This window comes from Vibrio sp. JPW-9-11-11, assembly GCF_013369335.1.
GTDB lineage: Bacteria > Pseudomonadota > Gammaproteobacteria > Enterobacterales > Vibrionaceae > Vibrio.
Window position 1 is genome coordinate 114,839 of the sequence record NZ_SZQJ01000001.1, and the last position, 57,671, is coordinate 172,509.

The following is a 57,671-nucleotide window of genomic DNA, read 5'->3' on the forward strand; positions in this document are numbered from 1 at the left end:
GATAATTTCTTTATTAATGGTTCGATTGAACCGCCAAGATAACAATAGTGTTCGACATAATGAAAAAACAACGTCTATTTCGGTTTTTATGCTCGCTGATACTATTCAGTGTGCCCCTGGTTTTTGCCCAAACACCAACGCCTGAACAGTTGCAAATGTTTAAGAATTTGCCAGCAGAGCAGCAGCAAGCCTTGATGAAACAATATGGGGTCGCTTTACCGCCTTCAGAGGGGCAAGTGGTTGCTTATCCAACCCCAGAGGTGATTGAGCCCAGAAATGAAGGGAATAAAAAGTCGCGCGTGGGCGATGAAAATGATAACTCGGCTGAACAAGAAGGCGAGCTACAACGTTTCGGGGTGGAATTATTCGCGGGTTCACCGACAACATTTGCCCCTATTAGTGAAGCACCCGTGCCCGCCGATTATACCGTTGGTCCAGGTGATGAAATTGTGGTCCAACTCTACGGTAAAGAAAATGATACGCATCGATTGAGAGTCAATCGGGATGGCGGTATTCAGTTTCCAGAACTAGGGCCATTAAAAGTCAGTGGTTTAACTTTTTCGCAATTGAGAGACTCATTAACTCAGCGCGTGGAAGAGCAAATGATTGGGGTTCGTAGTGATATTACCTTAGGCGAAATGCGTTCGATGCAAATTTTTGTGATGGGTGATGCCTACAAGCCAGGCGCTTACACAGTCAGTGCACTGACGACCATTTCACAAGCGATTTATGTCAGCGGTGGCTTTAGTGACACTGGGGCGCTGCGGAACATTCAACTAAAACGCAATGGCAAACTGGTGCGCCAACTGGATATGTACGACTTGCTGTTAAAAGGCGATACTAGTAATGATGTTCGCCTAATGCCAGGCGATGTGGTGTGGATTGATAGTCTGGGTTCTACTGTAACCATTGATGGTGAAATAAATCGTCCTGCCATTTATGAGGTAAAAGTGGGTGAGCGCTATCAAGACTTAATTCGCATTGCTGGAGGGTTTACTGCCAATGCCTTACCTGAAAAGGTTCAGGTTAAACGTTATGTGAAAGATAACCAACGCCATATTCAGCTGCTCGATTTAACCTCTCAACGTGGTAAAGCGGAAAGGGTGCAAACGGGCGATATCGTGCAAATCCCAACTCGAAAACAAAAACTCAGCAAATTTGTACAAGTGTTGGGTGATGTCGAAGTTCCTGGCTTTTTGGGCTGGAAAAAGGGGATGCGAATCTCCGATGTGTTTAATGCGAAAGACAATGCTTTTAACTCCACCGCAGACATCAACTACTCCTTGGTTGTGCGTGAAACGAATCTGCAGCGCGACATTGAGGTGAAACAGTTTAGTTTAGCTAATGCCATTTTAGAACCGTCCAGCAAAGACAACTTAAAGTTGGAGTCGCGTGACCGAATCCTAGTGTTCAATAAACTCAGTGCTAAAGCGCTCAATAGTTTGTTGATGAACGATGCATCCATCAAAAGTCTAGAACAAGCGCGGCGAGAGGCGGAGAAAGACAAAGCGGACAAAACAAATAATCAGGACTTATCAAATACGGCTAAAGTACAAGCTCAAGTTGAGAGAATGTTGGCCTTTGAGCAGATCTCTCCACATGAGCTTGAGCGGCTAAGGAGCTCCACTCGCCAAGCACTGCTGGCACCAGTTTTACTTAAGTTAAGGCAGCAATCACGTTACGGTCTTGCGCCGGAAATAGCAGAGATCACTGGTGAAGTGAAATTTCCTGGTATCTATCCGATTACTGAAGGTATGAAACTATCTGGGTTGTTAAAATCGGCTGGCGGACTCACTTACAGCGCTTATTCCAATAGTGCTGAGCTTGCTCGTTACCGTGAAGATTCGCACACTCAACGTGGTTTTATTGACATACAACGTGTTGCGCTTGATGGGGCGCTGCGAGGAGACGTGCATAGTGATATTGAAGTACTCGGGCGTGATAAGTTCAATATCTTCACTAAACCAGATGTTAAGCGTAACTATAGCGTAATTCTAGAGGGGGAGGTTCGTTTCCCCGGAACATACACAATACGTACCGGCGAAACGTTGGCTGAGTTGTTAGAACGAGCGGGTGGCTTGACAGACCAGGCGCACCCTCGTGGAGCGATCTTTACTCGTGAAGCTTTACGTGTTCAAGAAGAGAAGCTACTTCAGCAGTATGCAGAAGAAGTGCGTAAAGAAACTGCGAAAAAGTCGCTTCGAGCTGACAGCAATATGGCATCCTCTATCGGTAATCCAGAATCGACACTTTCATTTATTGAAGAGTCGGCTAAATCCAAAGCATTGGGCCGAATGGTGGTGCAACTCGACCGAGTTCTAGCGGGTGATGTGAGCGCAGACTTTATGCTTGAAGACGGCGACTTCTTGTTTGTCCCTACTTTCCGCAAGACTGTTTCCATTATGGGAGAGGTCCAGGTTTCTATTACTTACCTATTGGATGAAAAACTTGACATTAATGATTACCTCTCAAAAGCGGGTGGGTTCAAAAAACAGGCAGATGATGACCGTATTTTTGTGATTCGCGCTGATGGGTCTGTATTTAAACCTGAATTAAATGGATGGTTTAGCAGTGTTGCAGGTCAAGAAAAACTAATGCCAGGTGATACAATAGTGGTGCCGCTCGACACTCATTATCGTGATGCGCTCAGTTGGTGGACGGCAGCTACGCAGGTTCTGTATCAAACAGGCGTAGCAGTGAATGCAATCAACTAATATCTGTCTTAATGATTAGTTGGTGACAACTGAGAGAACAAGTTTTGGGCTTATTGTATAAGCCCAAACGCTAGGTTGGAAAATGAATAAAGCAAATAACTCACTAGAGGCTTATCCTCAATTCACAGCGCCGAACGCCGCTGCAGATGACGAAATTGATCTAAGAGAATTGTTTTTAGCCCTATGGAAAGGTAAGTGGTTGATCATCGTGATCACAGCGATTTTTGCCATAGGCTCGGTTCTTTTTGCACTATCGAAGCCTAATATTTATAAAGCGGATGCACTTCTTGCACCTGTAGAGGCATCATCGGGTGGTCGGTTGTCTCGACTCACCTCTCAATTTGGCGGACTGGCTGCGTTATCGGGGATTAACTTAGGTGGAGGGGACAGCAATCAAACCACTTTGGCGATTCAGGTGGTGAAATCCCGTCAATTCATTGAGGAGTTTGTCGCGAAGCACAACTTGTTAGTGCCGATCATGGCGGCAAAAGGTTGGGATATGCAATCCAATGAATTGATCATCAATCAAGAGATTTATGATTCTGAGACCGATACCTGGCTAAGAGAACCAGACGGTTTGCGCGGTGCAGTTCCGAGCGCGCAAGAAGTGTATGAAGTATTTAGCAAAGAGATTTTAAGTACTAGCCAGGATAAAGACAGTGGTTTGTACACTATTTCTGTTATGCATTATTCACCTTTTATGGCGCAGCAATGGGTGATGCTATTGGTTGAAGATCTAAACCAAGTGATGCGAGAACGAGCGGTTGCCGAGGCAACGACTAATTTAGAGTATCTTAATCTTCAACTGAATAAAACTTCTGTTGCCGGTATGCAGTCTTTGTTTTACAACCTTATCGAAGAACAGACCAAAACCTTGATGATGGCTCAAGTGCAAGCAGAGTTTATCTTCAAAGTGGTTGACCCAGCGGTCGTACCCGAGGTGAAGAGCAAACCTAAACGTGCTTTAATCTGCGCTCTTGGAACCTTGCTGGGGGGCATGTTTGGCGTGGCAATTGTACTGGTGCGCTTTGCGTTTAGAAAAGAGCCTATCCCTCAGCAGTTATTAGAGCTGAATGAAGTGTAAGCTTTTTCTGGTTTAGATAACCGGTACTGGTTACCTAATACAGGTGTCCATTACAAAATCACTCTCTAGCGACCTATCGCATACAAAAACGGAGACTTTGGTCTCCGTTTTTTGTCTTTAAACTGTCAACCCAGCGTCTTATCGCTGCAACTTGAGCAAGGAACTCTAGTTATTCACGAGCAGTGAAGTGGAGTACACAATGAAGATTGCGGTGGTTGGATGTGGGTATGTGGGACTTTCAAACGCGCTATTATTAGCCCAGAATCACAAAGTAGTGGCTTTAGATATTAATGCCCATCGAGTCGATTTACTCAAAGACCGAATCTCGCCGATTGGCGACTCTGAGGTAGAGTCATTTCTTCGTTGCAAGCGTCTAGACTTCCGAGCTACAACCGAGGCACAGTTAGCATATTGTGATGCGAAATATGTCATTATTGCTACCCCGACTGATTATGATCCGGTTACTAACTATTTTGATACTTCATCCGTTGAAGCAGTGATTCGAGATGTACTTGCGATTAACCCAGGGGCCATCATGGTGATTAAATCAACGGTGCCAGTCGGGTATACCGAGCGTATTAAGCGAGAGTTTGGCTGCGAAAATATTATCTTTTCACCAGAGTTTCTTCGTGAAGGAAAAGCGCTTTATGACAACTTGCATCCGTCGCGTATCATTGTTGGTGAGCAGAGTCTTCGGGCTCGTGAGTTTGCCAACTTATTGGTTGAAGGCGCTGAGAAGCAAGACATTGATGTATTGCTGATCAACTCGACCGAAGCTGAGGCGGTAAAACTGTTTTCTAATACCTATCTTGCAATGCGGGTGGCGTATTTCAACGAGCTAGATTCCTATGCAGAAGCGCATGGACTAATAGCACGTCAGATAATTGAAGGCGTTGGTTTAGACCCGCGTATTGGTAATCACTACAATAACCCGTCGTTTGGTTACGGTGGCTACTGCTTGCCAAAAGACACTAAGCAACTGCTCGCCAATTACCAGGATGTGCCAAACAATATCATTGGCGCGATTGTCGACGCTAACCGCACTCGTAAAGACTTTGTCGCAGAGTCTATTCTTAAGCATGAGCCTAAAGTCGTCGGTATTTATCGCCTTATCATGAAAGCAGGCTCGGATAATTTTCGTGCGTCTTCTATTCAGGGCATCATGAAACGCCTCAAAGCGAAAGGTGTGACCGTGATTGTTTATGAACCCGTCCTGGAAGAGGATCTGTTCTTCAACTCGGAAGTGGTTCGTGATCTCGAAGCGTTTAAAGCTCAATCGGATGTGATTGTCTCTAACCGTATGGCGCTAGAGTTGGCTGATGTTGCCGACAAAATCTACACGCGTGATTTGTTCGGTTGTGATTAAGTTTGGCGGCTCGAAAGTTGGATGTAAAACTGTCTGAGTCAGTCCCTTAAACTCTGGAGGACGTACTGACGAATATACGGAACGATTTTTTCTTCAAACCAAGGGTTTCTTGTTATCCAAATGCTATTGCGTGGAGAGGGATGAGGAAGAGGTAAATACTTGGGCGCCCATTGTTGCCAGTTACGTACGGTTTCGGTCAGTGTCTTGGGTTTATCTTGCAGGTAGTAGTTTTGTGCGTACTGACCAATTAGAAGTGTCATCGTGACATTGGGTAGTTGGTCGAGTATGGCCTGATGCCATAGCGGCGCGCACTCTTTTCTTGGTGGCAGGTCGCCACTTTGCCCTTTGCCGGGATAGCATAATCCCATCGGCATAATGGCCACTTGGTTTGGATCGTAAAAGGTTCGCTTATCGAGTTGTAACCACTCTCTTAGACGCTGACCGCTAGGGTCATTCCAAGGTATCGAAGTCTGATGGACTCGAGCCCCCGGTGCTTGACCGATGATCAGCAGACGAGCCGACTTACTGGCTTGGATAACCGGGTTGCAACCGTGTTCTAGGTGAGGTTCACATACTCGACAAGCGCGCACCTGGGCTAACAAATTATCCATGTGGATCATCGGTATAACCTTTGATTAACCCTCATATTAGTAGCCTTTATCTAAGTCAATTTGATTCACCAACCCAAACCCATCACACCAGCGCTGGTAGTTGTCAGCGAAAATATCGACCACTTGCTCTGGAAAACTCAGCGCGGCGATGTGTGGTGTTACAGTAATCTTAGGATGAGACCAGAAAGGGTGACTTTGAGGGAGTGGCTCTTGCTCGAAAACATCAAGAAAAGCATGTTCAATTGCCCCACTTTCTATTGCGGTGAGCAAGCCTAACTCGTCGATGGCGCTGCCCCGGCCGACATTAAACAACAAGGCTTGCTGACAAGCGGCTAAGCTGGATTGATTTAAGATCTGCTGAGTGTGCGCGGTATTGGGCAGGGTATTGACCACGATGTCGGCTTGGGTAAGCGCGGTCGCTAGCTCTTGAATATGATAGGTGGCGGAAAACGGGGAGTGCTTTGCAGGGATGCCGCTGCGATTAACGCCAATCGGCTGCATTGCGAGGCTTTTAATCGCTTGAGCCAGCTCAGCACCAATCGACCCGGTACCGAGAATCACGACTTTTTTTCCACTTAGCGAAGAGTAGGGAAGTGGTGACCACTCGCTTTTAGCTTGTTGATTTAGGTAGTGATTGAAGTGGCGATAGTGGGCGATGCTGTAGCCAATGACGTATTCGGCAATTTGCTGGCCGAAGATCCCTTTGACATTGGTGAGTTGGCCATCAAACTGATTGAGCGCTGGAATGAGTGCATCCACCCCGGCGTAAATCGACTGAATCCACTCGACATGAGGAAAGTCTTGAATTCGTTTAGCTGCTTTGGGTGGGGAGGCAAGCAATATAGTGGCCTCGCAAGGTTGCTCGGTAAGTGCGAGCTGCGGTAATGACGCCTGCTCCAGCAGTTGTCGATATTTATCGTTGTCTTCAGTGAGCAGATAGACTTTGTGGGTAAAATTGTTCATCGCCTTGCTTTTTTCCCTGTTGGTTATCAAGTAAACTCTCGCTGTCTGAATTAATCATTAGCTCACGAGTCCCTATGCTACAGAACCCTCTTCAGCTTCGTCTAGAGAAGCTCGAACCCTGGAAACAGATTACCTTTATGGCTAGCCTGTGTGAACGTATGTACCCAAACTATGCCATGTTTTGTGATAGCACTCAGTTCGCCGAGGCGCGCGTTTATCGCGATATTCTCGATAGCATTTGGGAACAACTGACGGTCAAAACCGCCAAAGTGAACTTTGAGCGCCAGCTTGAAAAGCTCGAAGAAATCATCCCAAGCTCAGAAGATTATGACTTTTATGGTGTGTACCCTGCGATTGATGCCTGTGTCGCGCTGTCGTACCTCTTACATGGCTTACTCGACCGCGACTATCTGTTTGAGAACATGCATAAAGTGAGTCAGCAGTCGGTGATGACGGTGGCGCAGTTAGAAGAGGCGCAAACCGGTGAAGAAATTACCAACCAAAACCAGAAAGACAATGAAGTGGTATGCGCCGAGTGGGATGTGCAATGGGCGATCTTCCGTCCTCTACGTGAAGCCGAAGAGCGTGATATTGAGCTGATCAAAGATTTGCGTGCTGAACTACGTGATGAGGGTGTGAGTAATATTGGGGTTAGCCTCTAGAGGCCAGTGCTAGTTCCTAGCACTGGGTGTCTAGGAACTAGGTTGTACCCACTACACGTCTTTCTCTTTTGGTGGCTCGTTTTGCTCGTCGGCCACTTCCTGTTCTTCATCATCGTCGCGATTTTCAATTACGCCGTGGGTTTGTTTCCAACGCTCCCAGCGCTCGAATGCCAGCTCTTGCATGTCGGTGGCATGGTCTGCTTCATCGACAATCTTCTCGCCGACCAAGTGTTCAAAGATATCCTCTAGGGTCAAAATGCCCTGAATCGTGCCGTACTCGTCGACAATCATCGCCAGTTGCAGGCGTTTAGCCATCATTTGTTCAAACGCTTTTGGTAAACGTAGCGTGTTTAGCAAGACGTGCAACGGACGCATAACGGCGCCTAGCTGGCGACTGCCATGCCCGGCTTGCTGCATTTTAAACAGCTCAAGACGGTGAACAAAACCGATAATGTTGTCGGTAGACTGGCTATACACTAATGGCCTTGAGAACGGCGTATCCTCATGCTCGGCGAGAAACTCGTCAATAGTCGACTCGGCGTTGACACGAAACACTACCGGGCGTGGTGTCATCACCTGAGTCACGGGGACATCTTGAATACCAAGCAGATTGGTGAGGATTTTTGACTCCCCTTCGGCAAACTCACCACTCTCGCGGGCCAATATCGCCATCGCAGAGAGTTCATCGCGCATTTTTGGCGCTTCGCTGCCACGTGCAAGGCGTTTGGTGATCTGCTCTGAGAACCAAACAAATGGCGTCAAAGCCCATACCATCCAGCGTAGTACGACAGCAGCAGCGGGAGCGAGCTGGCGCCAATAGGTTGCGCCAATGGTCTTAGGCACAATTTCTGAAAGCACCAAAATACCTAAGGTGAGCACGGCAGAGAAAACGCCTAACCACTCACTGCCAAAGACTACCGCCGCTTGAGCACCCGCGCTGGCGGCACCTATGGTGTGTGCGATGGTGTTGAGGGTCAAGATGGACGCGAGCGGACGATCGATATCCGCTTTGAGCTTGGCAAGGTGCGCCGCCGAAGGGTGTCCTTGCTGGCGCAATTGGGCAATATAACTGGGTGAGATGCTTAGAAGCACTGCTTCTAAAACGGAACAGATAAACGATACGCCAATGGCAATTGAAACGTATAGAGTTAGCAGAAACATAAAAGTCCTATGTCAGTTCACCCACCTCTAACTTTGCAAGAAAAGGGGCGCTTCTCTTACCTGTGCATTATTGATGTGAGCGTTTTGTGTTCGCTTTGAGCCCCACAATATCAGGCTTCTAGGGCTTTTGCAGTGTAATAAATAAGGCTTAAAGAGGTGAAAAACAAGGTTTATTCCTTGCTGACAGAGTAACAAATTGTGAGTTAATACTCAGATTATGGTTAAAAGTACGTCATGAGAGCCAAAGAACGCCTACAAACCTTTGCCAGATGGGGCATTTATGCTTTAGAGTGAGTTGAATTCGATAACATATGAGAAGGGAAACCTAATGAACAAGACCCAATTAATCGACTTTATCGCAGAGAAAGCAGACCTATCTAAAGCACAAGCTAAAGCTGCTCTTGAAGCAACTCTTGACGGTGTGACTGATGCACTTAAAGAGGGTGACCAAGTTCAACTAATTGGTTTTGGTACATTCAAAGTTAACCACCGTGCAGCTCGTACTGGCCGCAACCCAAAAACTGGTGCTGAAATTCAAATCGCTGCTGCAAACGTACCAGCATTCGTAGCAGGTAAAGCACTAAAAGATTCAGTAAAATAATTTAATACTGATTTCAGAGTTTTACGCTCAGACTGTATATAATACGCCAAGGTAGTTGCTATCTTGGCGTATATTTATTTTATGACAATGAAAAAAATACTTTTTGCTAGTTTGGTTGCGGCAGTATTGTCGGGCTGTTCGACTAGCGCCCCTACCCCGAATCTTGCCCAGTTCTCGAACTATACGGGTGGGCAAACTATTGGTGACTCAACCAGTTTATATTGGTATACCGAACGAACCACTTTTCCTTATACCGCCGGCGATTATGTCAGTGCTGGTGATTATGGGTGGTATCAAACCGACTATCGTTGGAGCGAGGGAGAGCTGAGAGAGCTGATTCGCCAAGGTGAGCAACTCAAAGATAACCAAGGCTTAGTGCCTTATCGTATTCATGTTCGGTTTAATAAATTGGGCGAGGCGGTATATCAGCAATACCGCTTTGATGGCAAAGTGCTACCACTTAAAAGCGAAAAGATTGAGTGGCTTAAACAAGAAGCGCGCAATATTCCCAGTTTGACCAAAAGCCAAACCAGCCGCGGACAAAGCCTTATCCAAGGTTACTGGGATGGTTCAACGTTTGATACCTGCAGTGGTGATAGTTTTGAGCGCGTAGAGTTCAACGAGACGTTACCGAGTTTTGTGGTGAACCGCTTATCGACTATTGACAGTTATGTCGCGTTTATTGGTTCGACTCGTTCAAATAAAGTCGTAGTGAATGAGTTATTGATGCTTGCAGATGACAATCAAGACTGTATCGAGCGCCCCAACCTCATTGAAGAAGAGTAATCGTTAGCCATATGAATAAAAAGGCGCTCACTGAGCGCCTTTTTGCTTACCTAGCCAATGCGACGTTGTTATTAGCTGTTTTGTTCGCGCTCAATCGCACGGTAGCCGATGTCGTTGCGGTGGAACATACCATTCCAGCTCACTTGCTTAGCCAGTGCGTAAGCGCGTTGTTGAGCTTCTGAGACGCTATTTCCTAGTGCGGTGGCACACAATACGCGACCGCCATTTGTCACAACCTCACCAGCAGCGTTATTAGCCGTGCCAGCGTGGAAGATTTTTTCGCCGTCCAGTTCGCTTTCTGGGAGAGAAATAACGTCACCTTTAGCGTAATCAGCCGGGTAGCCGCCAGCTGCTAGCACGACGCCGATAGACGCACGCGGATCCCACTTAGACTCTGCTTCATCGAGTTTCTCATCGATAGCCATCAAACATAGCTCAACAAGGTCCGACTCCATACGCATCATGATAGGTTGCGTTTCTGGATCGCCGAAGCGGCAGTTATATTCGATAACTTTCGGCGTGCCATCTTTATCGATCATTAGACCTGCGTAGAGGAAGCCTGTGTATGGTGCGCCTTCAGCGTCCATGCCACGTACCGTTGGGTAGATCACTTCTTCTAGGATGCGTTCGTGGATTTCTGGAGTCACTACAGGGGCAGGAGAGTATGCACCCATGCCGCCAGTATTAGGGCCAGTATCTTTATCGCCTACACGCTTGTGATCTTGGCTGGTGGCCATTGGTAGCACGCTTTTACCATCTACCATTACGATAAAACTGGCTTCTTCACCATCTAGGAACTCTTCAATTACCACTCGGCTGCCTGCTTCACCAAAAGCGTTGCCAGCGAGCATGTCTTTAATGGCATCTTCTGCTTCTTGTAGCGTCATCGCCACGATAACGCCCTTACCAGCGGCAAGACCGTCAGCTTTAACTACGATAGGGGCACCTTGCTCACGTACGTAAGCTAGAGCTGGCTCGATTTCGGTAAAGTTTGCGTAAGCCGCGGTAGGGATGTTGTGGCGCGCTAGGAAATCTTTAGTGAAGGCCTTAGAGCCCTCTAGCTGTGCAGCTGCTTGAGTTGGACCAAAAATTGGCAGGCCTGCTTCGCGAAATGCATCCACCACACCGATGACCAGCGGCGCTTCAGGGCCAACAATTGTCAGTTCGATTTGCTTCTCTTTAGCGAAAGCAACCAGTTCAGAGATGCTCTCTACACCAATGTTTACGTTCTCAAGCTTTGGCTCAAGCGCAGTACCAGCATTACCTGGTGCAACAAAGACTGTCTCAACGTTTGGGTTTTGCGCCGCTTTCCAGCCTAATGCATGTTCACGACCGCCAGCACCAATAATTAAAACTCGCATATTAAAAATCCTTAAACAAAATTAGTTAGCTTCGAGTCGAGAGTAGCGAGTCGTTCTATTTTACAATACTCGCTATTCTCCACTTGCGCGAAGCGCTCTCGTATCTTTCTAGTGACGGAAGTGACGCATACCCGTAAAGATCATTGCCATGTCGTGTTCGTCAGCCGCTGCGATCACTTCGTCATCACGCATAGACCCACCCGGTTGAATCACACACTTGATGCCTGCTTCTGCTGCCGCGTCGATACCGTCACGGAATGGGAAGAACGCATCTGAAGCCATTACACAGCCCTCAACTTGTAGACCTTCGTCCGCGGCTTTAATGCCAGCGATCTTCGCAGAGTATACGCGGCTCATTTGGCCTGCGCCGACACCGATTGTCATGTCACCTTTAGAGTAAACAATCGCGTTCGATTTCACGTACTTCGCGACTTTCCAGCAGAATAGCGCATCTTTAAGTTCTTCTTCGGTTGGCTGACGCTTAGAAACCACTTTAAGGTCATCTAGGCTTACCATGCCTTGGTCACGGTCTTGAACCAGTAGGCCGCCGTTAACGCGCTTCACATCAAAACCGGTCGTCTTGGTTGTCCACTCGCCACACTCTAGTAGGCGAACGTTCTTCTTCGCGGCAACCACTTCAATCGCTTCAGCTGATACAGAAGGGGCGATGATTACTTCCACAAACTGACGCTCGACGATAGCCGTCGCTGTTTCGGCGTCTAGCTCTTGGTTGAAGGCGATGATGCCGCCAAATGCGGATGTTGGATCGGTTTTGTAGGCGCGATCGTACGCTTCAAGAATGTTGCTACCTAATGCCACGCCACATGGATTGGCGTGCTTGACGATGACACAGGCAGGTTGGTCGAACTCTTTGACACATTCAAGCGCTGCGTCAGTGTCAGCGATGTTGTTGTAAGAAAGGGCTTTGCCTTGGATTTGGCGAGCCGTTGAAACGGACGCTTCTTCAGGGTTTGCTTCAACGTAGAAAGCGGCTGCTTGGTGGCTGTTCTCACCGTAGCGCATGTCTTGCTTCTTCTCGAACTGCTGGTTGAAAGTGCGAGGGAATTTAGACTCTTCGTCACCTTCTTTGTTCTCGCCGTAGCTAGGAACCATAGTGCCGAAGTAGTTAGCGATCATGCCGTCGTATGCCGCAGTGTGCTCAAATGCTGCGATAGCAAGGTCGAAACGAGTGTCTAGAGTAAGAGACTTGTCGTTAGCGTCCATCTCAGCGATAACGCGGTCGTAGTCGTGAGCATTAACAACAATCGTCACGTCTTTGTGGTTTTTCGCTGCAGAGCGAACCATAGTCGGACCACCGATGTCGATGTTCTCAACCGCATCGGCGAGAGTGCAACCCGCTTTGGCGACGGTTTCTGCGAATGGGTAAAGGTTAACCACTACCATATCGATAGGATTGATGCCGTGTTTTTCCATCACGTCATCGTCTTGACCACGACGGCCCAGTACACCACCATGAACTTTTGGGTGCAGGGTCTTAACACGACCGTCCATCATTTCTGGGAAACCTGTGTAGTCGGACACTTCCGTTACCGAGATACCTTGTTCTGCCAGTAGGCGTGCCGTGCCGCCAGTCGATAAGATATCCACGCCACGCTCAGAAAGAGCCTGAGCAAATTCTACGATACCAGTCTTGTCTGATACGCTAATTAAAGCGCGGCGAATAGGACGAGCGTTAGTCATGCTTCCATTTCCTCAAAGTCACAGAGTTAATATAAAGATATTTGCCAAAAATGAACTTGTTCTTACGCTCTGTTATATTGCTAACGGGTAAGAGATTGGCCAGTTTTGGTAAAGACCTTTGTCATCATCGAATGATACAAAATGAGTCTCTGAGATTGGTGGCGCACATTCTAACTAATTTATTACAAAAAAGCTCGCGCAATCGTTTGGCATCGCAAAAATAATTGCAAAAATAGCCATTCTTTATGATAAACGTAATGAAAGGGTTAAATAGGAAGTCTTATGTTTCAGATCGGCGAGTTGGCAAAACGCTGCCAAGTCACGGCGGATACGTTGCGTTTTTACGAGAAAAACCAGCTAATTAAACCCGCGGGACGCAGTGACTCTGGCTATCGTTTATATAATGACGCCAATCAGCAGCAAGTGAATTTTATTATCCGCGCTAAAGACCTAGGCTTGAGTTTGGAAGAAATTCGCGAGTTACTAGAGATTCGTTTAGAAGCGACGGAGCACAGCTGCGCGGAAGTGAAGGCGATCACATCGGCTAAACTCCGTCTTATCGATGAAAAGATCGCTGAGTTGACCCGAATTCGTAGTGCTTTGAAAAAAATTAATGATGCTTGCTGTGGACACGTCGATGATGATGCTAGCCACTGTTCTATTTTAACCGCATTGGCGAGTGAAGAGCCGACGGAAAAACAAGACGGTTAAGAGGCGCGGCGAATATTCACGTTCAGATTTGTGTTGGTTTTGATTTGCGGTAGGTTGTCATAATAGAGGGTCACTTGATCACGCCCGGTCTGCTTTGAGTAGTACATGGCTTTGTCTGCTTGTACCATTAATTCGCGCACTGACGCGACCTGAGTGTTGAGCTCAGCGATACCAATACTGACGGTCGGAACAATAACATGACCATCGACATGGCAAGGTGTTGAAGCCACACTTTGGCGAATGCGCTCGGCGATGTCATAGGCTTGAATGGCGTTGGTGTCGGTTAAGAGAACACCAAATTCTTCTCCCCCTAGACGACCAATATGATCATGACTACGGACCATGGTTTTGCAAATCTGTGCCACTTGCGTAATGACCTCGTCGCCAGAAAGGTGCCCGACTTGATCGTTGATCTCTTTAAAATGGTCAATATCGATCATCAAGCAACTGAAGTGGCGCTGATGAGGGCGGTCAAATTCTCGCTCTAAGTGCGCCATAAACGCGCGTCGGTTAAGTATGCCGGTTAACTCATCGGTTTCTGCCAACTTTTTGAGCTCGGTGTGTTGTAAGTAACTCTGAGTCACCTCCCGCTCTTGCCACAGAACGTACTGAAGCCCGTTGCTCAAGGTTATCGGTTTTAAGTTGGCTTCAAACCACCGCTGTTCATGCTCTTGCCACTCATCCAGCGCCTCAATAGACATTTGCAACTGCTCACTAACACGCAGCGAGTAGTGAAGTTGGTTGCGAGTATTTGAGCTAAGTGCTTGGGAGAAGTGGTGAGTGAAGCGCTCGATGATTTGATCAGGCAGTAGTTGACGGAAATGTTGACCGATTAGGTGACGAGAAGCGGATGGATAAGAGGCAGAAGGCTCACCGAAGGCCTCCATGACGATACCTTCAGCGGACATGATCAATAGACGATCAGGCAGTTCTCTAAGCATCAAGCTTAGCCATTCTTCCTTTTGCATATCAATCATGTAGAGCGCTCAAAAAAAGTCTTAATTTTTCATTATATCGGTCACTTTTTCATAAGCAATCGCAATTGATCACAGATTGATGAATCTTTGCGCGATTATTAATCTGGTTGATATAAAAAAGCCGGGCTCATAGAGTGAGCCCGGCTTCAATCGATAAATGCACGAATGAACGATTAGTTCATGCCGTATTTCTTAAGTTTCTTGCGAAGAGTACCGCGGTTGATACCCATCATAGTGGCTGCGCGAGTTTGGTTGCCGCGAGTGTACTGCATGATGGTATCTAGTAGTGGCTGTTCTACTTCAGCTAGAACTAATTCGTATAGTTCAGTGACTTCTTGGCCGTTTAGTTGGGCCAAGTAGTTTTTAAGAGATGCTTTAACAGAGTCACGTAAAGGCTTCTGCGTAATCTGGTCTTGTGACGTTACTGTAGTTACTGTTAATGCTTCTGAAGTCAGATTTTGTTCGAACATATTCGGTCTAGCTCTTCTCTTAATTATGATGCAACGTTAAGCCGTGGTCGTTGAGGCAATAGCTTCAATGACTCAGGCTAAATCAAAATACTCTTCGAGCGCCTCTAGTTGCAGCGGGGCTGCATCCAGTGCGTTGAAGGTACGGCGAAACTCACTCGCTTGTTCATGTTCCTTTAGGTACCAACCTACGTGCTTACGCGCGATTCTTGGGCCTAAATACTCACCATAGAAAGTATGGAGAGCACGAACATGACCGAGCAGAATGTCTTTGACTTCCGCAAGCGGAAGCGCAGGCATTGTGGTGCCGTTTTCCAAAAAGTGTTGGATTTCCTGAAAAATCCACGGACGTCCTTGGGCAGGGCGTCCAATCATTAAAGCGTCGGCGCCGGTGTACTCCAGAACCTGCTTGGCTTTCTCTGGGCTATCGATATCACCATTAGCGATAACCGGTATTGAGACGGCTTGCTTAACCGCTTTAATGCTGTCGTATTCCGCCTCGCCTTTGTACATACACGCCTTGGTGCGCCCATGTAGCGCTAAAGCTTGTATGCCGCAGTCTTCGGCTAATTTCGCAATTTGAACACAGTTTTTGTTTTCTGTGTCCCAGCCCGTACGAGTTTTCAATGTCACAGGGACATCCACTGCATCGACTACTGATTTTAGAATATCTTCAATGATATTCGGGTACTGTAGCAACGCAGAGCCCGCGAGCTTTTTATTTACTTTCTTTGCTGGGCAGCCCATGTTGATATCGATGATTTGCGCACCGTTTTCAACATTGAACTGAGCAGCATCGGCCATCAGTTGTGGATCAGCACCGGCAATTTGTACAGAGCGAATGCCCGATTCGCCTTCATGTACCATGCGTTGCTTTGACTTAGACGTTTCCCACAGTTTGGGATTGGATGACATCATTTCACTGACTGCCATTCCCGCGCCATAGCGGAGACACAACTCTCTAAATGGTCTATCGGTTACCCCAGCCATAGGAGCAACGATAAGATTATTCTTGAGTTGGTAATTTCCAATTTTCAAAACGTCTTCACAGCTTAGAACCAGTAAGGGCGCGCATTTTACGCATTTTTTAGCGCTGTGAAAAGACTAATATTTGAGCATTTACAAATTGTTTCTTCAAAATGCCTAAAAATCAGTCAATTAGCTCGCAAAGTCTTGCCTAGCCTTGCTTGCGCCCAGAGATGCGGCACCATTCGCTCTGTTCTTTGATTGGATCAATGTGAAGTTCGTCACGGTAATAGTTTGCAACATCTTCGGCTTGCGTATCGAGTACACCAGACATGGCAAGCTCACCGTTTGGCTTGACTAATGACTTAATAATTGGTGATAGCTCACGCAGTGGACCAGCTAGAATATTGGCTACCACGACATCTGCGATAAGACCTTGTGGTTGCTCTTGAGGTAGGAAGACTTCAAGCTTGTCAGCAACGCCGTTGCGTTCAGCGTTGTCTTTAGACGCGAGCAGAGCTTGAGGATCGATATCGATCCCGATAACTTTTTCTGCTCCAAGCTTGATCGCGGCGATCGCAAGGATGCCTGAACCACAACCAAAGTCGATCACCGTTTTTCCAGATAGGTCGAGCTGTTCAAGCCACTCTAGACAGAGGGCTGTGGTTGGGTGGGTGCCTGTGCCAAACGCTAGGCCTGGGTCGAGCATTACGTTGACCGCGTCAGGCTCTGGGATGTCACGCCAGCTTGGGCAGATCCAGAGCCGCTCGCCGAACTTCATTGGGTGGAAGTTATCCATCCACTCGCGTTCCCAATCTTTATCTTCAAGCTGTTCGATCTTGTAAGCAAAGCCTTCCGCTAATAGCCCGCTTAGTTTGGTCTGCTCGATAATAAAATCTGTGTCCGCTTCAGCGTCATACAGCGCAAGGATGTCGGTATCGCCCCAAAGGCGTGTTTCACCTGGCAACGGTTCAAACACTGGCGTGTCGTGAGCATCTAGGAAGGTGACGGACAAGGCGCCGGTCTCTTCCATCAGCATATCACCGATTTGCTCAGCACTTTCGTTGGTGGCATTGAGTTTGATTTGAATCCAAGGCATGGCTATCTGCTCTCAAAAATAAAATTTGCGCAGAGTTTAGCAGATCTCTGCTGAGATTATAGGCGTAAACAAAAAATGCTCACCGAAGTGAGCATTTAGGAAAAGAGTTTTCGCACCTAGTCTCTTATTGAAGGCCTAGCTTTTTCTCTAGGTAATGAATGTTGGCACCACCGTGCTGGAAGTTCTCATCATTCATAATGCTTTCTTGTAGAGGCACATTGGTTTTGATGCCTTCTACGATCATCTCACCCAGTGCGTTCTTCATGCGAGCAATCGCTACATCGCGGTTTTCACCGAATGTGATCAGTTTACCGATCATCGAATCGTAGTGAGGTGGCACAGTATAGCCGGTGTAGATGTGCGATTCCCAACGCACGCCCATACCGCCTGGAGAATGGAAACGCTCGATTTTACCTGGTGATGGTAGGAAGCGCTCTGGGTCTTCAGCGTTAATACGACACTCAATCGCATGGCCGCGAATCTTGATGTCATCTTGAGTAAATGACAGAGGCTGGCCAGCCGCAACACGAAGCTGCTCCTTGATGAGGTCTACGCCGGTGACCATTTCAGTCACAGGGTGCTCTACCTGAATACGGGTGTTCATCTCGATGAAGTAGAATTCGCCGTTTTCGTATAGGAACTCAAACGTACCTGCGCCGCGGTACCCGATCTCTAGACAAGCTCGGGTACAACGTTCACCGATGTATTTACGCATCTCTTCAGTGATGCCTGGTGCTGGCGCTTCCTCAACCACCTTTTGGTGGCGACGCTGCATTGAACAGTCACGCTCACCAAGATGGATCGCTCCGCCTTGACCGTCAGCAATCACTTGGACTTCAACGTGACGAGGGTTTTCTAGGAATTTCTCCATGTAAACCATATCGTTGTTGAATGCTGCTTTGGCTTCTGCGCGAGTCATGGCAATCGCTTCAACCAGTTCGCCTTCAGATCGAACGACACGCATACCACGACCGCCGCCGCCGCCAGAGGCTTTGATAATCACTGGGTAGCCAATACGTTTGGCGTGCGCTTTGTTCTTCGCATCATCATTATCGAGCGGACCATCTGAGCCAGGTACACAAGGGACGCCCGCTTTTTTCATCGCGGTGATCGCTGATACTTTGTCACCCATCATGCGGATAGTATCGGCTTTCGGGCCAACGAAGATGAAACCGCTGCGCTCTACTTGTTCTGCGAAGTCTGCGTTTTCTGATAGGAAACCGTAGCCAGGGTGAATCGCCACTGCGCCAGTTACTTCTGCAGCAGAGATGATGCGCGGAATGTTTAGGTAGCTATCGATACCGCGAGCAGGACCGATACAGATGGCTTCGTCTGCCAGTAGTACGTGCTTAAGGTCGCGATCGGCAGTAGAGTGAACCGCGACCGTTTTAATACCGAGTTCTTTACATGCGCGAAGAATTCGAAGCGCAATTTCGCCTCGGTTCGCGATGACTAATTTATCTAGCATAAGAGAGAGCCTCTATTATTCGATAACAACAAGTGGTTGGTCGAATTCAACTGGTTGGCCGTCTTCAACTAGGATAGCAGTGACAACGCCAGACTTATCTGCTTCGATTTGGTTCATCATCTTCATTGCTTCAACGATGCATAGAGTATCGCCAGCGCTCACAGATTGACCCACTTCAACAAACGCTTTCGAATCTGGGCTTGGAGAACGGTAGAAAGTACCGACCATTGGAGAAAGAACTTGATGACCCGCAGGTGCTGCTGGTGCCGCTGCTGCTTCAGAAGCAGGTGCTGCTGGTGCCGCGGCTGGCGCTGGAGCTGCAACTGGTGCAGGCGCTGCTGCGTAATGAACTGGCGCAGGTGCTGCTGTACCGTTACGGCTGATGCGTACCGACTCTTCACCTTCAGAGATTTCTAGCTCGGCAATGCCAGACTCTTCTACTAACTCGATAAGCTTCTTGATTTTACGGATATCCATTTTTTCTTTCTCTTTTATCTTGTGAATAAGACAGCTCAAATTGAGCTGCAGAGTGTTGAGTTACTCAGCCTGTAGCGATTTGATCGCGGCAGACAAAGCGAATTCGTAACCTTGTGCACCGAGACCGCAGATCACCCCTTGCGCCTTATCGGACAGGTAAGAGTGGTGACGAAACGGCTCTCGCGCATGCACATTGGATAAATGTACTTCGATAAATGGGATGGCAACACCAAGCAGAGCATCTCTGAGCGCGACACTGGTGTGAGTGAACGCGGCAGGATTGATGATGATAAAATCCGCTTGGTTGTAAGCGGCATGAATCGCTTCGATCAACTCATACTCACGGTTAGATTGGAGGTGGTCGAGTTCGACTCCTGCGGCGTGAGCTTGCTTGGTTAAAGTGGCGATAATCTGTGGTAGGGTTGAAGAACCGTAATGAGCGGGTTCACGTAGACCTAACAGGTTTAGATTTGGACCATTTAAGACAAGAATGCGTGATTTTGCTGTCATTATGCTGCCATCTTCCTACTTCATGATATGAACTAGAATATTCCCATATAATCTCGGATTCAGCATGCTAATTTTTAAGAAATAGCAGCGGATCTTTGAAATAGACCAAGATTATAGCTAATTCAGCGCAAATCGCAGCAATTTACTGGTCTAATCTCCCTGTTTGAAACGGTAAATTTGTAATCAAGGTAACATTTCTGTGCCACTCCAGTGGCTGGTCTGTGGTTCATGGGGCTCAAAAACAGCAAACCGCCACAGAGTGACGGTTTGAAAAATCTCAGACGATTAAAGAGGATTAAGCGAGTTCGGCTTTCTCGGCAATCAACTTATCCACCACGCTTGGATCCGCCAGCGTTGAGGTATCGCCTAAGTTGCTCGTATCGCCAGTGGCAATTTTACGTAGGATACGACGCATGATCTTACCTGAACGTGTCTTAGGTAGTGAGTCTGTCCAGTGCAACACATCGGGCGTGGCGATAGGACCAATCTCTTTTCGTACCCAATTTTTGACTTCTTTGTGCAGTTCTGCGCTTGGGAACTCGCCATCGTTGAGTGTGATGTAAGCGTAAATGGCTTGGCCTTTGATATCGTGCGGAATGCCGACAATTGCTGCCTCGGCAATTTTGTCGTGAGCGACCAGAGCAGATTCAATTTCTGCGGTACCCATACGGTGACCGGAAACGTTGAGTACGTCATCGACACGACCGGTGATCCAGTAGTAGCCGTCTTCGTCGCGGCGAGCTCCGTCACTAGTAAAGTACATGCCTTTAAAGGTTGAGAAGTAGGTTTGCTCAAAGCGGTCATGGTCGCCGTAAACGGTGCGCATCTGACCCGGCCATGAATCGAGAATCACTAGGTTTCCGTCCGTTGCCCCTTCAATGATATTACCCATGTTATCCACTAGCGCAGGCTGAACACCGAAGAATGGACGCGTTGCCGAACCCGGTTTGAGATCGGTTGCCCCAGGCAGTGGTGCGATAAGTATGCCGCCAGTTTCGGTTTGCCACCAAGTATCGACGATTGGTGAGTTTTCGTTACCGATGGTTTTGTAGTACCACTCCCACGCCTCTGGGTTAATCGGTTCACCAACGGAGCCCATGATGCGCAAGCTGCTACGTGAGGTACCTTCAACCGCTTCATTGCCTTTCGCCATCAGAGCGCGAATCGCTGTTGGCGCGGTGTAGAGGATATTCACTTGATGCTTATCGACCACTTGGCTCATGCGGTTGGTGCTTGGGTAGTTTGGTACACCTTCGAATAGAATCGTTTTCGCGCCATTGGCAAGTGGACCATAGATTAAGTAAGTGTGACCCGTGATCCAACCCACATCGGCGGTACACCAAAAGGTTTCACCGGGTTGGTAATCGAACACGTATTTGAACGTCATTGCCGCGTAGACGAGGTAGCCGCCAGTAGTATGTAGAACGCCTTTTGGCTTACCGGTTGAGCCCGATGTATAAAGAATGAATAGCGGATCTTCCGCTTTCATCTCTTCTGGCGGGCAGTCAGACGACACATTGGCAGTTGCCTCGTGCCACCAAACATCACGATGGTCGTGCCATTCAATGTCACCACCAGTACGTTTCATCACAATTACTTTTTCGATGGTTTTCACTTCTGGGTTAGTCAGTGCTTCATCGACGTTTTTCTTCAATGGGACTGCGCGACCGCCGCGTACGCCTTCGTCAGCGGTAATCACCACTTTGGCATCCGAGTCAATGATGCGCCCTGATAGGGCCTCTGGAGAGAAACCACCAAATACGACAGTGTGTACCGCACCAATACGCGTACAGGCAAGCATTGCCACCGCTGCTTCGGTCACCATTGGCATATATAAGCAGACCACGTCGCCTTTGCGTACGCCTTGCTCTTTTAGTGCGTTAGAGAACTCACACACTTCTTTGTGCAGCTCTTTGAAGGTCAGTGTGTTGTCGTCGTTAGGGTCGTCACCTTCCCAGATAATGGCGACGTCATCACCACGTTCAGCAAGGTGACGGTCAATACAGTTGGCAGAAACATTGAGTGTGCCGTCTTCGAACCAGCGAATATCGACGTGACCAGTATCAAACGAAGTATTTTTGACTTTGGTGAATGGTTTAATCCAATCAACAATTTTGCCGTGCTCGCTCCAGAATCCAACCGGATCGGTCACAGACTGTTGATACATGGCTTGGTAAGTATCGTTATCCGCGTGTGTGGTTTTTTTGATGTTCTCTTTTACCGGATAGATATGGGCTTCACTCATTGCTTATCTCCTTGTGCTTAATTCTGATTGAATTGAGCAAGTGTCCGTTTAAAACGATCTGACCGCTTGGTCATAACGTCGCAAAATCCTGATACCTATAACTTTCCAGTACAGGCGTGAATTCGACAATTAGACTTTAGGATGAGAGCGAATAATCTGCTTAATAATTAATGATCTATGTTTGAAATTGAGAGTTATGTCTAAGGAATGTTCAGCGCGTGTAGGGCAGATTGAGACTAGGGAGATCACCTTTTGTAAGGCGAACAAAGACTAATGCTGCAGCGATTGCGTCTTGCAATGCGTCATGTTTGTCTTGCAGGGGTAGGTCAAGGTGGCGACAAATCGCATCCAGACTGAGGTCGAAATAGGCGTTTGGCAGATGTTGTTCTAGTTTGTCATGATAGATTTGGCTGACCTCAATAAGAGGGTTAGGGAGCGGGAAGCCTAGTTGTTTGCGGCAGGCAAGATCGAGGATCTTTTTGTCATAACGGATATGGTAACCAACCAGCGGGCGGTTACCGATAAACTCAAGCAGTTGAATCAGGGCTTGCTTTTCATCGATGCCGTCGGCCAAGTCTTGATGGCGTATTTTGTGGATTTTTATTGAGCCAGAGTCAAGTGATTGTGGCGCACGCAGGCGCACTTCAAACGGGGTGCTGGTCAAGATGCGATTGTCGATGATCTTGGTCGCTGCGATGGTGACTAATTCTGCACGGTTTGGATCTAAGCTGGTGGTTTCACAGTCGAGCGACACGTATTCGCCCTTTGTTACTGAAGCGAATAGCGGCTGATAAGGCGACCCTTTTAGTTTGTAAAACCAATATCGGCGTGAAATCCAGTTCATCACACGTCCTCAATCGCGTATTTGATAATGATAGCCCAAGAACTGCTTAAACTTTTTCACCACGTGTAGGCCATGGCGTAGCAAGTCGCGCTCGGTGCGATCGATCTGTTTGATGTCTATACGGTTATGGCTGTGTTGATGGGTCAACTGCTGATTGAGCCTGAGTTTAAACAGTAACTTGAGCGCCTCGCTGAGGTTATCCGCTGTATCGGGTTCGAGAATTTTTTTGCGCCTCAGCGCCTCAATGCGCTCGAAGGTGTTTTTTTCCGCGATACCGTACTCTAGAGACAGAGTTCGAATACCATGCACGATCGGAAAAATACCGCCGCTCTTGACGTCTAAGCCGTCTTTCTCACGTTTGACGTTGCCAAACAAAGTGAGAGGAAGCGAAAACAGTAACGCCGGACGAGCGAAGCCTTGCAGTGCCAACATGTTGTTCAACATAGTGGTTTTCAGGTGTTCAGTGACGGGTTCAAGCAGCGATTTATTGCCTGCCACCGCGTGCGCGTCGGTGAAAATCGCTAAATCCATCACCTGTTCGGACGAGGTCGCTTTTGACCATTGAGTGAGGGTTTTCTTCCACTCGCTTTGGCTTTTGACCCATTTCGGATTATTAACCATCACATTGCCTGGGCAGAGCGGATAACCGAGCTGCTGCAGAGTATGGGTCAGCTTGTCCATTACGGCTGCACATTGATGCCATTCAAAGCCATCTTTGACGATAAGGGCATTGTCTTGGTCAGTTTTGAGTATTTGTTCCCCGCGCCCTTCAGAGCCTAAAACGATCAAGCAACAGTGATCGTGAAGGGCAGGAGGAACAATCAGTTCAAACGCTTTTTCGATGATCTGCTCGTTGACCGCCGAGATGAGCTCCATGATAAATCGGGTGCGAATGCCGTTGTTGAGTAGGCTTTCGACTAGTTGACGTTGACGGTTTGAGGCGAGCGCGAGTTCTTCGATGCTGCTTGAACGCGCGATGCTGAGTGTTAACACGTGTGAGTGAGTGGAGAAGGCGCTCAATATTTGGGTCATGTCGAGCATACCGACCGCTTCTTTGCCGTCTGAGACCATCACGCGTTTCATCCGGTTGCGGGTCATTTTGATCATGGCATTAAACAGAAACTCCCCGTCTTCGACATGCACCACAGGAAAGGTAGCAATTTTACCTACCGGGGTCTCGAGCGGGTGGCCGTCGAGCATCACCGCATGGAGCATATTGGTGCGGGTAATGATGCCGTAGGGCAGTGCGTGCAGATCCTCGATAAGGCGGATGTCGTTATCGCTGAGCCTCACTAAGGCGGAGTCTATGCCGTTCTCTTTTAACGTGCGTGTCACTTCGTTAAGAGGCTGCTCTGGAGATAAGATCATCGGTGGATGATAGATGGCTTTGTCGACTTTAGTGAGGATGAACTCTGCTAAGTTTTGCTGCTGCTGCGCCGCCTCTATCAGCTCTTGGCGCTTGGCGAGATTGTTATCAAAGTAGGCGGCAAATTGACCATTTTGATTGTATAGCTCAAGGAATACGGCTTTAGGCAGTAAATAGGAGAGAGTGTCTTCCAGGGCGATATAGCGATGCTTGACTGTATCATCAAACAATGAGCGTACATCAAACAGGTCATCGTTGGCGTAGTGGGCGAAGATCTCTTTGTTGTCGTCAGAGCGCTCTTCGACTGCGCCTTTGATCAATATATGTAGGTGTTGACTCGCACTACCGGGTTTGAGCAGGGTTTCATTGGTACGAAAGTAGGCAACGTCTAACGAACCGCGCAACTTATCTTGTTGTTGGGGATCTAGGCGGTCGAAAGGCGGGGAGTGCATGTTAAATTTTTCTGGCATGGTGAACCTACAATGCGAACTCAGTATCGGTTTATTTTTGCTCGATATTGCGCATCGCGCCAGACGACTTTGGTCGAACGCAGCGACTGAAGTGAGAATAAGGAAACACTCTTGTGCCAATTGTTCCCTTTTTAATTAACAATAAGCAAACGATAATACTCCCGCTCTAGGGTTAACTGCCCCTAATAACTTCAAGAGGTCACCATGCTCACCCCTTCTCCTTACGGCTGGATTTCCCAGTATTTTGTCGGTTTCTTTTTTGCCTATGGTGTTTATTTGCCGTTTTGGGCCTTGTGGTTCGAGGAGCAAGGAGTCTCGCCAACCGATATTGGCTTGCTGGTGGGGATTGGTTTTGCCACGCGTTGTCTTGCCAACATGGTGCTGACACCACGTATTCATAAAGTCGAACACCTGATGCCTGCACTGCGCTGGCTCAGTTTGGCCGCTATTCTGTTCATCGGTTTTCACTTTTTTACTGGAGGCAACTTTTGGCTGATGGCGCTGGCGACGGTATTGTTCAACCTTTGTTGCGGGCCAGCGGTGCCGCTGTCTGATGCGATGGCCAACTATTACGCTCGGTTAAAAATGCTCGATTATGGACGCACCCGATTGTGGGGCTCGATCGCTTTTATTGCTGGCTCTACCGTGGTGGGCTTTCTCGTCGCTCAGTTTGGCAGTGACATGATCTTGTACACGGCGCTGGCGGGCGTGATTGCCGCGTGGGTGTTCTCTTTGCGCAGTACTCAACCTATGCCTATCACCACCAGTGAAGAGAACATGCAGCGACCTAAACTGAGCGAGCTGCTCGCAGAAGGGCCCGTTATTAAGTTTCTTATTCTCGTCGCTTTGATTCAGGGCAGTCATGCCGCCTATTACAGCTTTAGTTCTATCTATTGGAAAGAGGCGGGTTACTCGGAAGATATTATCGGCTACCTGTGGAGCTTAGGTGTGGTGGCGGAAGTGGCGGTGTTTGCACTCAGTAAACGCTTGTTCTCTGGCTGGACTCTGCGCGCCCTGTTTCTGGTCGCCTCGGTTGGGGTGATTGTTCGCTGGGGCATGACGGCTTCCACTACCGTGTTACTCGCTTTGGTTTTGATTCAACTATTGCACGGTGTGACTTTTGCCATGGCCCACATTGCGGCGATTCAGTACATCCAACATTCTGAGCAACGTAAGATGGTGGCGCTGCAAGCGTTGTACAATGCGATTCCGCTTGGGGCTTTTATCGCCTTGATGACCACGTTGAGTGGTTGGGGCTACGAGCACTGGGGCGCCAATGTATTTTGGGCGATGGCGGCGATGGGAGTATTGGCGCTAATGATTCGTGTCGAGCCGCAATCTCAGCGCATCGACGATGGCATCAAAGCCGAGCCCAATGCACAGAATTAAACCTATCTGATTGAGTTAGCTGGTTATCCTTAGTTAAATAAAAGCTCTCCGCATGGGAGAGCTTTTTTGTGTCATCAAAAGATAAGGATATCTGATGCAGGGTTGGCTCGTGATCACCGTATCACTGTTGTATCTCGGTTTACTGTTTGTCATCGCTTGGTATGGCGATAAGCGTCACTCTTGGCTCGCGAAATGGCGGCCATGGGTCTATAGCTTGTCGATCGCGGTCTATTGTACCTCGTGGACATTTTACGGCACGGTAGGGCAGGCAAGTAGCAACCCTTGGTCGTTTTTACCTATCTACATTGCACCGATTCTGGTGTTTACCCTCGGCTGGCGCATCCTAGCTCGGTTGATCCTCACCGCTAAGCGTGAGCACATTACGTCAATCGCCGATTTTATTGCTGCGCGCTATGGTAAGTCTCAAGGACTTGCGGTAGTGGTCACGCTGATCGCGGTCGCAGGCATCTTACCTTATATCGCTCTGCAGCTAAGAGGCATTACCATGGGGCTGGAGATCATTGCTCCAGAACTTTCGGTTCAATTTGAAGGCTCAGGCTTTGATGTGTCATGGTTTGTCGTGCTGGCGCTGGCGATGTTTACCATGCTGTTTGGTACGCGGCACATCGACAATACCGAGCACCACCGCGGCATGATGATGGCCATCGCCTTTGAGTCGATTATCAAACTGGTGGCCTTTTTGGCCGTGGGCCTGTTTATTCTTTTTCTGGCGCTCAAACGTACCGATGTAGAGTTGTTTGAAGTGGCACAGCAAACCTACCAGTCGCCCAACTTTCCCACCTTGTTGATCCATACGGTGTTAACCATGCTGGCGATTCTCTGCCTACCCCGTCAGTTCCATACCATGGTGGTAGAGAATGAGCGCGCACAAGACCTGCATACCGCGCGCTGGTTGTTTCCTGTCTATCTAATTCTGATGGGGCTGTTTGTGTTGCCGATTGCTTGGGTCGGCCAAGCGTTACTGACCGATGCCAGCCCTGATACTTACGTGATTAGCTTGCCGATGGCGGTCGGGGCGCAAGATGTCGCGTTGCTGGCCTTTTTAGGCGGCACCTCTGCGGCGAGTGGCATGGTGATCGTGTCGACCATCGCATTGGCAATCATGGTCTCCAATGATCTGGTGATGCCACTTTTGCTGCGTCGTATGCGTCTCTCGCAGCGCACTCATCGTCATTTCTCTGGCTTGTTGTTGGTGATCCGCCGTGGGTTGATTTTATTGTTACTACTTGGCGCGTGGGGTTTTTATCAAGCGTTAGGAAGTATTCACTCACTTTCTGCCATCGGTTTTCTCTCCTTTGCGGCCATCACCCAATTTGCCCCAGCGCTGATCGGCGGTATGTATTGGCGCCAAGGCAATCGTAAAGGGGTGTACGTCGGGCTCGCGGTCGGCTTTACCTTGTGGCTGGTTACCTTAATGAGCCAAACCGACATGCTGGCAGGCAGTGCTGAGAATAACTTTTTACTCTGGATGATCACACCGCCGGCGTGGCTCCAAGCGCTGGATGTGACCAATTCTGACTGGGGTATCGTACTCAGCGTGACACTCAATACCTTGTGTTACCTACTAGTGTCGAGCATGACGCGCGCTAGCTTGAGTGAGCGCTTGCAGTCTGCTTCCTTTGTTGGTACACCGCTGCCAGAAAGCGAAAACATGAGCTTATACCAAAGTCGAGTCACGGTCGGCGAGCTGGAAATGTTGGCCTCACGTTTTGTTGGTCGCCAGCGGGTGCGTAGTGCTTTTCGCCAGTACTGGCAACAGCAGCGCGAAACGTTGATGCCCAATCAGCAAGCCCCATCGACGCTGATTCGTCATACGGAGAGGGTGTTGGCGGGTGTGTTTGGTGCGTCTTCTGCGAAGTTAGTCCTTACTTCGGCGCTGCAAGGCAGAAACATGCAGCTCGAAGAGGTCGCGACGATTGTCGATGAAGCTTCCGAGCTGTATGACTTTAGTCGCGGTCTATTGCAAGGGGCGATTGAACATATCGGTCAGGGCATTGCGGTGGTGGATAAGCAACTGCGTTTGGTGGCTTGGAATCAGCGCTACCTTGAGTTGTTTACTTTTCCGGCGGGCTTGATTCAAGTCGGTAGGCCCATTGCCGATGTGATTCGTCACAATGCCGAGTGCGGCTTGTGTGGCCCTGGCGATCCTGAAGAGCATGTGCGTCGCCGGGTATATCACTTAGAACAAGGCACTCGGCATACCTCGTCTCGGGTTCGCCCAGATGGACGAGTGATTGAAGTGCAGGGCAACCCGATGCCGGGGGGCGGCTTTGTGATGAGTTTTACCGATATTACCGTGTTCCGTGATGCTGAGCAGGCGCTTAAAGATGCCAATGAAACCCTTGAAGAGCGAGTAAAAGAGCGCACTCAAGAGCTCGAGCAGTTAAACAAAAAGTTGGTATCGGCCACTCAGCGCTCTGAACAGGAATCCCAGTCTAAATCGCGCTTTTTAGCCGCGGTCAGTCATGATTTAATGCAGCCGCTCAATGCGGCGCGTCTATTTGCGTCATCTCTATCTGAAGTGGCGCGCGAGCCGGAAACTAGGCAACTTTCTCAGCATATTGAGAGTGCCTTGGGGGCGGCGGAAGATTTGATTGGCGATTTGCTCGATATCTCGCGCCTTGAATCGGGCAAGCTCGATGTACATGTGCACGGCTTTGCCATCAATGATGTATTGGCCAACCTTAATGCCGAGTTTAGCGCCTTGGCCAAGCAGCAAGGCATTGAGTTCTCGATGATCCCAAGTCAGTTGATTGTTGAATCTGACCCTAAGTTGCTGCGCCGAGTGGTGCAAAACTTCCTCACCAATGCGTTTCGTTACAACCCTAAGGGTAAAGTGGTGCTTGGCGTGCGGCGGGTCAGCGGTCAAGCGCGGATCGATGTGTGGGACAATGGGATGGGGATCGATGAAGACAAGCAGCAAGAGATCTTTGAAGAATTTAACCGCGGCAGTCAGGTGCGTTCAGATCAAGGCTTGGGGTTAGGGCTGGCGATTTCAAAAGGGATTGCTCATGTGTTGGGGCATCAAATCACCATGCGCTCCTGGCCAGGAAAAGGCAGTGTATTTTCCATTACATTGACGCGCGGTGAAAAAGCTGTCGCCCCGGTAAAAGCTGTACAGTCCGCTAGTGTGTCTGATCTCAGTCATCTTAAGGTGTTATGTGTCGACAATGAACAAGACATTTTGGTGGGAATGGAGAATTTGCTCGGTCGCTGGGGGTGTCAGGTGCGTACCGCGGTTGACCTTGTTTCGACGTTGCAGCAAATCGATGAGCAGTGGAGTCCTGATGTTATCTTATCCGATTATCGCTTGGATCATGGCCGGACAGGTCTCGAGGTGTTGCAGCAGTGTCGATTGCGCATGGGAGGTAGCTTTATTGGGGTGATCATCAGCGCCGATCGAACCGATGATATGCTTGATGGGATTAAGTCGAATGGATTTAGCTTTATCCCCAAACCGGTTAAGCCACTTAAGTTGAGAGCGGTATTAAATCGTGTAGAGAGGCAGATCGCTGAGTAAATAAAAAAGGGTTGACCAAAACGTCAACCCTTTGTGGTTTACTGCTTAGTGTGTCACTTATGCGAGTGCGTCCAGTTCAGTTAAAACTTCTTGAGCCCACTCAATCCAAGCTTGGCGTAGCAATAAGTTTCTGCGTAGTGTTAAACGCTCTAAACGCTGCTGTTTGTCTAGCATCGCTGTGGTTGGGTAATAAGCGTTTTCGATTTCTTGGTAGTGGCTCACTAGCTTACGTGACTCTTCGACTAGCTCTACCAGTTGAGTTCGGTACGGCTGAGAAGGTTGAACAGCACAAGCCATCAGTTTTGCCGAGAACTCATCACGCACGGTTGGGTGTGCTGTGGGTTGATCGAACCATTCACCGAGTGCGACACGACCTGCATCGGTAATCGAGTAAACTTTACGGTCTGGTTTGCCTTCTTGAGGTTCAAGGACGCAAGTAACTAGGTTATTTTGAGCCATTTTATTTAGCTCACGATAGACTTGCTGGTGGCTCGCTTTCCAAAAATAGCCGATGGTGGCGGAAAATTCTTTAGTGATGTCGTACCCGGTCGCATCGCGGGTGCTTAAAACAGTTAAAATAACGTGTGGTAATGACATGTCTTCAATCCAAATGGTCAATAAACTACAAAATTAACCACTTATTACTGTCGTGCTTCTTTAGGCACTGATCATCAGTAGTACAAGTGGCACCAACAAAGTTGGTCATGTCACCTTATAAAGCCGTGTTTATCACCTAGGATCGATAATTGAATTATCGAAGGATTGTGGCGTGTAGATTTTATGTTGATGCCACAATGGTCGAGTAGTATATCTAAATAATAAGCATAAAGTAGAATAGATGGACAAAATAGCCCAAAAAACTGATAAAACTCTCAATTAAATTTTTAGTTTAGTTTTTTGTATTGTTGTGTGGTGCTAATTGTCTTTTTTGAAGTGGTATTAACTAGGTGGGAAAGGTGTGATAAGAAGGTTGATGCCTAAGCATCAACCTTTCTGTTGAGGATTTAACCTGTATTTCGCATGCCCGCGGCGATACCTGCGATGGTGACCATCAAGGCTTCCTCTAACTCGGGGGAAGCCGCGTCACTCTGACGAGTGCGGAAGAGCAGCTCTGCTTGCAGCATGTTCAATGGCTCTACGTAGATGTTACGCAAACGAATCGACTCTTGGCCCCAAGGGTCGCTTTGCATCAAGTTCTCGTTGTTCTCGACGTTCAATACCGCCTTGATGTCTTTTTGCAGTTGCGCGCGTAGACGATCACCCAGAGGCAGCAGTTTTGGCTCGACCAGACGCTCATCGTAGTAACGCGAGATCTCCATATTACACTTGGTGTAAACCATCTCCAGCATACCTAAGCGAGTAGAGAAGAACGGCCATTCTCGACACATTTCCTCTAACAGTGCTTGATGCCCCTTATCGATAGAGTATTGGATGGCTTCCCCTGCACCTAACCATGCTGGCAGTACCAAACGGTTTTGGCTCCACGAGAAGATCCACGGAATGGCTCGCAAACTCTCGACACCACCATTCGGGTTACGTTTTGCTGGGCGAGAGCCGAGCGGCAATTTACCCAACTCTAGTTCTGGCGTAGCTTGACGGAAGTAAGGGACGAAATCTGGCTCGCCGCGTACGACATTGCGGTACGATTCACAGCTGACTTCAGACAGCACGTTCATCAGATCTCGCCACTCTTGTTTTGGCTCTGGTGGTGGCAGTAGGTTAGCTTCCAGAATGGCACTGGCGTAAAGATTGAAGCTATTGACCGCAACTTCTGGTAATCCAAGCTTGAAGCGAATCATTTCCCCCTGCTCGGTAACACGTAATCCGCCTTTCAAACTCTTTGGTGGCTGAGATAAAAGCGCAGCGTGTGCTGGTGCACCACCACGACCAATAGTGCCGCCTCGACCGTGGAACAACGTTAGCTCGACGCCTTCTTCTTCAGCGACTTTAACTAAAGCGTCCATCGCATGGTATTGCGCCCAGCCTGCCGACATAACCCCTGCATCTTTGGCAGAATCCGAGTAGCCGATCATCACCATCTGATGGTTTTGGATAAAGCCACGGTAGAGGTCAATACCCATCAATTGTTTGATCACCGCTTCGGCGTTATTAAGATCGTCTAATGTCTCGAACAGTGGGCATACATCCATACGATAAGGACAGCCCGCTTCTTGCAGCAGCAAGTGTACCGCGAGCACATCAGAGGCGGTGCGCGCCATCGAAATCACATAAGCGCCAAATGCTTCGCGTGGTTGAGCGGCGATGATTTTACAGGTATCAAGCACCTCTTGAACGGGTTCTGACGGCTGCCAGTCACGTGGGAGTAGCGGTCGTTTCGATGCTAGCTCGTTGGTTAAGAAAGCGATCTTATCTTGCTCGCTCCACTGGTCGTAATCACCGATACCTAGGTAGCGAGTGAGCTCAGATAGGACATCCGAATGGCGTGTACTCTCTTGGCGGATATCGAGGCGAACCAAGTGGACACCAAACGCTTTAATGCGACGCAGGGTATCGAGCAGTGAACCGTCAGCAATAATGCCCATGCCGCATTCGTGCAGCGATTGGTAACACGCGTAGAGTGGTTCCCATAACTGCTCAACACGTTGCAGTGGCGCTTTAACAGCTAGTTTTTGACCGAGAATTTTAGCGTCAAGAATCTCTTTGGTTTCGCTCAGTAGTGCACGCAGCTCTTTCAATACCGCGCGATACGGTTCGTGTTGGTCTTCACCGGCAAGCGCACGAACGGTGTCGTTGCATTGCGTCATCGACAGTTCATTGACCAGTTCGTTGATGTCGCCGAGATAGAGGTCCGCGGCTTTCCAGCGAGACAAAAGCAGTACTTCACGAGTGATGGTGTGGGTAACAAATGGGTTACCGTCGCGGTCGCCGCCCATCCAAGATGAGAAGTGCACAGGGCGCGCATCAATCGGCAGCCCTTCGCCAAGATACCCTTCTAGGCGCTCATCCAGCTCACGTAAGAAGTCAGGTACCGCTTCCCATAGTGAGTTCTCAACCACAGCGAAGCCCCATTTGGCTTCATCAAGTGGGGTTGGACGCTGTTGGCGGATCGTATCTGAATGCCAACTCTGAGCAATGAGTTGCTCTAGACGGCGCTCGGTTTTTTGTCGTTCTTTCGCAGAAAGATCGCCCAGCTCAAGCTTAGACAGACACTTATTGATCTTAACCAGCTTGTGAATCATGGTACGACGCGTGATTTCGGTCGGGTGAGCGGTCAACACCAGTTCGATGTTCAAATCGCGAACCGCTTGAGCGGTATCCAGTTTACTGATGTTGTTTTTGCCAAGTTTGGCAAACAAGGTGTTGATGGCGTCTGGTTCACACACATGCGCATCGCAATGGCGCGAAATGGTGTGGTATTGCTCTGCCATATTGGTCAGATTGAGAAACTGGTTGAAGGCATGAGCAACCGGTGTGAGCTGATCATTAGGCAGGCTCTTGATTTCCTCAATCAAGCTTTCGCGGTCTTGTTGATTGCCTGCGAGTGCCGATTTGGAGAGTTTACGAATGGTTTCTACTTTCTCCAGAAGTACCTCACCATGAGCGTCCTTGATGGTGTTGCCGAGCAAATGCCCCAGCATGCTGACATTGCTTCTGAGCGCAGAGTATTTCTCGTTCATTATCATCCTGCCTTGTAAAAAAATTACATCCAATGTTCCTTGTTAGATAGACAATCTAGCGAAAAATGTCGCAGCGAGTCAAATACTGTAGGCTAAGTTTGCAAATATTGTGCAAGTGAATGTAACGCATTGCATGTCATGATAATGACTAAATATGTTGAAATTTTATTACAGAATCGGATTTCACACTTGGTGACTGCCTTGCTCTTAAATCGAACCGCGGTTGACAATCAAAAAGGGTTGGCGCTAGGCACCAACCCTTACCACTGCGTTATTCTTGGGTGGCTAGAAACAATACTTATGCATGGCTTTGGCCAGCACGTCGATCGTCGGGTCAATAAACTCAAATGCGAGGAACTCGTCAGGCTGGTGAGCTTGATCAATTGAGCCGGGGCCGAGGACCAAAGTCGGGCATAACTGCTGAAGGAAAGGGGCTTCGGTGCAGTAGTTGACGGTTTGCGACTCGACGCCGCATATTTCCTCGACGCCGCAAATAAAAGGGTGGTCGTGCTGACACTCATAGCCCGGGATCGGCTCATGCAGTGGTGTGATAGCTAAGCGCCCTGGCCATTTGGCTTCCACCTCTTTGAGCGCACCGCGCAGCATATTGTCCAAGCCATCCAAACTGATGCCAGGCAGAGGGCGTACGTCGTAGTGTAGTTCACAGCAACCACAAATACGGTTGGCGCTGTCACCACCGTGAATATGACCAAGGTTAAGGGTGGGGCTCGGAATGGCAAAGCCTGGGTGGTGGTACTCTTTGATCAGTTTGTCGCGCAGCTGCATCAGAGCGAACAGCACCTCGTGCATAATTTCTATCGCATTCACTCCAAGTGCAGGATCCGACGAGTGGCCTGATTTTCCCGTTACTCGGACCGCATTGGCTACGTGGCCTTTGTGGCCACGAATCGGCACCAGACTGGTGGGTTCACCAATAATGCAGTAGTCCGGTTTGAACGGAGCGGTGTCGGTGAAATGACGTGCACCGAGCATGGTGGTCTCTTCATCGCAGGTGGCCAATATGTATAGAGGTTTGGTCTGCTGACTCCAATCGACTTTCTTCACCGCTTCAATAATAAAAGCAAAGAAACCTTTCATATCGGCGGTGCCTAAACCGTAAAAACGGTTGTTGGCTTCAGTGAGAGCGTGGGGCTCATAGGTCCAACGTCCTTGGTCAAACGGCACTGTGTCGCTGTGACCGGCGAGTAATAATCCCCCTTCGCCAGCGCCCTTTTTAGCGATCAAGTTAAATTTGCCCGTTTCTACTTCGGTTAGATTCACTTCAAAGCCGATGTCCTTTAGCCAGGTGGCCAGCTTTTCAATCACTTGGGCATTGCCTTCATCCCAACTAGGGTCAGTCGAGCTAATAGAAGAGGTCGAGATTAGGCCGCGGTAGACCTCGAGAAAGCTTGGTAATTGCATAATTAGTTTACATTCCCTGTTGACAGATTTCGGTTAAGAAGGTAAAACACATATTAAATCACTTTTATTGAATAAAAAACCAATAAAGGGCGAATAATTTAAATTAATAGTCACTATGTGAGTGGCGATTTTGAGTCAAAAATGGATGTCTGAGATGCTTAAAACCACAATCATCGGCGCAAGCGGATACACCGGAGCTGAACTGGCTCTGATGGTGCACAAACACTCAAAGCTTACGCTAACAGGTTTGTATGTGTCCGCCAACAGTGTTGATGCTGGGAAAGATATCTCGCAGTTGCACGGCAAATTGGCAGGGCAGCTTTCTCATACGGTCGAAGCACTAACCGACGCGACTCGCGTTGCCAAGCAGTGTGATGTGGTGTTTTTGGCCACGGCACACGAAGTGAGCCACGACTTAGCCCCGATCTTTTTAGAACATGGATGCCAAGTCTTCGACTTATCAGGTGCGTTTCGTGTCCAGCAAGATGGTTTCTATAGTGAATTCTATGGTTTTGAACATCAGCACGCTGGTTGGTTAGACCAAGCAGAATATGGTTTAGCTGAGTGGAATAGTGAAGGGATCAAACAGAGTGGCTTGATTGCGGTACCTGGCTGTTACCCAACCGCTTCGCAACTGGCTATTAAACCTCTGCTCAATCAAGGGTTGATTGATACCCAGCAATGGCCGGTCATTAACGCAACCAGCGGTGTATCTGGCGCAGGGCGTAAAGCTTCAATGACCAATAGTTTTTGCGAAGTGAGCTTGCAGCCTTATGGCGTGTTTACTCATCGTCACCAACCTGAAATCGCCAGCCACTTGGGGACTCAGGTTATTTTTACACCTCACTTAGGCAATTTTAAGCGCGGTATTTTGGCAACGATTACCATGAAGTTGGCGCCGGGCGTGACCGCGGATCAAGTCGCAGCGGCGTTTAATCAAGCTTATCAAGACAAACCGGCAGTGCGTCTCTTAGCCGATGCATTGCCTAAATTGCAAAATGTTGAAAATACGCCTTTCTGCGATATCGGCTGGAAGGTTCAAGGTGAGCACATCATCGTAGTCTCTGCGATTGATAACTTACTTAAAGGTGCATCAAGTCAAGCGATGCAATGTTTAAACATCCACTACGGATTCCCAGAGCTATCTGCTCTTGTGTAGTTAAAGAGCAGCAAGGAACAAGTGATGACAGATAACAATCTTACTCCATTAGTGATCAAATTAGGCGGTGCTGCACTGTCGTGTACTGAGACGTTAAGCCAGGTATTTGGCGCGATTGCCCAATACCAAAAGCAAGCTCAGCGACGAATTGTGATCGTCCACGGGGGAGGTTATCTGGTGGACGATCTGATGGCTCAACTGCAACTTAAAACGGTCAAGAAAGACGGTTTGAGAGTGACGCCGTATGAGCAAATCCCAGTGATAGCGGGAGCCTTAGCCGGAACAGCCAATAAGATGCTGCAAGGGCAAGCGATTAAAGATGGCCTTAATGCGGTGGGCTTAAGCCTAGCTGATGGTGGCTTGTGTCATGTGCAAGAGCTCGACCCTGAGCTAGGTGCGGTGGGCAAAGCGACGCCAGGTAATTCAACCGTGTTGCAAGCGATACTCAGTACGGGTGCACTGCCAATAATTAGTTCGATCGGGCTAACAGAGCAAGGGCAGATGATGAACGTCAATGCGGATCAGGCGGCAGTAGCGGTGGCCGGTGCGCTCGACGCTGAACTGGTTCTGTTATCCGATGTCAGCGGCGTGTTAGACGGTAAAGGCCACTTAATTAAAAGCCTCGATGAGAAACAGGCGCAGAGCCTAATCAATGGTCATGTGATCACTGATGGGATGATTGTCAAAGTCAACGCTGCATTAGAAGCGGCCAATGACTTAGGGCGTCCGATTGAAGTGGCGACATGGCGATACCCAGACAAGCTCGCTGAGCTATTTGCTGGGCAAAGCATCGGTACCCAGTTTCTGCCTAAGGCATAAAGTAACACCCCATTTCGCGTTAGCGCCATGGCGCTAACGACACAGATTAAACATAGGAAGTACCCGTAGCACTGACCGCCAAGCGCAGCGCCGGGATTTGGAGAAAAGAAAATGAGCAAAGTTCAAGTAAATAAAGTAGTTGTCGCATACTCTGGCGGTCTGGATACCTCAGTGATCATTCCATGGCTGAAAGAAAACTATGACTGTGAAGTCGTGGCCTTCGTTGCCGATGTGGGCCAAGGTGAGGAAGAGCTTACCGGCATTGAAGAGAAAGCAAAAGCATCCGGCGCCTCTGAGTGTTATATCGCCGACTTGAAAGAAGAGATGGTGGCCGATTACATCTACCCGACACTAAAAACCGGTGCTTACTACGAAGGTAAGTACTTACTAGGCACCTCAATGGCGCGCCCTATTATTGCTAAAGCCCAGGTTGAAGTTGCACGTAAGGTTGGCGCTGATGCTTTATGTCATGGTTGTACCGGTAAAGGAAACGACCAAGTGCGTTTCGAAGGTGCCTTTGCAGCTCTTGCCCCGGATCTGCATGTGATTGCGCCTTGGCGTGAGTGGGACCTAGTGAGCCGTGAAGAGTGTCTCGATTACCTTGCGGAGCGCAACATTCCTTGTACAGCATCGTTAACCAAAATATATTCACGTGACGCTAACGCATGGCACATCTCTACCGAAGGCGGCGTTTTGGAAGAAACTTGGAATGCGCCAAACGAAGATTGCTGGGCTTGGACGGTTGACCCTGAGCAAGCGCCGAATGAAGCAGAATACGTAACACTGAAAGTAGAAAAAGGCGAAGTAGTGGCGGTAGACGGAGAAACCATGACTCCGTATAACGCACTGGTTTACCTAAACGACAAAGGTGCGAAGCACGGTATTGGCCGTATCGATATTGTCGAGAACCGTTTAGTGGGGATGAAGTCTCGTGGTTGTTACGAAACCCCAGGAGGCACCATTATGATGGAAGCTTTGCGCGCCGTTGAGCAGCTTGTGTTGGATAAAACTGCCTTTGAGTTCCGTGAAGAACTAGGCGTGAAAGCGTCGCACTTAGTCTACGATGGCCGTTGGTTCACGCCATTGTGTAAGTCTATTTTGGCGGCGTCTGAAGAGCTGGCACAAGATGTAAATGGTGAAGTTGTTGTTAAACTTTACAAAGGCATGGCAACGGTGACTCAGAAGCGTTCTGAAAACAGCTTATACTGCGAGCAGTTTGCGACCTTTGGTGAAGACGAAGTATACGATCAGAGCCATGCAGAAGGCTTTATCCGTCTTTACTCGCTCTCAAGCCGTATCCGTGCGCTTAACAGCCTGAAGAAATAGTCAAACAGCTGATAAATTATAAAAGCCCACTTGCTGTGCAAGTGGGCTTTTTCTATTTGGTCTAAGTGGCGGAAGCTCAAAATATTTCTCATGAATAAATATGTAGAAATAATGAATTAATACTTTATTTTTGTGCTATTTTGCCGTAACTTTGAACCATCATACAATACTGGATTCAATCCAGAGTTAATCAGAGCAATATCACCCTTCGCATGACGAGCGAATATTGGTAATCAGGAGAAACGCGATGGCATTATGGGGCGGAAGATTTACCCAAGCAGCAGATACAAGATTCAAAGAATTTAACGATTCGTTGCGCTTCGATTACCGATTGGCTGAGCAAGATATCGTCGGCTCTATCGCATGGTCAAAAGCATTGCTTTCTGTCGATGTGCTCAACGAAGAAGAGCAGCAGAAGCTTGAGCTCGCGTTGAATGAGCTTAAGTTGGAAGTGATGGAAGACCCGCACCAAATCTTGCGTTCAGATGCAGAAGACATTCACTCATGGGTGGAACAGCAGTTGATCAGCAAAGTGGGCGATTTGGGTAAAAAGCTGCACACGGGCCGTTCGCGTAATGATCAGGTTGCAACCGACCTTAAGCTCTGGTGCCGTCAACAGGGCCAACAGCTGCTTATGGCGCTGGATCGTCTGCAAGCTCAGATGGTGGCGGTGGCGAAGCAGCATCAGACCACTGTGCTACCTGGTTACACCCATTTACAACGTGCCCAGCCAGTGACATTTGCCCATTGGTGTTTAGCCTATGTCGAAATGTTCGAGCGTGATTACTCACGTTTGGATGATGCGATCAAACGCCTCGATACTTGTCCATTAGGTTCAGGGGCATTGGCTGGCACCGCTTATCCGATTGACCGTGAAAAAGTGGCGCATAACTTAGGGTTTCGCCGTGCGACCCGTAACTCTTTAGATTCGGTGTCTGACCGTGATCATGTGATGGAGTTGATGTCGGTCGCTTCAATTTCAATGTTGCATCTTTCACGCCTGGCCGAAGATATGATTTTCTATAACTCAGGCGAGTCTAACTTTATCGAGTTGGCTGATACGGTGACTTCTGGCTCTTCCTTGATGCCACAAAAGAAAAACCCAGATGCTTTAGAGTTGATCCGTGGTAAAACCGGTCGTGTTTATGGCTCATTAGCCGCGATGATGATGACAGTCAAAGCGTTGCCACTTGCCTACAACAAAGATATGCAAGAAGACAAAGAAGGTTTGTTTGACGCGCTCGATACTTGGAATGATTGTATGGAGATGGCCGCGCTCTGTTTTGATGGCATCAAGGTCAACCAGGAGCGTACCCTTGAGGCCGCGAAGCAAGGTTATGCGAATGCGACTGAACTTGCCGATTATTTAGTGGCGAAAGGCATTCCATTCCGTGAAGCGCACCATATCGTTGGTGTTGCGGTGGTCGGTGCGATTGCCAAAGGGTGCGCACTCGAAGAGCTCTCTATCGCTGAGCTGAAAGAATTTTCCGGTGTAATAGAAGAGGATGTTTACGCCATCCTAACCATTGACTCATGTCTAGAAAAACGTAGTGCCTTGGGTGGCGTTTCGCCTAAGCAGGTGGCGCATGCGGTTGAGCAAGCGGAAGGGCGTTTGATCAAGCGTGATACCTCGTCCGTGAAAGTGCGCCCTGCGCGTTTAACCGATATTGAGGCGCTCGAAGGTATGGTGACTTACTGGGCGAATATGGGAGAAAACTTACCTCGTTCACGTAGTGAACTGGTGCGCGATATTGGTTCTTTTGCTGTGGCAGAGCATCATGGTGAAGTGACAGGCTGTGCCTCGCTATACGTTTATGATTCAGGATTAGCTGAAGTTCGCTCTTTGGGCGTTGAGGCGGGTTGGCAAGGCCAAGGGCAAGGGACGGCGATCGTACAGTATTTGGTCGAAAAAGCCCGTCAGATGGCGATTAAAAAGGTGTTTGTTTTAACCCGAACGCCAGAGTTCTTTATGAAGCAGTCGTTCCTGCCGACCTCAAAATCACTCCTGCCAGAAAAAGTGCTAAAAGATTGCGAACAGTGTCCGCGTCAACACGCCTGTGATGAAGTCGCATTGGAAGTGAATCTAGTGGAGCAAGCGATCGCTCGGGTCAACGTAGCGTAACTGACTGAATAAACTAGCGAAGATAAAAAGATCAAAAAAGATCGATTTTATTGGGAACTATTGAGAAAAAGCTCGGTCTATTAAAGTACCACTGCTTTTTCTTAGAAGAATCTAAGAAGGCCCCAAACCAGATATTGGTATTGGGGCTTTTTTTATGGAAGAAACTCAACTATTTATGCTGTTTGGTATCAATCGTCCGATTTTCCGTTTCGTCGCTTCCACGGCAAAATGACAAAGCGCATCCACAAGTGCAGAAACAGCAGGGCATTAAAAGCGAATCCGGCAAAGATCAAAGCGATCGACTCGATGCTCTGTGGGTTATCACGATAGAGCCACCACCAAATAATCCAGCACACCACAGAGAGTACCGTCAGTTGATCCATACAGCGTTGACAGCGGCCTATCTTTTTCCAAAACCAATGTGAAGTGCAGTCGCGACAGTTCATATGACGACTCTTAGTGGGAACGATATGCTTGATAATAGAAAAGCGCTCACTAATTAGCGAGCGCTTTGTTTGGTTTAGGTTAGCTTAGCCTAGAAAAGTTTCCAGCTCTTCACTGCCACCAATATGTTTGCCGCCGATAAAGACTTGCGGCACCGTAGAGCGACCTGAGATGGCGCGTAAGCTAACGGTGGTTGCATCTTTACCTAGCACGACCTCTTCATACTGAAGGCCGTGGTCAATCAGGTTTTGTTTGGCCTTGTTGCAGAATGGACAGCCAGGCTTAGTAAACACGGTGATCGATTCTTGTGTTTTGTAGTTTGGTGCAATGTAGTTAAGCATAGTGTCAGCATCAGAGACTTTGAACGGGTCGCCCGGTTCGTTTGGCTCAATAAACATTTTTTCGACCACACCGTTTTTCACCAGCATGCTGTAGCGCCATGAGCGTTTGCCAAAGCCGATATCATTTTTGTCGACCAACATACCCATGCCATCAGTAAATTCACCGTTGCCGTCTGGAATGAAAGTAATGTTTTCCGCTTCTTGATCTTGTTTCCAAGCGTTCATGACGAAAGTGTCGTTAACAGAAATACACACAATCTCATCCACTCCGTGCTCTTTAAATACAGGGTAGAGCTCGTTGTAGCGCGGTAAGTGACTTGATGAACAGGTCGGGGTAAAAGCGCCCGGTAGGCTAAATACAATCACAGTTTTGTCTTTAAACAACTCATCAGTGCTGACGTTAACCCATGCATCGCCTTGACGAGTGGGAAAAGTGACGTTTGGAATGTTCTGACCTTCTTTTGATACAAACATAGATGTTTTCCTTGTATTTTAATTGCTTGATTTCGAGTCTTATCAGTTTAATCACTGGGCTTCGTTTCGATAAGTGCATTATTCAAGAAACTCTTTGATAGTTACAATCGTTTGATGCTATGGTTTTGATAGATTATTTCTATTGCTTAAAGGGAGAGGGTCGAGATGAATATCCGCGACTTTGAGTATCTAGTTGCTCTGGCTGAACACAAACATTTTCGTAAAGCGGCAGAGGCGTGCTTTGTTAGTCAGCCGACGTTAAGTGGTCAGATTCGAAAACTAGAGGATGAAATTGGTACCGCTTTGCTCGAGCGTAGCAGCCGTCGAGTACTGTTCACCGATGCAGGATTGCAACTGGTCGATCAGGCTAAGCGAGTCCTGTCTGAGGTTAAAACTTTTAAAGATATGGCCAGCGGTCAAGCGGGTGACATGGTAGGGCCTCTGCATATCGGTTTTATTCCGACCGTCGGTCCTTATTTGTTGCCTAAGATTGTCCCTATGCTCAAGCAGCGCTTTCCCGATCTAGAACTCTATTTACATGAAGCGCAGACTCAACAATTGGTGCGCCAACTGGAAGAGGGTAAGCTCGACTGCCTAGTGCTGGCTTCGGTCGCAGAAACCGCGCCATTTAAAGAAATAGAGGTTTTCAACGAACCTATGAGTATCGCAGTGCCGTGCGATCACGAATGGGCGCAACGTGACCAAGTAGATATGCTCGATCTTAATGGGCGTACGGTATTAGCTTTGGGCGACGGGCACTGTCTGCGCGATCAAGCGCTCGGTTTTTGCTTCGCCGCGGGCGCGAAAGATGACGAACGTTTTAAAGCGACCAGTCTTGAGACCCTACGTAACATGGTGGCCGCAGGCGCTGGTATCACCTTATTACCGCACCTTTCTTTGCCCAAAGAGCAGCAAAAAGACGGGGTGTGTTATGTAAAAGCGGTCAATCCCGTACCATCACGCAGTATTGTGTTGGCTTATCGGCCCGGATCGCCACTGCGATCACGCTTTGAGCAACTCGCCTTGGCAATCAAAGAGCAGTTAGCTGAAGTCATCGAAAACTAAATAAAAAGAGGTTGATATCGCTATCAACCTCTTTTTATCTGGGTTTAGAACAGCTCTTCTCCGCCATCGGAGGAGGTGTAAATACTATTGGTTATTTCATTTTGAACATACTCGGTCGGTTCGGTCCCTTCCAAGAAGTATTCAAACATCGAGCTTGAATCAAATTTGTTGGTCAATAGACCTGAGTCGCGGTCAATCCGCACACGGACGATGTGTTCCGGAATGGGTTTATCCTGCTCTGGCACGCCATCGAGCGCGATACGCATAAAGTCGACCCAAGCGGGTTGGGCGGTTTTAGCGCCCGCTTCGGCACCGGAAATTTGGTTTTTGTCGAGGTTGCGATTGGTCTTAGTGCGTCCCAGTTTGCGGTTGTGATCGTCAAAGCCGACCCAAGCAACCGCTACCATGCCCGGGCCATAACCGTTATACCAAGCATCTTTTGAATCGTTGGTGGTACCGGTTTTACCGCCGATATCACGACGTTTAAGCTGCTGGGCACGCCAGCCAGTACCGTTCCAGCCGGTCCCTTCGCGCCAGTTACCGCCACCCCAGACGTTGCTATACATCATTTCACGTACCAAGAACGCTGTCTGTTCGGAGATCACTTGAGGCGCGTAATGAGGTTGTTCACTGTCTAATGCAATATCTTGCTCGGCAAACTCGTTGTTTTCAGGTGATGGAGTTTGGCAGTCGTGCTGACAAATTGTGATGGGTGAGGCCTCAAACTCCACGTCGCCAAAAGGTCCTTCCACCTTATCGATGTAGAACGGCTCAACATAGTAACCGCCGTTGGCAAACACAGAGTAGCCTTGGGCCATTTTCATCGGCGTTAAGCTACCGGCCCCTAGTGCTATGGTTTCAGAGCGCGGCACTTGGTCGATGTCAAAACCGAAACGAGTTAAGTACTCACGCGTTTCATCTAAGCCTACTTCGCGTAGCACACGCACGGCCATGACGTTTTTCGACTGTGCCAAACCAATCCGCAAACGGGTCGGGCCGACATAGGTTGGTGGCGAGTTTTTTGGGCGCCATGCGGTACCTTGGCTCTTATCCCACTGGTTGATAGGCGCATCGTTGATTAGGGTGGCTAGGGTGAGGCCTTTATCAATCGCGGCAGAGTAGATAAAAGGTTTAATACTTGAGCCGACTTGGCGCACTGATTGGGTGGCGCGATTAAATTTGTTGTGGATAAAGTTAAAGCCGCCCACTAAAGAAAGGACTGCACCATTTTCTGGGTCCATGGCGACAAAAGCGGTATTAGCGTTAGGGACTTGGCTCAGATGCCAGTTTGGCTCGATTTGCTCATCGTCAGCGTTTTCAACTTGTCGTACCCAAATCTGCTCGCCGGCCGCTAGGACCTGCTTGACGTTGCGCGGCTCCGGGCCTTGGCGGTCATCAGTGAGGAACTTACGCGCCCATTTAATGCCATCCCAGTTTAGCTGCTGCTCACCTTGGTTTTTGACCCATACCGTGGCTTGCTTATCGGTGACTTGAGTCACTACCGCTGGCGTTAATTGGCCATAGGTAGGCACATTGTTGAGGATCTTCTCTATCTCAGAGCGATCAAAAGGCGTTTGTCCCTCTTTCCACAGTACTTTTTCTGCGCCGCGATAACCATGTCGTTCATCGTAGGCTAACAAGTTGTTGATGGCTGAGTGATTCGCGGCGTCCTGAAGCTTAGAGTCGACCGTGGTGTAGATATTCATGCCCGAGGTGTACGCCTCTTCGCCGTAACGTTCCACCATCCAAGCACGGGCGAGTTCGGCGACATAAGGCGCACTCAACTCAATTTCTGCTCCGTGGTAACGGGCAACAATCGCTTCGTTGCGAGCCTGGTCATACTCTTGCTGGGTAATGTACTTTTCGTCCAGCATGCGCAGCAAGACCACATTGCGACGATTGGTCGCGCGCTCCAATGAGTAGATAGGGTTCATGGTCGATGGTGCTTTAGGCATGCCCGCCAAGGTGGCCAGCTCACTCAAGCTAAGGTCTTGAAGATCTTTACCGAAGTAGGTTTGTGCGGCGGCACCAAAGCCGTATGAGCGGTAGCCAAGGAAGATCTTGTTGACGTATAGCTCCATGATCTCTTCTTTGCTCAGCAGTTGCTCGATATGAATGGCAATGAATATCTCTTTAATTTTTCGCATGATCTTCTTCTCATTAGAGAGGAAGAAGTTACGCGCTAACTGTTGAGTGATGGTGCTTGCGCCCTGTTTGGCGGAACCCGACAGGGCAACCACCACGGCGGCACGAGTAATGCCGATAGGGTCAATACCTGGGTGATCGTAGAAGCGACTGTCTTCTGTCGCGATCAGCGCCTCGATGAGGTGTTGCGGAATGTCATCATAAGCCACTGGAATACGGCGTTTTTCACCAAACTGAGAGATCAGCTTACCGTCTCGACTAAACACCTGCATCGGTGTTTGCAGTTGGACATCTTTTAACGTAGCTACATCAGGTAGCTCTGGTTTGACATAAAAATAGAAGCCGAAGATGGTGCCGACTCCAAGAAATATGCAAATCAATGTGAATAAGAACAGTCGCTTTATGAACTTCACCGGATATTCCCTGATTATTGGGGTTAACTATATGCAAACCCTTGTACTTTAGACCGAATTTTCCAGGCCATTGGGTTTTACTGCGTGGTTGCGCAAGTCAAACAATGAGCATAGTACGGAGCCAGCTACATGGGTAATTCATTGGTTACAGGCCTAGATATCGGTCGCCACAGTATCAAAGCGGTGGTGATAAAGCCATCCAAGGATGCGTTTGCGCTCGTAAGTTATCGCACCTTGCCAATTGAAACGGGCATTCTCTCCGATAACCACGGGTTAAATTATCAGAAAATTGTAAAGAAACTCAAAGAACTAAGGAAGTCTTTGCCGCTATTTAGTCGCAAAGTCGCGTTTGCGATAACGGATAACTCAGTAATAACGAAAGTAATACAGATAGATAGCCGTTTTACTGGCTATGAAAGAGAACTGGCGATCGAGCAAACATTCTTGAGCCAATCTGCTTTTGCTATTGAACCCGTATGTTTCGATTTTTTGCCGTGCAGTGAACCAAACGAGAATGGCAAGCGAACCTACCGTGTCTTTGCGACTAAACAAACGCCGCTGATGGAGCTTCTGACCGTGATTGAGCAAGCGGGCTTGAAGCCAGTTGTTGCAGATATCTCTGGTTATGCACTCAATCATTGTTGGCAGCTCGCTCAACACTCTCATAGCGTAGAGTCTGGATTATTGATTGATCTGAACGGGGACACGTGTTCATTGATGTTCGCCAACCAGCAGAGCGTGCTGTATGCCAATACTTGGGCGCAGGACGACACACCACAAGGGTTGGCGCAACTGTATCGCAAGTTACAAACGTTAATCCAGCGATTGACGGTGCAACACAACCTAGAAATCGATGTGATTTGGCTTTGCGGCTCGCTGGCCAATTGTCCCAATCGGGTCTCTGAGTTAAGGCAGTGGCTAGCACCAGAGGTGAAGTTGTTTAATCCTCTTACTTTACTTACTGAGCACTCTACAACCGAAGTGAGTAACGGCTACGCCCTAGCGGCCAGCATAGCGGTGCGCGCTTGTCATTGGCAGGAGCGTTCTCGTGTCAGAGTTTGTTAATTTACTGCCTTGGCGGCAAGAGCTCAGAACTCGTCTACGACGTCGACTTTATTTATTGGCGACGGTGGGCACCTTGCTGCTCATGGTATTGCAATTGCACCTCGAGCGAGTGCTGACTCAACGCTTACAGGTGATTGAACTGGCCAGCCAACAGTTGAACGAAGAGCTAAAGCAAGTCGAGCGGCAGATCAAACAGGCCAAACAGACTCAACAGCGCGATAAAGCCAGAGCGGCGCAGCGCGAACAACAGCAACAATTTATCGCTCAACGAGGACGTACTGCTCAAGTACTTTGGCACCTGACTCAAGCACTCCCCGAAGATATTTATTTGGAAACCTTATCGCTGCGGGGAGAGCACATTAGTGCCATTGGTCATACTACCCAACAGGCGCAACTGACCGACTTGCTCGACCGTTTAGAGCGAACTCAACGACTTAACAATGTCGTGCTGCATTCGATCGTTGAACAGCAGTCTCGGCAACGGTTCTCGTTGTCACTTCAATACGTCAATAGCGGGAAAGGCGATGACCACTAAGCTTCAGTCGTTTGCTCAGAGGCCGCTACGCCAGCAACTGGGGGCGATCCTGGTACTCGCTTTGAGCCTCAATGGGCTGTTGGCTTGGTTGAGGTTGGTCCCTCTATACCAGCAGCTAACCGTTGCCGAGGTGTCACAGCGTCAGTACGTTGACACACTCGAGCAGCGTCAGCGCCGACTGGCTTTGTTAACCACGCCCCCTTTGGCTGATGAAACATGGCCAGAGATAGAAGTTCAACCTTCCGCTTCTCAAGTGGTTGCTGAACTGAGTCATTTGGCACGCCAGCATCGACTTACCGTGCGTCAATTAGAGTGGGTTAGCGCAGATGCAGGCAACCGCATTGAGCTCGATCTAGTAGGACGCTTTCAATCGATAGGTGATTTTTGTTATGGGGTGAGTGAGATGACCAGTTTGATTCGTTTAGAGAATAGCCAATGGCAGCAGTTAGATGTGCAACGGATTAGTTACCGTGCCCAGGTGCTCGGTGACTGGCGTGAGGAAAACTATCATGACTAATGCGGGCTTAATTGTAGGGTGCTTGGCCCTAAGTGGGATAGCACATAGCGCTGAGTTAGAACAATCGCCCCACACCTTTGAACAGCTTCGGGATCCTTTTACTTGGCAAGATTCCGTCAATACAGCGAAAGAGCAGCCGAGTTTACCGCACCAGGTTCAACACGATGAGAATATGGCAATCCCGCAAGTACCTAAAGTTTCACTTTTGGGCGAACTCACCACGGAGCTGATTGCATTGCAATACGCTGATGCCACTGAATTGGCGCAGGTACTGCGAGGCGATCAAGGCTTTGGTTTACTCTCTGAACAAGGGGTTGTCAGCGTGGATAAACGAACCAATGTTATTTTGCTTCGTGACTTGCCTGCCAACATCGCTGCGGTACGAGACATGTTGTCCATGTTGGATGTCCCCGTCAAACAGGTGCAAATCGAAGCGCGTATTGTCACCATCAATCAGGGAAACTTAGAAGCGATTGGGGTACGTTGGGGAATTAGTCACTCCGGGCGCCATGGTCACATTGGGGGCTCGATTGAAGACCTTAACCTCGACGCTGCAACGATTGATCAGCAGTTAAACATCAATCTCGCGGCGCAGGCAATCAATGCATCTTCGATTGCTTTTCAAGTCGCCAAGCTCGGATCCGATACGCTCTTGGATCTGGAGCTGTCTGCATTGCAGCGTGAGTCAAAAGCTGAGGTGATTTCGAGTCCGAGCTTAATGACCACGCATAAGCAAGCGGCGTTCATCGAGCAAGGGACGGAGATTCCTTATCTAGAATCTTCCTCGAGCGGAGAAACCAGTGTCGCGTTTAAAAAAGCGGTGTTGAGTCTGAAAGTCACACCGCAAATTACCCCCAACAACCAAGTTATCCTTGACCTCAACGTGACTCAAGATCGACCTGGTGACGTGGTGAACACGGGGACAGGCGAAGCGGTGGCGATCGACACTCAACGCATAGGCACACAAGTTTTGGTCGACAGTGGGCAAACAATCGTGTTGGGGGGTATTTTCCAGCACAGCGTGATCGACAGTGTCGACAAAGTGCCATTACTCGGCGATATTCCATTGCTTGGTGGTTTATTTCGCCGAACTTACCAAAAAATCGGCAAGCGTGAGCTGGTGGTTTTCGTGACTCCTAAAGTCATCATTGAGTAAGACATGATTAGGGTCTGTTGACCTTTCGAGCTGATTTTTGCCGCGCCTAAGACGATTCTATCTCGAACAAAATTTAACCGCGAAAGGTCAACAGACCCTAGTAAATGAAAATAAATTTGCATTACTGTCACCTTATCTAGATAATTTCGGGTCTTATCACGAATTATCTGTGAGGAATAGGTGCCACAAGCATCTCCATTGCTGGTTTTAGACCGGCTTTTCTTGTGGCGATGTCATTGAATTAACGTTGTAAATTACTGCTAAACATGGCTGAGAAACGCAATATTTTCCTTGTTGGCCCTATGGGTGCCGGCAAAAGCACAATTGGTAGACATTTAGCTCAACAGCTTCATATGGAGTTTGTTGACTCGGATACCGTAATTGAAGAGCGCACTGGCGCAGATATCGCTTGGGTATTTGACGTCGAGGGTGAAGAAGGCTTCCGTATTCGCGAGGAAAAAGTGATTAACGACCTGACCGAAGAGCAAGGCATCGTTCTTGCGACGGGTGGTGGTTCAATCATGAGCAAAGAGAACCGCAATCGCCTTTCTGCACGCGGTATCGTTGTTTACCTAGAAACAACGATTGAAAAACAACTTGCTCGAACCAATCGCGACAAGAAGCGTCCATTGCTACAAACTGATAATCCACGTGAAGTGTTAGAAGCTCTGGCTGAACAACGCAACCCACTTTACGAAGAAATTGCGGATTACACAGTACGTACAGACGATCAAAGTGCAAAAGTGGTAGCCAACCAGATCGTAAAAATGCTAGAAGAACGTTAAGACTTTTAGCAATTGGAGAATACCCATGGAACGGATTACGGTCAGCTTAGATGAGCGTAGCTATCCAATCTCAATTGGCGCCGGATTATTTAATGATCCGGCCCACCTTTCTTTCTTAGCGCAGAAACAAAAAGTGGTGGTGATTTCTAATGTCACTGTTGCGCCACTTTACGCTGACAAAATCCTTTCTCTACTTAACCAACTCGGTTGTGAATCCTCGTTACTGGAACTGCCTGACGGTGAACAATACAAATCACTCGACACCTTCAATACGGTAATGAGTTACTTATTGGAAGGGAACTTTGCTCGCGATGTGGTTGTGATTGCCCTCGGTGGCGGTGTTATTGGCGACTTAGTCGGTTTCTCTGCCGCCTGTTACCAACGTGGTGTCGACTTCATCCAGATTCCGACCACATTGCTCTCTCAAGTCGACTCTTCAGTCGGGGGGAAAACCGCCGTCAACCACCCGCTTGGTAAGAATATGATTGGTGCTTTTTATCAGCCCAAAGCGGTGGTCATTGATACCGATTGTTTGAAAACTCTACCAAAGCGCGAGTTTGCGGCCGGTATCGCAGAAGTGATCAAGTATGGCATTATCTACGATGCCGAGTTCTTTGACTGGTTAGAACAAAACCTTGATAAGCTCTACCAACTCGATGAACAGTCGCTCACCTATGCGATAGCCCGCTGTTGCCAAATTAAAGCAGAAGTCGTGGCGCAAGATGAAAAAGAGTCAGGCATTCGCGCATTGCTGAACCTAGGTCATACATTTGGCCATGCGATTGAAGCTGAGTTGGGTTATGGTAATTGGCTGCACGGTGAGGCGGTTGCTTCTGGCACAGTCATGGCAGCAAAAACGGCTCAGCTTCAAGGGCTTATCACTGAGCAGCAAGTTGAAAGAATTATCTCTATACTGAAAAGAGCGCAGCTTCCGGTTCATACACCACAGCAGATGTCGTTTGCCGATTTTATCAAACATATGATGCGCGATAAAAAAGTGTTGTCTGGTGAGTTGCGATTGGTATTGCCGACAAGTATTGGGTCGGCAGACGTAGTGAAAGGCGTGCCTGAGTCGGTGATCGAACAAGCCATCGATTTCGGACGCGATCTTTAATCTTATTGTCTGCATTATCAAGCTGTGCTCGTGAGTTTGTTGCGAGCCAGTTTGCTATTGCTGTTTTGTCATTAGGGTAACGCAATGAGTTTTGCGCATGGTCCACGCGTGTTGGAGTTAGATTCACAAGTCGAATTGCTCGAACGTTTGCGATTGCTAACCAATTTCGGCTCAAATCTGGTCACTATCGGTGGTGCAAATGGGGCAGGGAAAACCTGGCTTGCTCAGCACTATCTTGAAGCGTGGGCGCAAGATAAGAACCAATCCTTGCTGTTGTGTTATCCCAATCAAAATGATGAGCAACGCCGCTCAACGATCCTCAGTCAGCTCCTTTCTGAGTCGCTGTTTAATCCCGCCGATTCTCTAGCCGAATCTTTCTCTCGTTTGATGGAAGGGGAGAGCTGTGATGTTCTGATTGTCGTCGACGACGCGCATTTGTTGACGGAGTCGTTTATTTCCGAACTATGGATGTTGGTGCTTGAAGCTCAGTTGCAACCGCGTTGGACGGTGAATGTGTTGTTGTTCGCCCAATCAAACAGTCTTGAAGCCTTACTCACGCGCTTGAGCTATGGACAAGAGCACAAGCCAATAGACCTTGAAATTGAATCACTTAGTCAAGATGAAGCGGATCGTTTTTTTGAACATTTGGTGATTCGTTTTGTCGAAGATGACATGGAAAAACGAGTACGCAATGCGTATCGTACCGTGGCTCGTAGTCCGGGCGAAATTATGGCGTTAGGGGATCAGAAAGTGGAAAAAAGGATTATTATCCGCTCAATTGTGGGTTCACCCATCAACATTGCACTGTTAGTGCTGGTTTTGTTGTTGGCGATCGGTGGGGGGTATTGGTGGATGATGTCACAGCCTTCGCCTGACGAAACCGCTGAACAGATTAATCAAACTCTCGAGCAAACCGTGATCCCAACTCTGCCAGAGGTCACGCCAACTGAGGAGCAAGAGGCGAAAATTATCGAGCCCCCTGAAGTGGTCGACCCAACACTGTCAAACGCAGAAGATGACTCGCTGGCTCTGCCCCCTGATGTTACTGAGCAAGTTGAGAGTGTTGGCAATACCGACGATGACCAACAGCGCGTTGTGATTACGTCGGATGTCGTCGACGCGTTGCTAGAGGGCAAAGCTGAACAAGCCGATACCAGTGCGATTGATGACGTGGTCGAACAGTCAATGCAAGCAGACCCTCTCCCTGAGCCGGACGCACAAACGCCAGCCGAAACCTCAGCCGCGGCACAACCTGTGGTGATTCAGTTTTCCTTTACTAAAGACGAGTTGAAGAGTTTTTCGCCGCGTAGCTACACCTTGCAGTTAGCGGCGGTCCAGTCGCTAGAAGAGGTACAGGCATTTATTGATCAATACCAGCTTGCCAACCAAGTGTTTGTTTATCCAACCGTGCGCAATCAAGTGGATTGGTACATCATCACTTACCAAAACTATCCTACTATCCAAGTCGCCCGTGATGCCGTGCAAGGCCTTTCTGCGCAACTACAGCAGTTAGAACCTTGGGCAAAATCTCTCAGTCAGGTTCAGCGGGAGATCGACCGGGTCGAGTAAGCGTGCCAAATCCTAACGGCTGCGGAAAATAGCCTGAGATTCGTCGCAAAATATGTTACATTCCGCAGCCTTAATTTGTGGTTGATAAATAGAGCAATAAATGAAGAAGCAGCGGGCCTTCCTGAAATGGGCAGGTGGAAAATACGGACTTGTCGAAGATATTCAGCGTCACTTGCCAGAGGCTCGTAAGCTGGTGGAACCGTTCGTAGGCGCTGGTTCGGTGTTTCTGAATACCGACTATGAACAGTATTTATTGGCGGACATCAACCCAGATTTAATCAATCTCTACAATCTGCTTAAGCAGAATCCACAACAGTATATCTCAGAAGCGAAGCGTTGGTTTTGTACCGACAACAACCGCAAAGAAGCCTACTTAGATATTCGTGCCCAGTTCAATGCAACCGATGACGTGATGTATCGTTCGCTCGCTTTCCTCTATATGAACCGTTTTGGCTTCAATGGTTTGTGTCGTTACAACAAAAAAGGCGGCTTTAACGTTCCTTTCGGTTCGTACAAGAAACCCTACTTTCCTGAGGCTGAGCTGGAGTTTTTCGCAGAGAAAGCCAAAAGAGCAACTTTTGTTTGTGAAGGGTATCATGAGACGTTTAAACGTGCGCGCAAGGGATGTGTGGTGTACTGCGACCCGCCTTATGCCCCGTTGTCGACCACCGCTAACTTTACTTCCTATGCTGGGAATGGCTTCAGTTTAGATGACCAAGCCGCGCTGGCTGATGTGGCGGAAAAAGCCGCGCAGCAGCGGAGTATTCCGGTATTGATCTCTAACCACGATACCACCTTAACCCGTCGTCTCTATCATGGCGCTGAACTGAATGTGGTCAAAGTGAAACGGACTATCAGTCGTAACGGTGCCGGGCGCAACAAAGTCGATGAACTTCTCGCACTATTTAAGCCCGCAGACGACAAATAATCACATTTCCTCACGCTTGGCTATATTCTTCCCGCTAGCTTAGGTAGAATTGCGCGCAAAATACTCTGTATAGAGTGTCTGTGTTGTGTGCAATGAAGCCAATTATTACTAGAGGTCAGGTATGAAAGATTTCCTTATCGCTCCATCAATTCTGTCTGCGGATATGGCTCGCCTTGGCGAGGATGTGGAGAAAGTTCTCGCAGCGGGAGCGGACGTGGTTCACTTTGATGTGATGGACAACCACTATGTGCCTAACCTGACTTTTGGTGCACCCATTTGTCAGGCTCTGCGTGATTATGGTATTACCGCACCAATTGATGTTCACCTGATGGTCAAACCGGTCGATCGCATTATCCCGGATTTCGCCAAAGCGGGGGCGTCTATGATCACCTTCCACATTGAAGCTTCAGAACACGTTGACCGTACCTTGCAACTGATCAAAGAGCACGGCTGTAAAGCGGGTGTTGTGCTTAACCCAGCCACGCCTCTGTCACATCTTGAGTTCATCATGGATAAAGTAGACATGATTCTACTGATGTCGGTTAACCCAGGTTTCGGTGGGCAGTCTTTCATTCCAAAGACTCTTGATAAGCTACGCGCTGTACGCAAGATGATTGATGAATCGGGTCGCGATATTCGTCTAGAAATCGATGGTGGCGTTAAAGTGGATAACATCAAAGAGATCGCTGAAGCGGGCGCGGATATGTTTGTCGCGGGTTCGGCTATCTTCAATCAACCGGATTACAAACAAGTGATTGACCAAATGCGTGAGCAGTTGGCACAGGTAAAATAGTATCAATGAGTAATATAAAACTAATCGCTTTTGATTTGGACGGCACGCTGCTTGATAGTGTGCCTGATCTCGCCATTGCTGCGGATCAAGCCGCTCAAGCGCTAGGGTACCCAGCAGTTTCAGAGCAGCAGGTGCGGGATTACGTTGGCAATGGCGCCGACGTGTTGATTGGCCGCTCGCTGAGCCGCAGCTTAACCGTCGACCCAAGCTTGTCCCCTGAATTACTGACCAAAGCGCGTCAGCTGTTCGACGATTACTATGAGCAAAGTGGCCACAAGCTGAGTCACCTTTATCCAGCGGTGAAAGAGACTTTGGCCGAACTCCACCAGGCGGGTTTTACGCTTGCCTTAGTGACCAATAAACCGTCGAAGTTCGTGCCGGATGTGCTTGCTAAACACGGCATTGACCAATACTTTTCTGATGTGATTGGTGGCGATACTTTCGCTGAGAAAAAACCCAACCCGATGGCACTCAACTGGTTGCTTGAAAAGCACGATTGTCAGCCAAGTGAAATGCTGATGGTCGGGGACTCGAGCAACGACATTAAAGCGGCGAAAAATGCCGGTTGTCGTTCGTTTGGTCTGACTTACGGCTACAACCACGGTGAGCCGATCGCTGATTCACAGCCAGACTTTGTCGCCGATAGCATTGCTGAACTGGTCGATGCCGTCGCGGTTTGCGCCTAACGGCGACAAAAGATCTTCCAAAATACTCGTTAATGAGTACACTGAGGAAACCGCGCGCACCGAGCAGCGCGGTTTTTTACTATTAATCTTAAGAAGTCAAAGGAATCATTCTAATGAGCAAACCCATTGTATTGAGTGGTGTTCAACCGTCAGGTGAACTAAGTATCGGTAACTACTTGGGTGCTCTACGTCAATGGCAGCAGATGCAAGACGATTATGATTGCCAGTACTGTGTGGTTGACCTGCACGCGATTACGGTTCGCCAAGATCCTAAAGCGCTGCATGAAGCCACACTTGATGCCTTGGCAATTTGTCTCGCAGTTGGTGTTGATCCGCAAAAGAGCACGCTTTTTGTTCAGTCACACGTACCAGAGCATGCTCAACTTGGTTGGCTTCTTAACTGCTATACCCAGATGGGTGAACTGAGCCGTATGACTCAGTTTAAAGACAAGTCAGCACGCTACTCGAAAGACGCGTCGAGCCAATTCGGTGATGTGAACGTAGGTTTGTTTGACTACCCAGTGCTAATGGCAGCCGATATCCTACTCTACGGTGCGCACCAAGTGCCAGTAGGCAGTGACCAGAAGCAGCACTTAGAGCTCGCGCGTGATGTAGCTAACCGCTTTAACAACATCTACTCGCCAGAGCAGCCAATCTTTCAAGTACCAGAGCCGTACATTCCAACGGTCAATGCGCGTGTCATGAGCTTGCAAGATGCGACTAAGAAGATGTCTAAGTCTGACGATAACCGTAAGAACGTGATTACTCTGCTGGAAGAGCCTAAGTCGATCATCAAGAAGATCAACAAAGCGCAAACCGATACTGAGACACCACCACGTATTGCCCACGACTGGGATAGTAAAGCGGGTATCTCGAACCTAATGGGACTCTATTCAGCGGCGACGGGTAAGAGCTTTGAAGAGATTGAAGCTCAGTACCAAGGCGTAGAAATGTATGGTCCATTTAAGAAAGACGTCGGTGAAGCCGTGGTTGCCATGCTAGAGCCTATCCAAGCGGAATACCATCGCATTCGTGAAGACCGTGCATACATGGATCAAGTGATGAAGCAGGGCGCAGAAAAAGCCTCGGCTCGTGCAGCGGAAACACTCAAGAAAGCTTACCAAGCGGTTGGGTTTGTCGCTCGCCCATAAGTCACTCTCTGTTGAAGAGAATAAAAGCGGACTCTTTGGAGTCCGCTTTTTCGTTTTGCGATATTATTGGGCGCCTGCAAATCCCATTTGACGCCAAGCTTCAAAAGCAATAATCGCTACCGCATTCGACAAGTTAAGGCTGCGCGCGTCTGGCATCATTGGAATGCGAATACGCTGCTCCATGGGCATGCTTTCAATCAACTCGGCGGGTAAACCGCGGGTTTCCGGACCAAATAGCAGTACGTCGCCTTTTTGGAATGCCGCATCGACATGGTGACCAGTGGTTTTAGTGGTGCAGGCGAAAATGCGATACGTTTCTCGCTCTGCGGCTAAGTAATCCAGAAAGGCTTGATAGCTTTTATGTCGAGTAACTCGTGCTAAATCGTGATAATCAAGGCCCGCGCGACGGACCTTTTTCTCTTCTAAGTCGAACCCTAGTGGTTCAATGAGATGCAAGTTAGCCCCACAGTTGGCACACAAACGGATAATATTCCCGGTGTTGGGTGCGATTTCAGGCTCATACAGCGCAATATCAAACATAATGTGCTTCTTTTGGTTAGGAGTTGAGGCCGCTAAGTATAAGGTATAAGGCGGTAAACCAACACCGCCAAGTGTTCTCTAGCGCTTTAACTATCGCTATGGGCATTGATACCAAACAGCATAAATACCTGTTCATTCTTGCTGGTTAAAATCACTGACAGCGTCGTTATAGATTTTGTAGGTAGGTCAACGAGCTAGCTGCAATCTATGCCTTGCTCTGAGCGATTTTTCCTGGGCAATTATCTGCTCACCTATTTATCCCGTTTGGTATGAGCGGCAACTTGATTTCGACTCGCAGACCGCCAAGTGGGCTCCGACTCGCGCTGATGTGGCCACAATGTTGGCGAATGGCATTTTCGGTGATGGTTAACCCTAGTCCCGTCCCGCCGCTGTGCCTGTCACGCGCGGTTGAAACGCGGTAGAAAGGCCTAAAGATAGCATCAAGTTCGTGTTCTGCTACGCCTTCCCCATTATCGTCGACATGGATCACGACCTGTTGGTCTGATTCAATAAACTCGACTTGGACTCGATCCTGACTGTAGCAAATTGCGTTGCGTACAACATTGTCGAGTGCACTCATCAGCAGTTTGGGGTTGCCCGAAATAGCGCGCTCGGGAATCGGTGTGTAGGTCAGGGTTTTATTGACTTGCTCGGCTTCGAACTGAGCGTCGGATAAAATCGCTTCCCACAAACTGCTCATCGGTTGCTGCTCTCGAGTTTGGTGGCTATCCACTTGCATGCGAGATAGCTCGAGCAGCTCAGCGATCATCTGCTCTAAACGCTGCGCTTCGGTGTCGATTCGAGTTAACTCAGGGCTCTCTCCTTGTTTACGTGTGGCCAGGGCGTTGGCCATTCTGAGTCTGGTCAGTGGCGAGCGCAGTTCATGAGAGATATCAGACAGCAGTCGCTGCTGGCCTCCAATCATTTGATTTACTGCCTCGACCATCTGGTTGAAGCTCGCACCGGCTTGACGAAATTCGCTGGTGCCTTTTTCCAGTTCGGGATCGGCCACAAATTCGCCCTTTGCGACTCGTTGAGCGGCTCGCTCGAGTTTGCGTGCGGGCTGACTGAGTGCCCAAGCCAGCCAAAGCAGTAGCGGAGTGCTGACCAACATGACAGCAAACAGCAACTGAAATGGTTTATCAAACATCCTGAGCAAAAACGGTGGAGGTTGATTCCATTTGACGCCAACGTAGAACAACAGTTCTTGCTCGGCCAACTTAATCGGTAGCGGACCGGCCAACATATACTGTCCATAGAGTTTCTGTTTCGGTGGGCCGAGTAAGTCGACGCTGGTTATAAAGTTTTGTAGCGCACGGTAGCGGAAATCTTTGCGCTCGTTGATGGTGATAATGTTGCCTTCTAGATCGGTCATCATAAAGCTTGGTCGATCATCGCGGTTATGGCGGTCATCTCGACCTGAGCGCCTTGGACCTTCTAGCTGAACGAGTATTCGCGCTAGATTACTTTCATTGGCATAGCGGGATTCAATGCTGCTTTTTACCTCCTCTAGACGCTGAAAGTGGTCACTGGGAATATCTCGCGCTTTGCGTGGATCTAGATGGGGCAGTAATAAAACGGCGAACAACACCAACAACATGGTGAGCCAAAAGATGGCAAAAATACGCCCGTAGAGACTGGTGATTTTAGGCAAACGCATCAAATTTCCTCGACCAGTAGGTAGCCGCGACCACGTAGCGTTTTAATTCGGGGCTTTCCGTCGGCTCGCTCAGGTAGCTTTTTACGTAAATTAGACACATGCATATCAATCGCACGGTCGAAAGCGGCAAGTCTCTTACCGAGCACGTCGAGACTGAGCACCTCTTTCGTTAAGGTTTGACCTGGATTTTGGACAAAGTGGCTCAGTAGTGCAAACTCCGTGGTGGTCAGTTCGATGAGTTCACCTTGGCAATACGCTTCCTGT

At 48.6% G+C, this 57,671-nt stretch carries 48 protein-coding genes and 1 pseudogene (1 of these 49 cut by a window edge); 25 read left to right on the plus strand and 24 right to left on the minus strand.

All coding sequences use genetic code 11. The features are described from left to right. The first annotated feature begins 59 nt into the window (after positions 1–59). The 3 genes from FCU94_RS00570 (at position 60) to FCU94_RS00580 (ending at position 5,164) form a co-directional block, all read left to right on the plus strand. Positions 60–2,714 (plus strand): SLBB domain-containing protein, encoded by a 2,655-nt coding sequence (locus FCU94_RS00570; RefSeq protein WP_176286641.1) that lies wholly within the window; start codon positions 60–62, stop codon positions 2,712–2,714. 82 nt (positions 2,715–2,796) lie between these two features. Further along, positions 2,797–3,798, plus strand: a complete 1,002-nt coding sequence (locus tag FCU94_RS00575; RefSeq protein WP_176286642.1) for a Wzz/FepE/Etk N-terminal domain-containing protein — start codon at positions 2,797–2,799, stop codon at positions 3,796–3,798. Positions 3,799–3,997: 199 nt separating this feature from the next. Beyond that, on the plus strand, positions 3,998–5,164 hold the full coding sequence (locus FCU94_RS00580; protein ID WP_176286643.1) for a nucleotide sugar dehydrogenase: 1,167 nt from the start codon (positions 3,998–4,000) through the stop codon (positions 5,162–5,164). Positions 5,165–5,202: 38 nt separating this feature from the next. Here the strand turns inward: FCU94_RS00580 and FCU94_RS00585 are convergent, their stop codons facing one another. Together FCU94_RS00585 and FCU94_RS00590 are read right to left on the minus strand one after the other, a co-directional pair. Beyond that, positions 5,203–5,784: a uracil-DNA glycosylase family protein gene (locus FCU94_RS00585; protein WP_176286644.1), complete on the minus strand. Its 582-nt coding sequence runs from the start codon at positions 5,782–5,784 to the stop codon at positions 5,203–5,205. A gap of 27 nt (positions 5,785–5,811) precedes the next feature. Then, positions 5,812–6,738, minus strand: a complete 927-nt coding sequence (locus FCU94_RS00590) for a D-2-hydroxyacid dehydrogenase (RefSeq protein ID WP_176286645.1) — start codon at positions 6,736–6,738, stop codon at positions 5,812–5,814. 74 nt (positions 6,739–6,812) lie between these two features. Here FCU94_RS00590 and FCU94_RS00595 point away from each other — a divergent pair, with 74 nt between their 5' ends. Then, positions 6,813–7,400 carry a YjaG family protein gene (locus tag FCU94_RS00595; RefSeq protein ID WP_176286646.1) on the plus strand — a complete coding sequence of 196 codons (588 nt, stop codon included), beginning with the start codon at positions 6,813–6,815 and terminating at the stop codon, positions 7,398–7,400. Between the two features lie 51 nt (positions 7,401–7,451). On the opposite strand, the gene FCU94_RS00600 is transcribed toward FCU94_RS00595, so the two are convergent. Then, positions 7,452–8,561 (minus strand): CNNM domain-containing protein, encoded by a 1,110-nt coding sequence (locus FCU94_RS00600; RefSeq protein ID WP_176286647.1) that lies wholly within the window; start codon positions 8,559–8,561, stop codon positions 7,452–7,454. Between the two features lie 328 nt (positions 8,562–8,889). On the opposite strand from FCU94_RS00600, the gene hupA reads away from it, so the two are divergent. After that, positions 8,890–9,162, plus strand: a complete 273-nt coding sequence (gene hupA, locus FCU94_RS00605) for a nucleoid-associated protein HU-alpha (RefSeq protein ID WP_100754166.1) — start codon at positions 8,890–8,892, stop codon at positions 9,160–9,162. An 87-nt stretch (positions 9,163–9,249) separates the two neighbouring features. Then, the gene (locus tag FCU94_RS00610; protein ID WP_176286648.1) at positions 9,250–9,948 is read left to right on the plus strand and encodes a DUF1481 domain-containing protein; all 699 of its coding nucleotides are present in this window, start codon (positions 9,250–9,252) and stop codon (positions 9,946–9,948) included. Between the two features lie 71 nt (positions 9,949–10,019). Here the strand turns inward: FCU94_RS00610 and purD are convergent, their stop codons facing one another. Together purD and purH are read right to left on the minus strand one after the other, a co-directional pair. Beyond that, positions 10,020–11,309, minus strand: coding sequence for a phosphoribosylamine--glycine ligase (gene purD / locus FCU94_RS00615; protein ID WP_176286649.1), 1,290 nt, complete (start codon positions 11,307–11,309; stop codon positions 10,020–10,022). 108 nt (positions 11,310–11,417) lie between these two features. Then, a complete protein-coding gene (gene purH, locus FCU94_RS00620; RefSeq protein ID WP_176286650.1) occupies positions 11,418–13,010 on the minus strand; it encodes a bifunctional phosphoribosylaminoimidazolecarboxamide formyltransferase/IMP cyclohydrolase in 1,593 nt (530 codons plus the stop codon). A gap of 282 nt (positions 13,011–13,292) precedes the next feature. Here purH and zntR point away from each other — a divergent pair, with 282 nt between their 5' ends. Then, positions 13,293–13,721 carry a Zn(2+)-responsive transcriptional regulator gene (gene zntR / locus FCU94_RS00625; protein ID WP_176286651.1) on the plus strand — a complete coding sequence of 143 codons (429 nt, stop codon included), beginning with the start codon at positions 13,293–13,295 and terminating at the stop codon, positions 13,719–13,721. Here the strand turns inward: zntR and FCU94_RS00630 are convergent. From FCU94_RS00630 to FCU94_RS00675, 10 genes are all read right to left on the minus strand, one after another. Further along, positions 13,718–14,698, minus strand: a complete 981-nt coding sequence (locus FCU94_RS00630) for a GGDEF domain-containing protein (protein WP_176286652.1) — start codon at positions 14,696–14,698, stop codon at positions 13,718–13,720. The two genes, zntR and FCU94_RS00630, sit on opposite strands and share 4 nt — an antisense overlap. 173 nt (positions 14,699–14,871) lie before the next feature. Then, a complete protein-coding gene (gene fis, locus FCU94_RS00635; protein ID WP_000462885.1) occupies positions 14,872–15,168 on the minus strand; it encodes a DNA-binding transcriptional regulator Fis in 297 nt (98 codons plus the stop codon). Between the two features lie 72 nt (positions 15,169–15,240). Beyond that, positions 15,241–16,203: a tRNA dihydrouridine synthase DusB gene (dusB, locus tag FCU94_RS00640; protein WP_176286653.1), complete on the minus strand. Its 963-nt coding sequence runs from the start codon at positions 16,201–16,203 to the stop codon at positions 15,241–15,243. Between the two features lie 139 nt (positions 16,204–16,342). Continuing rightward, on the minus strand, positions 16,343–17,230 hold the full coding sequence (prmA, locus tag FCU94_RS00645; protein WP_176286654.1) for a 50S ribosomal protein L11 methyltransferase: 888 nt from the start codon (positions 17,228–17,230) through the stop codon (positions 16,343–16,345). Between the two features lie 124 nt (positions 17,231–17,354). Further along, positions 17,355–18,698, minus strand: a complete 1,344-nt coding sequence (accC, locus tag FCU94_RS00650; RefSeq protein WP_176286655.1) for an acetyl-CoA carboxylase biotin carboxylase subunit — start codon at positions 18,696–18,698, stop codon at positions 17,355–17,357. 15 nt (positions 18,699–18,713) lie between these two features. Then, a complete protein-coding gene (gene accB, locus FCU94_RS00655) occupies positions 18,714–19,175 on the minus strand; it encodes an acetyl-CoA carboxylase biotin carboxyl carrier protein (protein ID WP_176286656.1) in 462 nt (153 codons plus the stop codon). Positions 19,176–19,235: 60 nt separating this feature from the next. After that, positions 19,236–19,685, minus strand: coding sequence for a type II 3-dehydroquinate dehydratase (aroQ, locus tag FCU94_RS00660; protein ID WP_176286657.1), 450 nt, complete (start codon positions 19,683–19,685; stop codon positions 19,236–19,238). 295 nt (positions 19,686–19,980) lie between these two features. Continuing rightward, positions 19,981–21,930 carry an acetate--CoA ligase gene (acs, locus tag FCU94_RS00665; protein ID WP_176286658.1) on the minus strand — a complete coding sequence of 650 codons (1,950 nt, stop codon included), beginning with the start codon at positions 21,928–21,930 and terminating at the stop codon, positions 19,981–19,983. 211 nt (positions 21,931–22,141) lie between these two features. Continuing rightward, positions 22,142–22,774, minus strand: coding sequence for a 3'-5' exonuclease (locus FCU94_RS00670; protein ID WP_176286659.1), 633 nt, complete (start codon positions 22,772–22,774; stop codon positions 22,142–22,144). A 9-nt stretch (positions 22,775–22,783) separates the two neighbouring features. Further along, positions 22,784–24,610 (minus strand): DUF294 nucleotidyltransferase-like domain-containing protein, encoded by a 1,827-nt coding sequence (locus tag FCU94_RS00675; RefSeq protein ID WP_176286660.1) that lies wholly within the window; start codon positions 24,608–24,610, stop codon positions 22,784–22,786. Positions 24,611–24,814: 204 nt separating this feature from the next. Between FCU94_RS00675 and FCU94_RS00680 the strand changes: the two genes are divergently transcribed. Together FCU94_RS00680 and FCU94_RS00685 are read left to right on the plus strand one after the other, a co-directional pair. Beyond that, positions 24,815–25,999: a 3-phenylpropionate MFS transporter gene (locus FCU94_RS00680; RefSeq protein WP_176286661.1), complete on the plus strand. Its 1,185-nt coding sequence runs from the start codon at positions 24,815–24,817 to the stop codon at positions 25,997–25,999. 94 nt (positions 26,000–26,093) lie between these two features. Next, positions 26,094–29,540, plus strand: a complete 3,447-nt coding sequence (locus FCU94_RS00685) for a PAS domain-containing hybrid sensor histidine kinase/response regulator (protein ID WP_176286662.1) — start codon at positions 26,094–26,096, stop codon at positions 29,538–29,540. Between the two features lie 57 nt (positions 29,541–29,597). Here the strand turns inward: FCU94_RS00685 and FCU94_RS00690 are convergent, their stop codons facing one another. The 3 genes from FCU94_RS00690 to argE form a co-directional block, all read right to left on the minus strand. Beyond that, a complete protein-coding gene (locus FCU94_RS00690; protein WP_176286663.1) occupies positions 29,598–30,137 on the minus strand; it encodes a PadR family transcriptional regulator in 540 nt (179 codons plus the stop codon). Between the two features lie 407 nt (positions 30,138–30,544). After that, positions 30,545–33,178: a phosphoenolpyruvate carboxylase gene (gene ppc / locus FCU94_RS00695; RefSeq protein ID WP_176286664.1), complete on the minus strand. Its 2,634-nt coding sequence runs from the start codon at positions 33,176–33,178 to the stop codon at positions 30,545–30,547. A gap of 285 nt (positions 33,179–33,463) precedes the next feature. Continuing rightward, positions 33,464–34,600 carry an acetylornithine deacetylase gene (argE, locus tag FCU94_RS00700; RefSeq protein ID WP_176286665.1) on the minus strand — a complete coding sequence of 379 codons (1,137 nt, stop codon included), beginning with the start codon at positions 34,598–34,600 and terminating at the stop codon, positions 33,464–33,466. Positions 34,601–34,754: 154 nt separating this feature from the next. On the opposite strand from argE, the gene argC reads away from it, so the two are divergent. From argC to argH, 4 genes are all read left to right on the plus strand, one after another. After that, positions 34,755–35,759 carry an N-acetyl-gamma-glutamyl-phosphate reductase gene (gene argC, locus FCU94_RS00705; protein ID WP_176286666.1) on the plus strand — a complete coding sequence of 335 codons (1,005 nt, stop codon included), beginning with the start codon at positions 34,755–34,757 and terminating at the stop codon, positions 35,757–35,759. Positions 35,760–35,783: 24 nt separating this feature from the next. Further along, positions 35,784–36,578 (plus strand): acetylglutamate kinase, encoded by a 795-nt coding sequence (gene argB, locus FCU94_RS00710; protein WP_176286667.1) that lies wholly within the window; start codon positions 35,784–35,786, stop codon positions 36,576–36,578. Positions 36,579–36,689: 111 nt separating this feature from the next. Next, the gene (locus FCU94_RS00715) at positions 36,690–37,904 is read left to right on the plus strand and encodes an argininosuccinate synthase (protein WP_176286668.1); all 1,215 of its coding nucleotides are present in this window, start codon (positions 36,690–36,692) and stop codon (positions 37,902–37,904) included. Between the two features lie 247 nt (positions 37,905–38,151). After that, positions 38,152–40,026 (plus strand): argininosuccinate lyase, encoded by a 1,875-nt coding sequence (gene argH / locus FCU94_RS00720; protein WP_176286669.1) that lies wholly within the window; start codon positions 38,152–38,154, stop codon positions 40,024–40,026. 188 nt (positions 40,027–40,214) lie between these two features. Here the strand turns inward: argH and FCU94_RS00725 are convergent, their stop codons facing one another. Both FCU94_RS00725 and FCU94_RS00730 read right to left on the minus strand, forming a co-directional pair. Then, positions 40,215–40,472, minus strand: coding sequence for a DUF3624 domain-containing protein (locus FCU94_RS00725; protein ID WP_176286670.1), 258 nt, complete (start codon positions 40,470–40,472; stop codon positions 40,215–40,217). 84 nt (positions 40,473–40,556) lie between these two features. Beyond that, the gene (locus FCU94_RS00730) at positions 40,557–41,285 is read right to left on the minus strand and encodes a glutathione peroxidase (protein ID WP_176286671.1); all 729 of its coding nucleotides are present in this window, start codon (positions 41,283–41,285) and stop codon (positions 40,557–40,559) included. Between the two features lie 165 nt (positions 41,286–41,450). On the opposite strand from FCU94_RS00730, the gene oxyR reads away from it, so the two are divergent. After that, positions 41,451–42,350 carry a DNA-binding transcriptional regulator OxyR gene (oxyR, locus tag FCU94_RS00735; protein WP_176286672.1) on the plus strand — a complete coding sequence of 300 codons (900 nt, stop codon included), beginning with the start codon at positions 41,451–41,453 and terminating at the stop codon, positions 42,348–42,350. A gap of 44 nt (positions 42,351–42,394) precedes the next feature. On the opposite strand, the gene FCU94_RS00740 is transcribed toward oxyR, so the two are convergent. Continuing rightward, positions 42,395–44,908, minus strand: coding sequence for a penicillin-binding protein 1A (locus FCU94_RS00740; RefSeq protein WP_176286673.1), 2,514 nt, complete (start codon positions 44,906–44,908; stop codon positions 42,395–42,397). Positions 44,909–45,037: 129 nt separating this feature from the next. Between FCU94_RS00740 and pilM the strand changes: the two genes are divergently transcribed. The 11 genes and pseudogenes from pilM to trpS all read left to right on the plus strand — a co-directional run bounded on the left by pilM (position 45,038) and on the right by trpS (position 55,207). Next, positions 45,038–45,973, plus strand: a complete 936-nt coding sequence (gene pilM / locus FCU94_RS00745; RefSeq protein ID WP_176286674.1) for a type IV pilus biogenesis protein PilM — start codon at positions 45,038–45,040, stop codon at positions 45,971–45,973. After that, positions 45,957–46,508 (plus strand): PilN domain-containing protein, encoded by a 552-nt coding sequence (locus tag FCU94_RS00750; RefSeq protein WP_176286675.1) that lies wholly within the window; start codon positions 45,957–45,959, stop codon positions 46,506–46,508. The genes pilM and FCU94_RS00750 overlap by 17 nt, the downstream gene beginning before the upstream one ends. Beyond that, complete coding sequence (locus FCU94_RS00755) at positions 46,498–47,025, plus strand: hypothetical protein (RefSeq protein WP_176286676.1); 528 nt, start codon at positions 46,498–46,500, stop codon at positions 47,023–47,025. The genes FCU94_RS00750 and FCU94_RS00755 overlap by 11 nt, the downstream gene beginning before the upstream one ends. Before the next feature lie 166 nt (positions 47,026–47,191). After that, a pseudogene (locus tag FCU94_RS00760) lies at positions 47,192–48,181 on the plus strand (type IV pilus secretin PilQ); the annotation flags it as partial. Positions 48,182–48,447: 266 nt separating this feature from the next. Then, positions 48,448–48,966, plus strand: coding sequence for a shikimate kinase AroK (gene aroK, locus FCU94_RS00765; RefSeq protein ID WP_176286678.1), 519 nt, complete (start codon positions 48,448–48,450; stop codon positions 48,964–48,966). A gap of 25 nt (positions 48,967–48,991) precedes the next feature. Next, the gene (gene aroB / locus FCU94_RS00770) at positions 48,992–50,080 is read left to right on the plus strand and encodes a 3-dehydroquinate synthase (protein WP_176286679.1); all 1,089 of its coding nucleotides are present in this window, start codon (positions 48,992–48,994) and stop codon (positions 50,078–50,080) included. 84 nt (positions 50,081–50,164) lie between these two features. Beyond that, entirely contained in the window at positions 50,165–51,649 is a 1,485-nt protein-coding gene (locus FCU94_RS00775; protein ID WP_176286680.1) for an SPOR domain-containing protein, read from the plus strand. A gap of 100 nt (positions 51,650–51,749) precedes the next feature. Continuing rightward, positions 51,750–52,577, plus strand: coding sequence for a Dam family site-specific DNA-(adenine-N6)-methyltransferase (locus FCU94_RS00780; protein WP_176286681.1), 828 nt, complete (start codon positions 51,750–51,752; stop codon positions 52,575–52,577). Positions 52,578–52,698: 121 nt separating this feature from the next. Beyond that, the gene (rpe, locus tag FCU94_RS00785; protein WP_176286682.1) at positions 52,699–53,370 is read left to right on the plus strand and encodes a ribulose-phosphate 3-epimerase; all 672 of its coding nucleotides are present in this window, start codon (positions 52,699–52,701) and stop codon (positions 53,368–53,370) included. Positions 53,371–53,375: 5 nt separating this feature from the next. Beyond that, a complete protein-coding gene (locus FCU94_RS00790) occupies positions 53,376–54,056 on the plus strand; it encodes a phosphoglycolate phosphatase (protein WP_176286683.1) in 681 nt (226 codons plus the stop codon). A 113-nt stretch (positions 54,057–54,169) separates the two neighbouring features. After that, complete coding sequence (trpS, locus tag FCU94_RS00795; protein ID WP_176286684.1) at positions 54,170–55,207, plus strand: tryptophan--tRNA ligase; 1,038 nt, start codon at positions 54,170–54,172, stop codon at positions 55,205–55,207. Positions 55,208–55,270: 63 nt separating this feature from the next. On the opposite strand, the gene trmL is transcribed toward trpS, so the two are convergent. From trmL to FCU94_RS00810, 3 genes are all read right to left on the minus strand, one after another. Then, positions 55,271–55,747 (minus strand): tRNA (uridine(34)/cytosine(34)/5-carboxymethylaminomethyluridine(34)-2'-O)-methyltransferase TrmL, encoded by a 477-nt coding sequence (trmL, locus tag FCU94_RS00800; protein WP_176286685.1) that lies wholly within the window; start codon positions 55,745–55,747, stop codon positions 55,271–55,273. A gap of 247 nt (positions 55,748–55,994) precedes the next feature. Beyond that, the gene (gene cpxA, locus FCU94_RS00805) at positions 55,995–57,407 is read right to left on the minus strand and encodes an envelope stress sensor histidine kinase CpxA (RefSeq protein WP_176286686.1); all 1,413 of its coding nucleotides are present in this window, start codon (positions 57,405–57,407) and stop codon (positions 55,995–55,997) included. Next, positions 57,407–57,671, minus strand: partial view of a response regulator gene (locus FCU94_RS00810; RefSeq protein WP_176286687.1) — the end only. Its footprint extends 422 nt past the window's final position; 265 of the gene's 687 nt are visible here — the last part of the coding sequence; its start codon lies off the right edge, out of view; its stop codon occupies positions 57,407–57,409. Before FCU94_RS00810 ends, cpxA begins: the two co-directional genes overlap by 1 nt.

What these genes read in the sequence shown, in the direction of transcription:
- FCU94_RS00570 (WP_176286641.1), top strand. Translation starts at nt 60, where the DNA reads ATGAAAAAACAACGTCTATTTCGGTTTTTATGCTCGCTGATACTATTC.
- FCU94_RS00575 (WP_176286642.1), top strand. Translation starts at nt 2,797, where the DNA reads ATGAATAAAGCAAATAACTCACTAGAGGCTTATCCTCAATTCACAGCG.
- FCU94_RS00580 (WP_176286643.1), top strand. Translation starts at nt 3,998, where the DNA reads ATGAAGATTGCGGTGGTTGGATGTGGGTATGTGGGACTTTCAAACGCG.
- FCU94_RS00585 (WP_176286644.1), bottom strand. Translation starts at nt 5,784, where the DNA reads ATGATCCACATGGATAATTTGTTAGCCCAGGTGCGCGCTTGTCGAGTA.
- FCU94_RS00590 (WP_176286645.1), bottom strand. Translation starts at nt 6,738, where the DNA reads ATGAACAATTTTACCCACAAAGTCTATCTGCTCACTGAAGACAACGAT.
- FCU94_RS00595 (WP_176286646.1), top strand. Translation starts at nt 6,813, where the DNA reads ATGCTACAGAACCCTCTTCAGCTTCGTCTAGAGAAGCTCGAACCCTGG.
- FCU94_RS00600 (WP_176286647.1), bottom strand. Translation starts at nt 8,561, where the DNA reads ATGTTTCTGCTAACTCTATACGTTTCAATTGCCATTGGCGTATCGTTT.
- hupA (WP_100754166.1), top strand. Translation starts at nt 8,890, where the DNA reads ATGAACAAGACCCAATTAATCGACTTTATCGCAGAGAAAGCAGACCTA.
- FCU94_RS00610 (WP_176286648.1), top strand. Translation starts at nt 9,250, where the DNA reads ATGAAAAAAATACTTTTTGCTAGTTTGGTTGCGGCAGTATTGTCGGGC.
- purD (WP_176286649.1), bottom strand. Translation starts at nt 11,309, where the DNA reads ATGCGAGTTTTAATTATTGGTGCTGGCGGTCGTGAACATGCATTAGGC.
- purH (WP_176286650.1), bottom strand. Translation starts at nt 13,010, where the DNA reads ATGACTAACGCTCGTCCTATTCGCCGCGCTTTAATTAGCGTATCAGAC.
- zntR (WP_176286651.1), top strand. Translation starts at nt 13,293, where the DNA reads ATGTTTCAGATCGGCGAGTTGGCAAAACGCTGCCAAGTCACGGCGGAT.
- FCU94_RS00630 (WP_176286652.1), bottom strand. Translation starts at nt 14,698, where the DNA reads ATGATTGATATGCAAAAGGAAGAATGGCTAAGCTTGATGCTTAGAGAA.
- fis (WP_000462885.1), bottom strand. Translation starts at nt 15,168, where the DNA reads ATGTTCGAACAAAATCTGACTTCAGAAGCATTAACAGTAACTACAGTA.
- prmA (WP_176286654.1), bottom strand. Translation starts at nt 17,230, where the DNA reads ATGCCTTGGATTCAAATCAAACTCAATGCCACCAACGAAAGTGCTGAG.
- accC (WP_176286655.1), bottom strand. Translation starts at nt 18,698, where the DNA reads ATGCTAGATAAATTAGTCATCGCGAACCGAGGCGAAATTGCGCTTCGA.
- accB (WP_176286656.1), bottom strand. Translation starts at nt 19,175, where the DNA reads ATGGATATCCGTAAAATCAAGAAGCTTATCGAGTTAGTAGAAGAGTCT.
- aroQ (WP_176286657.1), bottom strand. Translation starts at nt 19,685, where the DNA reads ATGACAGCAAAATCACGCATTCTTGTCTTAAATGGTCCAAATCTAAAC.
- acs (WP_176286658.1), bottom strand. Translation starts at nt 21,930, where the DNA reads ATGAGTGAAGCCCATATCTATCCGGTAAAAGAGAACATCAAAAAAACC.
- FCU94_RS00670 (WP_176286659.1), bottom strand. Translation starts at nt 22,774, where the DNA reads ATGAACTGGATTTCACGCCGATATTGGTTTTACAAACTAAAAGGGTCG.
- FCU94_RS00675 (WP_176286660.1), bottom strand. Translation starts at nt 24,610, where the DNA reads ATGCCAGAAAAATTTAACATGCACTCCCCGCCTTTCGACCGCCTAGAT.
- FCU94_RS00680 (WP_176286661.1), top strand. Translation starts at nt 24,815, where the DNA reads ATGCTCACCCCTTCTCCTTACGGCTGGATTTCCCAGTATTTTGTCGGT.
- FCU94_RS00685 (WP_176286662.1), top strand. Translation starts at nt 26,094, where the DNA reads ATGCAGGGTTGGCTCGTGATCACCGTATCACTGTTGTATCTCGGTTTA.
- FCU94_RS00690 (WP_176286663.1), bottom strand. Translation starts at nt 30,137, where the DNA reads ATGTCATTACCACACGTTATTTTAACTGTTTTAAGCACCCGCGATGCG.
- ppc (WP_176286664.1), bottom strand. Translation starts at nt 33,178, where the DNA reads ATGAACGAGAAATACTCTGCGCTCAGAAGCAATGTCAGCATGCTGGGG.
- argE (WP_176286665.1), bottom strand. Translation starts at nt 34,600, where the DNA reads ATGCAATTACCAAGCTTTCTCGAGGTCTACCGCGGCCTAATCTCGACC.
- argC (WP_176286666.1), top strand. Translation starts at nt 34,755, where the DNA reads ATGCTTAAAACCACAATCATCGGCGCAAGCGGATACACCGGAGCTGAA.
- argB (WP_176286667.1), top strand. Translation starts at nt 35,784, where the DNA reads ATGACAGATAACAATCTTACTCCATTAGTGATCAAATTAGGCGGTGCT.
- FCU94_RS00715 (WP_176286668.1), top strand. Translation starts at nt 36,690, where the DNA reads ATGAGCAAAGTTCAAGTAAATAAAGTAGTTGTCGCATACTCTGGCGGT.
- argH (WP_176286669.1), top strand. Translation starts at nt 38,152, where the DNA reads ATGGCATTATGGGGCGGAAGATTTACCCAAGCAGCAGATACAAGATTC.
- FCU94_RS00725 (WP_176286670.1), bottom strand. Translation starts at nt 40,472, where the DNA reads ATGAACTGTCGCGACTGCACTTCACATTGGTTTTGGAAAAAGATAGGC.
- FCU94_RS00730 (WP_176286671.1), bottom strand. Translation starts at nt 41,285, where the DNA reads ATGTTTGTATCAAAAGAAGGTCAGAACATTCCAAACGTCACTTTTCCC.
- oxyR (WP_176286672.1), top strand. Translation starts at nt 41,451, where the DNA reads ATGAATATCCGCGACTTTGAGTATCTAGTTGCTCTGGCTGAACACAAA.
- pilM (WP_176286674.1), top strand. Translation starts at nt 45,038, where the DNA reads ATGGGTAATTCATTGGTTACAGGCCTAGATATCGGTCGCCACAGTATC.
- FCU94_RS00755 (WP_176286676.1), top strand. Translation starts at nt 46,498, where the DNA reads ATGACCACTAAGCTTCAGTCGTTTGCTCAGAGGCCGCTACGCCAGCAA.
- aroK (WP_176286678.1), top strand. Translation starts at nt 48,448, where the DNA reads ATGGCTGAGAAACGCAATATTTTCCTTGTTGGCCCTATGGGTGCCGGC.
- aroB (WP_176286679.1), top strand. Translation starts at nt 48,992, where the DNA reads ATGGAACGGATTACGGTCAGCTTAGATGAGCGTAGCTATCCAATCTCA.
- FCU94_RS00775 (WP_176286680.1), top strand. Translation starts at nt 50,165, where the DNA reads ATGAGTTTTGCGCATGGTCCACGCGTGTTGGAGTTAGATTCACAAGTC.
- FCU94_RS00780 (WP_176286681.1), top strand. Translation starts at nt 51,750, where the DNA reads ATGAAGAAGCAGCGGGCCTTCCTGAAATGGGCAGGTGGAAAATACGGA.
- rpe (WP_176286682.1), top strand. Translation starts at nt 52,699, where the DNA reads ATGAAAGATTTCCTTATCGCTCCATCAATTCTGTCTGCGGATATGGCT.
- FCU94_RS00790 (WP_176286683.1), top strand. Translation starts at nt 53,376, where the DNA reads ATGAGTAATATAAAACTAATCGCTTTTGATTTGGACGGCACGCTGCTT.
- trpS (WP_176286684.1), top strand. Translation starts at nt 54,170, where the DNA reads ATGAGCAAACCCATTGTATTGAGTGGTGTTCAACCGTCAGGTGAACTA.
- trmL (WP_176286685.1), bottom strand. Translation starts at nt 55,747, where the DNA reads ATGTTTGATATTGCGCTGTATGAGCCTGAAATCGCACCCAACACCGGG.
- cpxA (WP_176286686.1), bottom strand. Translation starts at nt 57,407, where the DNA reads ATGCGTTTGCCTAAAATCACCAGTCTCTACGGGCGTATTTTTGCCATC.